The sequence below is a fragment of the Leclercia sp. GHBNCSD genome (assembly GCF_055805075.1).
Genome location: NZ_JBQVYO010000001.1, coordinates 2,407,801 through 2,461,808, shown reverse-complemented (window position 1 = coordinate 2,461,808; position 54,008 = coordinate 2,407,801). Strand labels below are relative to the sequence as shown.

General features: G+C 52.1%; 69 protein-coding genes, 3 tRNA genes and 4 rRNA genes (2 of these 76 only partly in view). 20 read left to right on the top strand and 56 right to left on the bottom strand.

All coding sequences use genetic code 11. From position 1 onward, the window contains the following. The 6 genes from prmA to ACT3IC_RS11930 form a co-directional block, all read left to right on the top strand. Positions 1-188 carry the final stretch of a 50S ribosomal protein L11 methyltransferase gene (prmA, locus tag ACT3IC_RS11955; RefSeq protein WP_180209668.1) on the top strand. The gene continues 694 nt to the left of window position 1, outside the view, so only the last 188 of its 882 coding nucleotides appear in the window; the start codon falls outside the window, past its left edge; its stop codon occupies positions 186-188. Positions 189-330: 142 nt separating this feature from the next. Further along, positions 331-1,071 carry a carbonic anhydrase gene (locus ACT3IC_RS11950; protein ID WP_473477571.1) on the top strand — a complete coding sequence of 247 codons (741 nt, stop codon included), beginning with the start codon at positions 331-333 and terminating at the stop codon, positions 1,069-1,071. Between the two features lie 329 nt (positions 1,072-1,400). Beyond that, positions 1,401-2,366 carry a tRNA dihydrouridine synthase DusB gene (gene dusB / locus ACT3IC_RS11945; protein ID WP_103177243.1) on the top strand — a complete coding sequence of 322 codons (966 nt, stop codon included), beginning with the start codon at positions 1,401-1,403 and terminating at the stop codon, positions 2,364-2,366. 23 nt (positions 2,367-2,389) lie between these two features. Then, positions 2,390-2,686, top strand: coding sequence for a DNA-binding transcriptional regulator Fis (fis, locus tag ACT3IC_RS11940; protein ID WP_000462905.1), 297 nt, complete (start codon positions 2,390-2,392; stop codon positions 2,684-2,686). 200 nt (positions 2,687-2,886) lie between these two features. Beyond that, positions 2,887-3,051: a DUF2556 family protein gene (locus ACT3IC_RS11935; RefSeq protein WP_039030652.1), complete on the top strand. Its 165-nt coding sequence runs from the start codon at positions 2,887-2,889 to the stop codon at positions 3,049-3,051. A gap of 127 nt (positions 3,052-3,178) precedes the next feature. Next, positions 3,179-5,260, top strand: coding sequence for a putative bifunctional diguanylate cyclase/phosphodiesterase (locus ACT3IC_RS11930; protein ID WP_473477568.1), 2,082 nt, complete (start codon positions 3,179-3,181; stop codon positions 5,258-5,260). 10 nt (positions 5,261-5,270) lie between these two features. Here the strand turns inward: ACT3IC_RS11930 and envR are convergent, their stop codons facing one another. Continuing rightward, complete coding sequence (gene envR, locus ACT3IC_RS11925; RefSeq protein ID WP_180210750.1) at positions 5,271-5,909, bottom strand: acrEF/envCD operon transcriptional regulator; 639 nt, start codon at positions 5,907-5,909, stop codon at positions 5,271-5,273. Between the two features lie 395 nt (positions 5,910-6,304). Here envR and ACT3IC_RS11920 point away from each other — a divergent pair, with 395 nt between their 5' ends. The 7 genes from ACT3IC_RS11920 to ACT3IC_RS11890 all read left to right on the top strand — a co-directional run bounded on the left by ACT3IC_RS11920 (position 6,305) and on the right by ACT3IC_RS11890 (position 15,630). Then, positions 6,305-7,444: an efflux RND transporter periplasmic adaptor subunit gene (locus ACT3IC_RS11920; protein ID WP_103177246.1), complete on the top strand. Its 1,140-nt coding sequence runs from the start codon at positions 6,305-6,307 to the stop codon at positions 7,442-7,444. Between the two features lie 10 nt (positions 7,445-7,454). Next, complete coding sequence (locus ACT3IC_RS11915) at positions 7,455-10,568, top strand: efflux RND transporter permease subunit (protein WP_473477563.1); 3,114 nt, start codon at positions 7,455-7,457, stop codon at positions 10,566-10,568. A gap of 319 nt (positions 10,569-10,887) precedes the next feature. Continuing rightward, positions 10,888-11,109, top strand: coding sequence for a lipoprotein (locus ACT3IC_RS11910; protein WP_103177248.1), 222 nt, complete (start codon positions 10,888-10,890; stop codon positions 11,107-11,109). Between the two features lie 366 nt (positions 11,110-11,475). Further along, entirely contained in the window at positions 11,476-12,501 is a 1,026-nt protein-coding gene (locus ACT3IC_RS11905) for an amino acid ABC transporter substrate-binding protein (RefSeq protein WP_473477560.1), read from the top strand. 68 nt (positions 12,502-12,569) lie between these two features. Continuing rightward, positions 12,570-13,751 carry an amino acid ABC transporter permease gene (locus ACT3IC_RS11900; protein WP_214422460.1) on the top strand — a complete coding sequence of 394 codons (1,182 nt, stop codon included), beginning with the start codon at positions 12,570-12,572 and terminating at the stop codon, positions 13,749-13,751. A 9-nt stretch (positions 13,752-13,760) separates the two neighbouring features. Continuing rightward, positions 13,761-14,864, top strand: a complete 1,104-nt coding sequence (locus tag ACT3IC_RS11895; RefSeq protein WP_103177251.1) for an amino acid ABC transporter permease — start codon at positions 13,761-13,763, stop codon at positions 14,862-14,864. A gap of 7 nt (positions 14,865-14,871) precedes the next feature. Next, a complete protein-coding gene (locus ACT3IC_RS11890) occupies positions 14,872-15,630 on the top strand; it encodes an amino acid ABC transporter ATP-binding protein (protein WP_103177252.1) in 759 nt (252 codons plus the stop codon). 102 nt (positions 15,631-15,732) lie between these two features. Here the strand turns inward: ACT3IC_RS11890 and rrf (ACT3IC_RS11885) are convergent. The 7 genes from rrf (ACT3IC_RS11885) to ACT3IC_RS11855 all read right to left on the bottom strand — a co-directional run bounded on the left by rrf (ACT3IC_RS11885) (position 15,733) and on the right by ACT3IC_RS11855 (position 21,259). Next, positions 15,733-15,848, bottom strand: a 5S ribosomal RNA gene (gene rrf, locus ACT3IC_RS11885). Between the two features lie 43 nt (positions 15,849-15,891). Beyond that, positions 15,892-15,967, bottom strand: a tRNA-Thr gene (locus ACT3IC_RS11880). 14 nt (positions 15,968-15,981) lie between these two features. Next, positions 15,982-16,097: ribosomal RNA gene (gene rrf, locus ACT3IC_RS11875) — 5S ribosomal RNA — on the bottom strand. A gap of 195 nt (positions 16,098-16,292) precedes the next feature. Beyond that, a 23S ribosomal RNA gene (locus ACT3IC_RS11870) occupies positions 16,293-19,196 on the bottom strand. Positions 19,197-19,391: 195 nt separating this feature from the next. Next, positions 19,392-19,467, bottom strand: a tRNA-Ala gene (locus ACT3IC_RS11865). A gap of 105 nt (positions 19,468-19,572) precedes the next feature. Then, positions 19,573-19,649, bottom strand: a tRNA-Ile gene (locus ACT3IC_RS11860). A gap of 70 nt (positions 19,650-19,719) precedes the next feature. Continuing rightward, positions 19,720-21,259: ribosomal RNA gene (locus ACT3IC_RS11855) — 16S ribosomal RNA — on the bottom strand. The 16S, 23S and 5S rRNA genes sit together here with 3 tRNA genes alongside, the layout of an rRNA operon. Positions 21,260-21,728: 469 nt before the next feature. Here ACT3IC_RS11855 and ACT3IC_RS11850 point away from each other — a divergent pair. After that, positions 21,729-22,283, top strand: coding sequence for a gamma carbonic anhydrase family protein (locus ACT3IC_RS11850; RefSeq protein WP_103177253.1), 555 nt, complete (start codon positions 21,729-21,731; stop codon positions 22,281-22,283). Here the strand turns inward: ACT3IC_RS11850 and ACT3IC_RS11845 are convergent. Genes ACT3IC_RS11845 through dprA form a run of 6 tightly spaced genes read right to left on the bottom strand, consistent with a single transcriptional unit; the run spans position 22,259 to position 26,042 of the window. Then, the gene (locus ACT3IC_RS11845) at positions 22,259-22,507 is read right to left on the bottom strand and encodes a DUF1488 family protein (RefSeq protein WP_103177254.1); all 249 of its coding nucleotides are present in this window, start codon (positions 22,505-22,507) and stop codon (positions 22,259-22,261) included. The genes ACT3IC_RS11850 and ACT3IC_RS11845 overlap by 25 nt on opposite strands. Further along, on the bottom strand, positions 22,504-23,322 hold the full coding sequence (gene aroE, locus ACT3IC_RS11840; RefSeq protein ID WP_156655293.1) for a shikimate dehydrogenase: 819 nt from the start codon (positions 23,320-23,322) through the stop codon (positions 22,504-22,506). The genes ACT3IC_RS11845 and aroE overlap by 4 nt, the downstream gene beginning before the upstream one ends. A gap of 4 nt (positions 23,323-23,326) precedes the next feature. Continuing rightward, entirely contained in the window at positions 23,327-23,899 is a 573-nt protein-coding gene (gene tsaC, locus ACT3IC_RS11835; RefSeq protein WP_103177256.1) for an L-threonylcarbamoyladenylate synthase type 1 TsaC, read from the bottom strand. Between the two features lie 4 nt (positions 23,900-23,903). Then, positions 23,904-24,446, bottom strand: coding sequence for a DNA topoisomerase family protein (locus tag ACT3IC_RS11830; RefSeq protein WP_159340495.1), 543 nt, complete (start codon positions 24,444-24,446; stop codon positions 23,904-23,906). Positions 24,447-24,472: 26 nt separating this feature from the next. After that, positions 24,473-24,946, bottom strand: a complete 474-nt coding sequence (gene smg, locus ACT3IC_RS11825; protein WP_039032055.1) for a DUF494 family protein Smg — start codon at positions 24,944-24,946, stop codon at positions 24,473-24,475. Next, positions 24,918-26,042, bottom strand: coding sequence for a DNA-protecting protein DprA (gene dprA / locus ACT3IC_RS11820; RefSeq protein ID WP_103177258.1), 1,125 nt, complete (start codon positions 26,040-26,042; stop codon positions 24,918-24,920). The genes smg and dprA overlap by 29 nt, the downstream gene beginning before the upstream one ends. Positions 26,043-26,169: 127 nt before the next feature. Between dprA and def the strand changes: the two genes are divergently transcribed. The 5 genes from def to mscL all read left to right on the top strand — a co-directional run bounded on the left by def (position 26,170) and on the right by mscL (position 30,955). Next, the gene (gene def, locus ACT3IC_RS11815) at positions 26,170-26,679 is read left to right on the top strand and encodes a peptide deformylase (RefSeq protein ID WP_039032057.1); all 510 of its coding nucleotides are present in this window, start codon (positions 26,170-26,172) and stop codon (positions 26,677-26,679) included. Positions 26,680-26,704: 25 nt separating this feature from the next. Further along, complete coding sequence (fmt, locus tag ACT3IC_RS11810; RefSeq protein ID WP_473477552.1) at positions 26,705-27,652, top strand: methionyl-tRNA formyltransferase; 948 nt, start codon at positions 26,705-26,707, stop codon at positions 27,650-27,652. A 52-nt stretch (positions 27,653-27,704) separates the two neighbouring features. Beyond that, positions 27,705-28,991 carry a 16S rRNA (cytosine(967)-C(5))-methyltransferase RsmB gene (rsmB, locus tag ACT3IC_RS11805; protein ID WP_103180997.1) on the top strand — a complete coding sequence of 429 codons (1,287 nt, stop codon included), beginning with the start codon at positions 27,705-27,707 and terminating at the stop codon, positions 28,989-28,991. Positions 28,992-29,013: 22 nt separating this feature from the next. Then, positions 29,014-30,390 carry a Trk system potassium transporter TrkA gene (gene trkA / locus ACT3IC_RS11800; RefSeq protein WP_103177260.1) on the top strand — a complete coding sequence of 459 codons (1,377 nt, stop codon included), beginning with the start codon at positions 29,014-29,016 and terminating at the stop codon, positions 30,388-30,390. Positions 30,391-30,538: 148 nt separating this feature from the next. Further along, a complete protein-coding gene (gene mscL, locus ACT3IC_RS11795) occupies positions 30,539-30,955 on the top strand; it encodes a large-conductance mechanosensitive channel protein MscL (RefSeq protein ID WP_103177261.1) in 417 nt (138 codons plus the stop codon). Here mscL and ACT3IC_RS11790 read toward each other — a convergent pair. The 31 genes from ACT3IC_RS11790 to rpsJ all read right to left on the bottom strand — a co-directional run bounded on the left by ACT3IC_RS11790 (position 30,923) and on the right by rpsJ (position 45,782). Then, positions 30,923-31,168: an alternative ribosome-rescue factor A gene (locus tag ACT3IC_RS11790; protein ID WP_114388362.1), complete on the bottom strand. Its 246-nt coding sequence runs from the start codon at positions 31,166-31,168 to the stop codon at positions 30,923-30,925. The two genes, mscL and ACT3IC_RS11790, sit on opposite strands and share 33 nt — an antisense overlap. 55 nt (positions 31,169-31,223) lie before the next feature. After that, positions 31,224-31,649 carry a Zn(2+)-responsive transcriptional regulator gene (zntR, locus tag ACT3IC_RS11785; protein ID WP_103825482.1) on the bottom strand — a complete coding sequence of 142 codons (426 nt, stop codon included), beginning with the start codon at positions 31,647-31,649 and terminating at the stop codon, positions 31,224-31,226. Between the two features lie 2 nt (positions 31,650-31,651). After that, the gene (locus ACT3IC_RS11780) at positions 31,652-32,020 is read right to left on the bottom strand and encodes a DnaJ family domain-containing protein (RefSeq protein WP_114316547.1); all 369 of its coding nucleotides are present in this window, start codon (positions 32,018-32,020) and stop codon (positions 31,652-31,654) included. 105 nt (positions 32,021-32,125) lie between these two features. Then, positions 32,126-32,509 carry a 50S ribosomal protein L17 gene (gene rplQ, locus ACT3IC_RS11775; protein ID WP_001216368.1) on the bottom strand — a complete coding sequence of 128 codons (384 nt, stop codon included), beginning with the start codon at positions 32,507-32,509 and terminating at the stop codon, positions 32,126-32,128. 40 nt (positions 32,510-32,549) lie between these two features. Next, positions 32,550-33,539: a DNA-directed RNA polymerase subunit alpha gene (locus ACT3IC_RS11770; RefSeq protein ID WP_002919219.1), complete on the bottom strand. Its 990-nt coding sequence runs from the start codon at positions 33,537-33,539 to the stop codon at positions 32,550-32,552. A 25-nt stretch (positions 33,540-33,564) separates the two neighbouring features. Then, a complete protein-coding gene (gene rpsD / locus ACT3IC_RS11765) occupies positions 33,565-34,185 on the bottom strand; it encodes a 30S ribosomal protein S4 (RefSeq protein ID WP_032614687.1) in 621 nt (206 codons plus the stop codon). 34 nt (positions 34,186-34,219) lie between these two features. After that, positions 34,220-34,609 carry a 30S ribosomal protein S11 gene (rpsK, locus tag ACT3IC_RS11760; RefSeq protein ID WP_003863312.1) on the bottom strand — a complete coding sequence of 130 codons (390 nt, stop codon included), beginning with the start codon at positions 34,607-34,609 and terminating at the stop codon, positions 34,220-34,222. 16 nt (positions 34,610-34,625) lie between these two features. Then, entirely contained in the window at positions 34,626-34,982 is a 357-nt protein-coding gene (rpsM, locus tag ACT3IC_RS11755) for a 30S ribosomal protein S13 (protein WP_003031135.1), read from the bottom strand. Positions 34,983-35,128: 146 nt separating this feature from the next. Next, a complete protein-coding gene (rpmJ, locus tag ACT3IC_RS11750) occupies positions 35,129-35,245 on the bottom strand; it encodes a 50S ribosomal protein L36 (protein ID WP_000868187.1) in 117 nt (38 codons plus the stop codon). Between the two features lie 31 nt (positions 35,246-35,276). Further along, positions 35,277-36,608 carry a preprotein translocase subunit SecY gene (gene secY / locus ACT3IC_RS11745; RefSeq protein ID WP_103177265.1) on the bottom strand — a complete coding sequence of 444 codons (1,332 nt, stop codon included), beginning with the start codon at positions 36,606-36,608 and terminating at the stop codon, positions 35,277-35,279. Positions 36,609-36,615: 7 nt separating this feature from the next. Next, positions 36,616-37,050, bottom strand: a complete 435-nt coding sequence (gene rplO, locus ACT3IC_RS11740) for a 50S ribosomal protein L15 (RefSeq protein ID WP_039032065.1) — start codon at positions 37,048-37,050, stop codon at positions 36,616-36,618. 3 nt (positions 37,051-37,053) lie between these two features. Further along, complete coding sequence (gene rpmD / locus ACT3IC_RS11735; protein WP_003863301.1) at positions 37,054-37,233, bottom strand: 50S ribosomal protein L30; 180 nt, start codon at positions 37,231-37,233, stop codon at positions 37,054-37,056. 6 nt (positions 37,234-37,239) lie between these two features. Further along, positions 37,240-37,740, bottom strand: coding sequence for a 30S ribosomal protein S5 (gene rpsE / locus ACT3IC_RS11730; protein ID WP_007369821.1), 501 nt, complete (start codon positions 37,738-37,740; stop codon positions 37,240-37,242). Positions 37,741-37,754: 14 nt separating this feature from the next. Then, a complete protein-coding gene (gene rplR / locus ACT3IC_RS11725; protein ID WP_039076817.1) occupies positions 37,755-38,108 on the bottom strand; it encodes a 50S ribosomal protein L18 in 354 nt (117 codons plus the stop codon). 9 nt (positions 38,109-38,117) lie between these two features. Further along, a complete protein-coding gene (gene rplF, locus ACT3IC_RS11720; RefSeq protein WP_103177266.1) occupies positions 38,118-38,651 on the bottom strand; it encodes a 50S ribosomal protein L6 in 534 nt (177 codons plus the stop codon). Positions 38,652-38,663: 12 nt separating this feature from the next. After that, positions 38,664-39,056, bottom strand: coding sequence for a 30S ribosomal protein S8 (rpsH, locus tag ACT3IC_RS11715; RefSeq protein ID WP_003031127.1), 393 nt, complete (start codon positions 39,054-39,056; stop codon positions 38,664-38,666). A 33-nt stretch (positions 39,057-39,089) separates the two neighbouring features. Next, positions 39,090-39,395, bottom strand: coding sequence for a 30S ribosomal protein S14 (gene rpsN / locus ACT3IC_RS11710; RefSeq protein ID WP_042396030.1), 306 nt, complete (start codon positions 39,393-39,395; stop codon positions 39,090-39,092). A 14-nt stretch (positions 39,396-39,409) separates the two neighbouring features. After that, on the bottom strand, positions 39,410-39,949 hold the full coding sequence (gene rplE / locus ACT3IC_RS11705; protein ID WP_007702494.1) for a 50S ribosomal protein L5: 540 nt from the start codon (positions 39,947-39,949) through the stop codon (positions 39,410-39,412). A 14-nt stretch (positions 39,950-39,963) separates the two neighbouring features. Next, positions 39,964-40,278 (bottom strand): 50S ribosomal protein L24, encoded by a 315-nt coding sequence (rplX, locus tag ACT3IC_RS11700; protein ID WP_000729185.1) that lies wholly within the window; start codon positions 40,276-40,278, stop codon positions 39,964-39,966. Between the two features lie 10 nt (positions 40,279-40,288). Then, positions 40,289-40,660, bottom strand: a complete 372-nt coding sequence (rplN, locus tag ACT3IC_RS11695; RefSeq protein WP_002919748.1) for a 50S ribosomal protein L14 — start codon at positions 40,658-40,660, stop codon at positions 40,289-40,291. 165 nt (positions 40,661-40,825) lie between these two features. Beyond that, complete coding sequence (gene rpsQ, locus ACT3IC_RS11690) at positions 40,826-41,080, bottom strand: 30S ribosomal protein S17 (protein ID WP_008457160.1); 255 nt, start codon at positions 41,078-41,080, stop codon at positions 40,826-40,828. Further along, positions 41,080-41,271, bottom strand: a complete 192-nt coding sequence (rpmC, locus tag ACT3IC_RS11685; RefSeq protein WP_032614707.1) for a 50S ribosomal protein L29 — start codon at positions 41,269-41,271, stop codon at positions 41,080-41,082. The genes rpsQ and rpmC overlap by 1 nt, the downstream gene beginning before the upstream one ends. Beyond that, on the bottom strand, positions 41,271-41,681 hold the full coding sequence (gene rplP, locus ACT3IC_RS11680; RefSeq protein WP_002919759.1) for a 50S ribosomal protein L16: 411 nt from the start codon (positions 41,679-41,681) through the stop codon (positions 41,271-41,273). The genes rpmC and rplP overlap by 1 nt, the downstream gene beginning before the upstream one ends. A gap of 12 nt (positions 41,682-41,693) precedes the next feature. Beyond that, a complete protein-coding gene (gene rpsC / locus ACT3IC_RS11675; protein WP_000529945.1) occupies positions 41,694-42,395 on the bottom strand; it encodes a 30S ribosomal protein S3 in 702 nt (233 codons plus the stop codon). A gap of 17 nt (positions 42,396-42,412) precedes the next feature. Then, on the bottom strand, positions 42,413-42,745 hold the full coding sequence (gene rplV / locus ACT3IC_RS11670) for a 50S ribosomal protein L22 (protein ID WP_002919773.1): 333 nt from the start codon (positions 42,743-42,745) through the stop codon (positions 42,413-42,415). Between the two features lie 14 nt (positions 42,746-42,759). Then, on the bottom strand, positions 42,760-43,038 hold the full coding sequence (gene rpsS / locus ACT3IC_RS11665; protein WP_001138115.1) for a 30S ribosomal protein S19: 279 nt from the start codon (positions 43,036-43,038) through the stop codon (positions 42,760-42,762). A gap of 16 nt (positions 43,039-43,054) precedes the next feature. Continuing rightward, a complete protein-coding gene (gene rplB, locus ACT3IC_RS11660) occupies positions 43,055-43,876 on the bottom strand; it encodes a 50S ribosomal protein L2 (RefSeq protein ID WP_000301859.1) in 822 nt (273 codons plus the stop codon). Positions 43,877-43,893: 17 nt separating this feature from the next. Then, on the bottom strand, positions 43,894-44,196 hold the full coding sequence (rplW, locus tag ACT3IC_RS11655) for a 50S ribosomal protein L23 (protein WP_000617546.1): 303 nt from the start codon (positions 44,194-44,196) through the stop codon (positions 43,894-43,896). Beyond that, the gene (rplD, locus tag ACT3IC_RS11650) at positions 44,193-44,798 is read right to left on the bottom strand and encodes a 50S ribosomal protein L4 (RefSeq protein ID WP_003031119.1); all 606 of its coding nucleotides are present in this window, start codon (positions 44,796-44,798) and stop codon (positions 44,193-44,195) included. Before rplD ends, rplW begins: the two co-directional genes overlap by 4 nt. Before the next feature lie 10 nt (positions 44,799-44,808). After that, positions 44,809-45,438, bottom strand: a complete 630-nt coding sequence (gene rplC / locus ACT3IC_RS11645; protein WP_006817279.1) for a 50S ribosomal protein L3 — start codon at positions 45,436-45,438, stop codon at positions 44,809-44,811. Positions 45,439-45,470: 32 nt separating this feature from the next. Then, positions 45,471-45,782: a 30S ribosomal protein S10 gene (gene rpsJ / locus ACT3IC_RS11640; protein ID WP_001181005.1), complete on the bottom strand. Its 312-nt coding sequence runs from the start codon at positions 45,780-45,782 to the stop codon at positions 45,471-45,473. Positions 45,783-46,171: 389 nt separating this feature from the next. Here rpsJ and ACT3IC_RS11635 point away from each other — a divergent pair, with 389 nt between their 5' ends. Beyond that, positions 46,172-46,645, top strand: a complete 474-nt coding sequence (locus tag ACT3IC_RS11635) for a prepilin peptidase (RefSeq protein ID WP_159340494.1) — start codon at positions 46,172-46,174, stop codon at positions 46,643-46,645. Here the strand turns inward: ACT3IC_RS11635 and bfr are convergent. The 11 genes from bfr to fkpA form a co-directional block, all read right to left on the bottom strand. Further along, the gene (bfr, locus tag ACT3IC_RS11630) at positions 46,629-47,105 is read right to left on the bottom strand and encodes a bacterioferritin (RefSeq protein ID WP_103177268.1); all 477 of its coding nucleotides are present in this window, start codon (positions 47,103-47,105) and stop codon (positions 46,629-46,631) included. The two genes, ACT3IC_RS11635 and bfr, sit on opposite strands and share 17 nt — an antisense overlap. A gap of 71 nt (positions 47,106-47,176) precedes the next feature. Continuing rightward, complete coding sequence (gene bfd, locus ACT3IC_RS11625) at positions 47,177-47,371, bottom strand: bacterioferritin-associated ferredoxin (protein WP_059180778.1); 195 nt, start codon at positions 47,369-47,371, stop codon at positions 47,177-47,179. A gap of 176 nt (positions 47,372-47,547) precedes the next feature. Beyond that, positions 47,548-48,732, bottom strand: a complete 1,185-nt coding sequence (gene tuf / locus ACT3IC_RS11620; RefSeq protein ID WP_114316183.1) for an elongation factor Tu — start codon at positions 48,730-48,732, stop codon at positions 47,548-47,550. 67 nt (positions 48,733-48,799) lie between these two features. Beyond that, positions 48,800-50,914: an elongation factor G gene (gene fusA / locus ACT3IC_RS11615; protein ID WP_103177269.1), complete on the bottom strand. Its 2,115-nt coding sequence runs from the start codon at positions 50,912-50,914 to the stop codon at positions 48,800-48,802. A gap of 96 nt (positions 50,915-51,010) precedes the next feature. Continuing rightward, positions 51,011-51,481, bottom strand: coding sequence for a 30S ribosomal protein S7 (rpsG, locus tag ACT3IC_RS11610; protein ID WP_004106370.1), 471 nt, complete (start codon positions 51,479-51,481; stop codon positions 51,011-51,013). Positions 51,482-51,577: 96 nt separating this feature from the next. Continuing rightward, positions 51,578-51,952, bottom strand: a complete 375-nt coding sequence (rpsL, locus tag ACT3IC_RS11605) for a 30S ribosomal protein S12 (RefSeq protein ID WP_003023654.1) — start codon at positions 51,950-51,952, stop codon at positions 51,578-51,580. A gap of 124 nt (positions 51,953-52,076) precedes the next feature. Next, entirely contained in the window at positions 52,077-52,364 is a 288-nt protein-coding gene (gene tusB, locus ACT3IC_RS11600; RefSeq protein ID WP_103177270.1) for a sulfurtransferase complex subunit TusB, read from the bottom strand. 7 nt (positions 52,365-52,371) lie between these two features. Next, entirely contained in the window at positions 52,372-52,731 is a 360-nt protein-coding gene (gene tusC, locus ACT3IC_RS11595) for a sulfurtransferase complex subunit TusC (RefSeq protein ID WP_103177271.1), read from the bottom strand. Continuing rightward, positions 52,731-53,117: a sulfurtransferase complex subunit TusD gene (tusD, locus tag ACT3IC_RS11590; RefSeq protein WP_103177272.1), complete on the bottom strand. Its 387-nt coding sequence runs from the start codon at positions 53,115-53,117 to the stop codon at positions 52,731-52,733. Before tusD ends, tusC begins: the two co-directional genes overlap by 1 nt. Further along, positions 53,117-53,839, bottom strand: coding sequence for a helix-turn-helix transcriptional regulator (locus ACT3IC_RS11585; RefSeq protein ID WP_103177273.1), 723 nt, complete (start codon positions 53,837-53,839; stop codon positions 53,117-53,119). Before ACT3IC_RS11585 ends, tusD begins: the two co-directional genes overlap by 1 nt. A 164-nt stretch (positions 53,840-54,003) precedes the next feature. Continuing rightward, a protein-coding gene (gene fkpA / locus ACT3IC_RS11580) for an FKBP-type peptidyl-prolyl cis-trans isomerase (protein ID WP_103177274.1) crosses the window boundary here: on the bottom strand, positions 54,004-54,008 show its 3' portion. 814 nt of this gene lie beyond the right edge of the window; the window shows 5 of its 819 coding nt (coding positions 815-819); its start codon lies beyond the right edge, outside the window; it ends in the stop codon at positions 54,004-54,006.

Sequence of the window (54,008 nt, the reverse complement as noted above, 5' to 3'; positions counted from 1 at the left end):
TGGCTGGCCCGTTACGGGAACTGGCGCCGCTAATCAGTGTGCTGCCCGTTGAGGGGGGTCTTCTGGGCCTTTCCGGTATCCTTGCCAGCCAGGCTGAAAGCGTATGCGAAGCCTACGCCGAGCTGTTCACTCTTGATCCGGTCGTGGAGAAAGAGGAGTGGTGTCGCATAACAGGCTGTAAGAAGTAATCACTCCAGCGTGGTCATCCCTGGCCACGCTATTTTTTTACCCGCAATAACACTCTTTCCCGAATTAATTCTCCTGTAAAATAGTAATAACTAATTGTTTTTATTTATTATTTTACTCATTACCATTTATAAGGAGAATATAATGAGAGCTTACGTTAGTAAGGCGGCGGTACTTGTCCTCAGCTTAATGTCAGTCTCAGCATGGGCGTCCCATTGGAGTTATGAAGGCGAAGGAGCCCCCGAGCATTGGGGAGAGATAGACAGTAACTTCAAAACCTGCCAGACCGGTATGTACCAGTCGCCGATCAACATCGAAAAAACCCTCAAAGCACATATTCTTCCCCTTGCAACCCACTATTCCGACGGTCCGGTAACGTTAACGAATAATGGGCACACTATTCAGGCTGGCGAGAAAGACGGTACAAAAGACACTATTACCCTGGATAATCAGGCCTGGACACTGCAACAATTCCACTTCCATGCCCCCGCTGAAAACATGATCCACGGTAAAAAGTTCGCGCTGGAGATGCATCTGGTTCATAAAAACGCAGCAGGTGAGATAGCGGTTGTGGCCGTCATGTTCAACACAGGCAAGGCGAACGCCGAACTGGACAAATTGTGGAGCGTCATGCCGCAGAAGGTGGAGCAAAGTACCTCCCTTACTACGCATCTGGACCTGAACAAACTCTTGCCACACGAGAAAACGTACTGGCGTTATAGCGGTTCCTTAACCACGCCACCCTGCTCAGAGGGGGTGATCTGGATTGTCATGCAACACCCGCTCACATTGTCTGTAGCCCAGCTGGAAAAATTTACACGAACTATGCACCACGATAATAATCGCCCGGTACAACCATTACATGGCCGTACTGTCGTGGAATAACGCTCGCTTTTCATCCTGATATCATGTTCTAAAATGCGACCTGGATCGCAAAGAAGCGGGATAATCTGCTGTTAAAAACAGCAGATTATCCCGAATAACCAATTCATTTATCAGAAACGATAAGAAGTTACGGGAAAATGTTACACCCAACGAAACAACACGCCCGCGCTAACCCAATGATTTAAATGATGAATAAATTCAATGGGAGTAATAGAGCGGCGATTCATTGATCTACCGCAGTGGATTGTTCAAAGTTTGGCCTTTCATCTCGTGCAAAAAATGCGTAAGATACGCCGCCTTGCAGTCACAGTATGGTCATTTCTTAACTCATGCGTATCGGAAACCACCAGCTCAGAAATCGCCTGATCGCAGCACCTATGGCAGGTATTACCGACCGACCATTCAGGACGCTGTGTTATGAGATGGGAGCAGGATTAACCGTTTCAGAGATGATGTCGTCTAACCCGCAGGTTTGGGAAAGCGATAAATCCCGTCTTCGGATGGTGCATATTGACGAACCAGGTATCCGCACCGTGCAAATCGCCGGGAGCGTGCCTGAAGAGATGGCAGATGCCGCGCGTATCAACGTGGAAAGTGGCGCCCAGATTATTGATATCAATATGGGATGCCCGGCCAAAAAGGTGAATCGCAAGCTTGCAGGTTCAGCCCTTCTGCAATACCCCGATCAGGTGAAGTCGATCCTGACCGCGGTTGTCAGCGCAGTGGACGTTCCTGTTACGTTAAAGATTCGCACGGGTTGGTCGCCGGATCACCGTAACTGTGTAGAGATTGCCCAACTGGCCGAAGACTGTGGCATTCAGGCCCTGACCATACATGGACGCACCCGCGCCTGTTTGTTCAACGGTGAAGCTGAATACGACAGCATTCGGGCAGTTAAGCAGAAAGTTTCCATTCCGGTTATCGCGAATGGCGACATTACTGACCCGCTTAAAGCCAGAGCTGTGCTCGACTATACAGGGGCTGATGCTCTGATGATAGGACGTGCGGCTCAGGGAAGACCCTGGATCTTTCGGGAAATCCAGCATTATCTGGACACTGGGGAGCTGCTTGCCCCGCTGCCGCTGGCAGAGGTTAAGCACTTGCTATGCGCGCATATTCGGGAACTGCATGACTTTTATGGTCAGGCTAAAGGGTACCGAATCGCGCGTAAACACGTATCCTGGTATCTCCAGGAACACGCTCCGGATGACCAGTTTCGGCGCACATTCAACGCCATAGAGGATGCCAGCGAACAGCTGGAGGCGTTGGAGGCATACTTCGAAAATCTTGCGTAATGAAATAAAGAGCTGACAGAACTATGTTCGAACAACGCGTAAATTCTGACGTACTGACCGTTTCCACCGTTAACTCTCAGGACCAGGTAACTCAAAAGCCCCTGCGTGATTCGGTTAAACAGGCACTGAAGAACTATTTTGCTCAACTGAATGGTCAGGACGTTAACGACCTGTATGAGCTGGTACTGGCTGAAGTTGAACAGCCCCTGTTGGACATGGTGATGCAATACACCCGCGGTAACCAGACCCGTGCTGCTCTGATGATGGGCATCAACCGTGGTACGCTGCGTAAGAAACTGAAAAAATACGGCATGAACTAATTTCGATTAGCTAAATGCTTGTTTAAAAAGGCGCGAACCGGCATGGGGAAGCGCCTTTTTTTATGCCTGTTGTTCCCCTGTTTTTTGTTCTCCACCCCCTCGTTATCTCCCGAAACGTAAACATCTCTCAGCCCACTTCTCAGCCGCTATTTTTCGTGTATATTTCCTGCACTCTTGTCAATTGTCCCCGGAAATTCCGAATGATCCGTAAGTATTGGTGGTTAGTCGTCTTCGCGATTAGCGTTTTCCTTTTCGATGCGCTGTTAATGCAGTGGATTGAGTTGATGTCTACGGAAACGGACCAATGCCGCAACATGAATTCGGTTAATCCGCTTAAGCTGGTTAATTGCTCGGATCTAGATTAAGCCCCTGCTTTTCCTCGAAAAATGTGCGGTTTTAAAAACCTTTGAGGCATCTTTATTGGATGATAATGTCTCAGCCCGTCTCACCCGGTATCACGTAATACCCCACTGCGTATGAGTTGATGAGATCATGCTGGTTAGCCAATACGACCAACTTCTTGTGGTTATCTCCTTTGTTGTCGCCATTCTTGCATCCTATACCGCGCTGAATATGGCAGGACGGGTTGCCGGCAGTACCGGCGTCGCGGCACATATCTGGCTGACGGGCGGGGGGATCGCCATGGGTATCGGGATATGGGCTATGCATTTTATCGGCATGCTGGCGATGGATATCTCCATGCGGATGAACTACGACCTGCCAAAAACCGCCCTTTCCATGCTGATCGCTATTGGCGCCTCACTGTTTGCCCTCTGGCTGGTGAGCCGCGACCACTTACGCAGACGTCGCTTGTTTACCGGCGCGGTGATTCTGGGAGCGGGCATCGTGACGATGCACTACACCGGCATGAAGGCCCTGCAGGTAGCGCCCGCTATCGTCTGGGATATGCGCTGGGTTGCACTGTCGGTGGTTATCGCTCTCCTCGCCTCGCTGGCCGCCCTGTGGCTGACGTTCCGTTTACGGCGGGATGCCGCCCAGGTCGCGCTGATGCGTGCGGGCGCTGCGTTGCTGATGGGCATCGCGATTGCCGGCATGCACTATACCGGCATGAAAGCGGCCCAGTTTCCGCTTCAGGTGCACATGCATCATCAGGGGGTGAACGGCAGCTGGCTGGCGGTGCTGGTGAGCGTTGTGGCGCTCTCTATCTTGGGTATAACGCTGCTGGTTTCTATGTTTGATGCCCGGCTGCAGGCCCGCACCTCCCTTCTCGCTTCATCGCTGGCGGAAGCCAACCGCGAACTGGCCCAGCTGGCGCTGCACGATACGCTGACCCGCTTGCCGAACCGCGTGCTGCTGGAAGATCGCCTCGAGCAGGCAATTAACAAAGCCGATCGCGAAGGCAAACTGTTTGCCCTGCTGTTTATGGATCTGGATGGCTTCAAAGCTGTTAACGATGCCTACGGCCATGATACGGGCGATAAGCTATTGGTTGCCGTGACGGAGCGTCTGGAACAGCCCCTGAAGGGCCAGTACACTCTCGCCCGTATTGGTGGCGACGAGTTTGTGCTGCTGGCCGAGATCGACTCCCCGAACGACGCCGCATCGCTCGCCAGCGCGCTGGTGCATGTCGTCGACCAACCCTTCAGCCTTGAGCTGTATGATGTGGTAGTGACCCTCAGCGTGGGTATCGCTATTTATCCCCATGATGGCAAAAACCAGCGCGAACTGATGTTCAACGCCGATGCGGCGATGTATCACACCAAGCACATGGGGCGTAACGGCTACCACTTCTTCCAGCCGTCGATGAATACCCTGGCGCAAAATCAGCTACAGCTAATGAACGATCTGTGGCTGGCGCTGGAGCGCAAGGAGCTGCATCTGGTTTATCAGCCTAAGTTCCAGGCGCCGGTGGGCCCCATTGTCGGCTTTGAAGCCCTGCTGCGCTGGCAACATCCTGTCCAGGGCTTGTTATCCCCCGACCAGTTTCTGCCGCTGGCGGAGAAAAGCGGGCTGATTATTCCTATCGGCAACTGGGTAATTGATGAAGCGTGCCGCCAGCTACGCGAATGGCATCTTAACGGCCATACTGAATGGTCGATGGCGGTGAACCTCTCTACGCTGCAGTTTGAACAGCCCCAGCTGGTGGAGACGGTGATGGGCAGCCTGGCACGACACCGTATTCCGCCGCATACCCTGATTCTGGAAGTGACCGAAACCACGGCCATGAATAACCCCGATGAGAGCGTCCGGGTGCTGACTGAGTTAACTCAGGCCGGAGTAAAAGCCTCGATCGATGATTTTGGCACCGGCTATTCCAGCCTGCTCTACCTGAAAAAGTTGCCCGCCTGTGAGCTAAAAATTGATCGGGCGTTTGTGAAAGATCTCAACAGCACGGGTGATGATGCGACCATCGTATCCGCCATTGTTGCGCTGGCAAAAACGCTCAACCTGAAGGTGGTTGCCGAAGGGGTCGAAACCGAGGAGCAGCAGACCTTTTTGACCAGTCTGGGATGTAATACGCTACAGGGCTATCTGCTGGGTAAACCCGTCACGGCGCAAGCTGTCAACGCGCTGAGCCACGATCCGCAGGCCATGCTGACCCAGCAAATCTGACGCGATGCCGCTATGAGGCGGTGTCGTATTCTCTGTGGGCTATCGGCAACGTTGAGAGGATATTATCGACCAGTTCCGGGGCCTGCCGGTAGAGATCCAGGTGTTCCGGGCTCATTAACCAGTTTTTAATCAGCCCGCAAAAAAAGCCATGGAAAACAATTAACGTCGTGTCGATATTGATCTGCGCGGAGATGCTGCCAAGCATAATGCCTCTCTGCAATATTTCACGGACGTTTTCATAATTGAACCCGATCCTTTCACGAATTTGATTTTCTGAGATCATATCCTCATCAAATTCACATTTGTGATACAGGATCTGCAATAATGTCCGCTGGCGTCTGTCCCGGGCAATATATTGCAAAGCAGTAACAAACTGCTCACGCAAAATTAATAATGGATCGCTCTCTTCCGCCTGCGACAGTTGACCGCGAATAATCTCGCGCAGCGGGCGTTGCTCCTGCCAGATAGCGTTAAATATCTCGGCTTTACTGGCGAAATGCCAGTAAACGGCCCCCCGTGTCAGGCAGGCGGCATCGGCGATATCCGTCAGCGTCGTGTTGGCGACACCCCGCATGGCAAACTGCTCTATTGCCGCCTCAATCAATAACTGGCGTGTCTTCTGCGCCTCAGCTTTGGTTTTGCGCGCCATAGAAAATCACTCATTTAACGGATTGGTTACTTTTATAAAACAATGACGACAATCGTCGGAGCAGGAATTATCCATCAGTCAGAAAAATAAATATGAACAAAAAAAGTTAACCTGCCTAACTTATAAACCGCGATGATACTTGCCATGCATTTAATTCACAAAAAACATGAATGCATCTAAAGCAAAACGGCCAGCAATACATAGCCGGACGTGCTATATCATTCTTTACGCTCACTTGCTGCTCTTTTTTTTATCCTCAGTTCATTCTCCGCACTTATAAATCAAAAACCCGCACGGTCATTCTTTATTATTGCGCCCGCCGTTTTCCGTTTTACCTCTCCTTAACGCATAACCCTTGTCGGTGAATGCGGATTGATGATCTTGAAGGAATAGTCATGACGCCTAATTTCAGGTTTTTACCCTTATCCGGTTTTATCATCGGTGCCGCATTGCTTGTGGGTTGTGATGATCATGCAGGCCAGGCGAAGCAGCCGCCGACTCCACAGGTCGTGGTGCATGTCGTGAAAAGTGCGCCGCTGGAGGTGACCACCGAACTGCCTGGCCGGACCGATGCTTACCGCGTCGCCGAGGTTCGCCCGCAGGTCAGCGGCATTGTGCTGAAGCGCAACTTTACTGAAGGCAGCGACGTAAAAGCTGGCGAGTCGCTGTATCAGATCGATCCCGCCTCCTATCAGGCCGCATTTGATAGTGCGTCGGGCGAGCTGGCCAAAGCCCAGGCAGCCGCCAGCATTGCTCACCTGACGGTAAAACGCTATTTACCTCTGGTCGGCACACAGTACGTCAGCAAACAGGAGTACGATCAGTCAGTGGCGAACGCCCGTCAGGCTGATGCCTCGGTGATTGCGGCCAAAGCCGCCGTCGAAACCGCGCGCATCAATCTTGCGTACACCAAAGTGACGTCACCTATCAGCGGGCGGATCGGTAAATCCAGCGTCACCGAAGGGGCCCTGGTTGCGAACGGACAGGCCACGGCGCTGGCAACGGTTCAGCAGCTTGATCCGATTTATGTCGATGTCACCCAGTCCAGCAATGATTTTATGCGTCTCAAGCAGTCCAGCCTGCAGACCGGCGAAGGCACCCGCAGCGTACAGCTGCTGATGGAGAATGGTCAGCCCTATCCATTAAAAGGATCGCTGCAATTCTCGGATGTCACCGTGGATGAGAGCACCGGCTCCATCACCCTGCGGGCTATCTTCCCCAACCCGCAACATATCCTGCTGCCCGGCATGTTTGTCCGCGCGCGTATTAACGAAGGCACCCAGCCGCACGCCATTCTGGTTCCGCAACAGGGCGTTACGCGAACCCCGCGCGGTGATGCCAGCGTGATGGTGGTCAACAGTAAAAACCAGGTTGAAGCCCGTAACGTTGTCGCCCCTCAGGCGATTGGCGATCAATGGCTGATTACAGACGGCTTACAGGAAGGCGACCGGGTGATTATCAGCGGGCTGCAGAAAGTACGTCCTGGCGTCGCGGTGGTGGCGACGCCGGATACCGCTGCGCAGAAAGTGGGATAAGGAACAGAGCATGGCTAACTTCTTTATTCAGCGCCCAATCTTCGCGTGGGTGCTGGCCATTATCCTGATGCTGGCGGGCGGGCTTGCGATCCTCAAGCTGCCGGTGGCGCAGTATCCCACCATTGCGCCACCTGCCGTGGCTATCTCGGCGACCTATCCCGGCGCGGATGCCCAGACGGTGCAGGATACGGTGACCCAGGTTATCGAGCAGAACATGAATGGTATCGATAACCTTATGTACATGTCCTCCACCAGCGATTCAGCGGGCAGCGTCACCCTTACCCTGACCTTCCAGTCGGGCACCGACCCGGATATTGCTCAGGTACAGGTGCAGAACAAGCTGCAGCTGGCCATGCCGTTACTGCCGCAGGAAGTGCAGCAGCAAGGGATAAGCGTGGAGAAGTCGAGCAGCAGCTTCCTTCTGGTGGCCGGTTTTGTCTCGGACAATAAGAACCTGAGCCAGGACGATATCTCGGACTATGTCGCCTCTAACGTCAAGGATGCTATCAGCCGCACCTCCGGGGTGGGCGATGTGCAACTGTTTGGCGCCCAGTATGCGATGCGTATCTGGCTGGATGCGAATAAGCTGAACGCCTATCAGTTGACGCCGCTGGACGTGATTAACCAGTTAAAAACGCAGAACAACCAGATTGCCGCCGGTCAGCTCGGCGGAACGCCGTCGGTGCCGGGCCAGCAGCTCAACGCCTCCATTATCGCCCAGACGCGCCTGAAAACCGCAGAGGAGTTCGGCAACATCACCCTGAAGGTCAATCAGGACGGGTCGATGGTGCATCTGAAAGATGTCGCCCGCATTGCGCCAGGCGGTGAAAACTACAACATGGTGACCAAAATCAATGGTCAGGCGGCGACCGGGCTCGGTATTAAGCTCGCTACCGGTGCCAACGCGCTGGATACCGCCGCGGCGATCAAAAGCAAACTGGCGCAGCTGCAAGCCTTCTTCCCGCAGGGGCTGAAGGTGGTCTACCCCTATGACACCACGCCGTTCGTTAAGATCTCCATTCATGAAGTGGTCAAGACGCTGTTCGAAGCCATCATTCTCGTCTTCCTCGTGATGTACCTGTTCCTGCAAAACCTGCGGGCCACGCTCATCCCGACCATTGCCGTACCGGTGGTTCTGCTGGGCACCTTCGCGGTGCTGGCGGCGTTTGGCTTCTCGATAAACACCCTGACCATGTTTGGTATGGTGCTGGCAATAGGCTTGCTGGTGGATGATGCCATCGTAGTGGTGGAGAACGTCGAGCGCGTGATGGTGGAGGAGAAGCTTCCGCCAAAAGAGGCGACACAAAAATCGATGTCGCAAATTCAGGGGGCGCTGGTCGGCATCGCCATGGTGCTCTCAGCGGTATTTATCCCGATGGCCTTTTTCGGCGGCTCCACCGGGGCGATTTATCGCCAGTTCTCTCTGACCATTGTTTCGGCGATGGCGCTCTCGGTGCTGGTGGCGCTGATCCTGACCCCTGCTCTGTGTGCCACCCTGCTAAAGGCCCCCAGCGAGCATCATGCGAACAAAGGCGGCTTCTTCGGCTGGTTTAATGCCCTGTTCGACAGAAGCGTGGCCCATTACAGCAACAGCGTCAGCCATATCCTGCGTAAGACGGGCCGCTACCTGGTGGTCTACATCCTTATAGTGGGCGGAATGGCGGTACTGTTCCTGCGTCTGCCTACGTCGTTCCTGCCGGAAGAGGATCAGGGCGTGTTTATGACGATGGTGCAGCTCCCGGCGGGCGCGACGCAAAGCCGCACCCAGAAGGTGCTGGATCAGGTTGAGCACTACTACCTCAACAATGAGAAGGCCAACGTAGAATCGGTATTTACTGTTAACGGCTTCAGCTTCAGCGGCCAGGGGCAAAACGCCGGGGTAGCGTTTATCAGCCTGAAGCCCTGGGAGGAGCGCCCGGGTACTGAAAACAGCGTTGGAGCCATCGTCAGCCGGGCAACACGGGCCTTTAGTCAGATCAAAGACGGGCTGGTCTTCCCGTTCAACCTGCCCGCCATTATCGAACTCGGCACCGCAACGGGCTTCGATTTTGAACTGATTGACCAGGCCAACCTGGGACATAACCAGCTGACGCAGGCGCGAAACCAGCTGCTGGGCATGATTAAAGAGCACGCCGATATGCTGGTGCGTGTGCGACCCAATGGGCTGGAAGATACCCCGCAGTTCAAGCTGGATATCGATCAGGAAAAAGCGCAGGCGCTGGGCGTGAGCGTATCGGATATCAACCAGACCATCTCCACCGCGCTGGGGGGAACCTATGTCAATGACTACATCGACCGTGGCCGGGTGAAGAAAGTCTATGTCCAGGCGGATGCCCACTTCAGGATGCTGCCGGAGGATATTAACCGTCTCTATGTCCGCAGCGCCAACGGTGAAATGGTGCCGCTCTCCGCGTTCAGCCAGTCGCACTGGATCTACGGCTCACCGCGCCTGGAGCGCTATAACGGCAGCCCTTCCATGGAGATCCTCGGGGAAGCCGCTCCCGGCAAGAGTACCGGTGAAGCCATGGTGCTAATGGAAAAACTGGCGGCGAAACTGCCAACCGGCATCGGTTACGACTGGACAGGCATGTCTTATCAGGAACGGCTCTCCGGCAACCAGGCGCCTGCCCTGTATGCCATCTCGCTGGTGGTGGTGTTCCTCTGCCTGGCGGCCCTGTATGAGAGCTGGTCGATTCCTTTCTCGGTGATGCTGGTGGTGCCATTAGGGGTGGTTGGCGCCCTGCTGGCCGCTTCCCTGCGTGGGCTGAATAATGATGTTTACTTCCAGGTGGGGCTGCTTACCACCATTGGCCTGTCGGCCAAGAACGCCATCCTGATTGTCGAATTTGCTAAGGATCTGATGGAGAAAGAGGGGAAAGGGATTATTGAAGCCACGCTGGAGGCATCACGCATGCGTCTTCGTCCTATCCTTATGACCTCACTGGCATTTATCCTTGGCGTGTTGCCGCTGGTCATCAGTCACGGAGCGGGCAGCGGCGCGCAAAACGCCGTGGGTACCGGCGTGATGGGCGGTATGCTTTCAGCTACCCTGCTGGCAATCTTCTTTGTGCCGGTCTTCTTTGTGGTAGTACGGCGACGCTTTACGCGTCATCGTGAACAGTAATGGGTAAAGGCGCTTCGGCGCCTTTTCTTATGATAATAAACAGAGAGTTAGCCTTACTATTTATTTACCTTATTGATTAGCGGTCCAATAAATTGTTTGCTCACGATTTCAGCACCTGACTGTTTACTCTGTCGCTCTCCTCAATCTCTCCATTATTGCCCGGCAAGAATGACCGTTTCTCCATATTTTTTACAATCCAAATAATTTGAGATTATTGACGTTTCATGGCGAATTTGAAGCGGTGGTAAAATAGCCTCCAGCTTTGCAGAAGTCGTTACTGGTTATATCGCAAAGTTAGATTTCATTTTGAGGTAACACCATGAAAAGATTCATTTCGGTTGCACTCCTTGCCACGTTGCTTGCGGGCTGTGCACATGACTCACCGTGCGTACCGGTATACGACGATCAGGGCAGACTGGTTCACACCAATACCTGTATGAAAGGCACCACGCAGGATAACTGGGAAACCGCGGGGGCAATCGCAGGTGGCGCAGCGGCTTTAGCTGGCCTGACACTGGGTATCATTGCCGTGTCCAGGTAATCCAGAAAGTGCGGATCCGTCCGCGCTTTTGCTTTTTCATTGCAGATGAACAAATAAGCCTGAATGGGCCCACATCTTATTTTGTTTCTATTTTCCCGCTATTAACCCTCCGTTTTATTTCTCCCTTTACCCATCCATATTTTGCTCTGATTTGTGGCGCAGATTGTAATTCCGCACCATTTCAGGGCGATCGATTTAATTATCACTGCCTGCATCCTGCTTCACGCGTTGTGTAATCCCTTATGACGTTGAAAGCAAAAGCTGGCATTACGTTTGCTTTATTAACGTCGGCCACAGCCACAGACAGGTTAAAGCGTTTATAAACGCCTCACTATAACGATAATTTTTCGCTACACAGGATGCATTATGAAAAAGATGATGATGGCCAGCCTCGCCGCTGCAGGTGTGCTCATTACAATGACCGGCCAGGCTCAGGCGGGTGCCACTCTGGATGCAGTTAAACAAAAAGGGTTTGTGCAATGCGGGATCAGTGACGGTCTGCCGGGTTTCTCTTACGCCGACGCCAACGGTAAGTTCTCCGGTATTGATGTCGACGTGTGCCGTGGCGTTGCCGCTGCGGTATTTGGCGACGACACCAAAGTGAAATATACCCCGCTGACGGCGAAAGAGCGCTTTACTGCCCTGCAATCCGGCGAAGTGGATATGCTTTCGCGTAATACCACCTGGACCTCATCCCGTGATGCCGGGATGGGAATGACCTTTACCGGTGTCACCTATTACGACGGCATTGGTTTCCTGACGCACAATAAAGCGGGTCTCAAAAGTGCGAAGGAGCTGGATGGTGCCACCGTCTGTATTCAGGCGGGTACGGATACTGAACTGAATGTCGCCGACTATTTCAAAGCCAACAACATGAAATATACGCCAGTGACCTTTGACCGCTCTGACGAATCCGCCAAAGCGCTGGAGTCCGGCCGCTGCGATACCCTGGCCTCGGATCAGTCTCAGCTCTATGCGCTGCGGATCAAGCTGAGCAATCCGGCGGAATGGATCGTCCTGCCAGAAGTGATCTCCAAAGAGCCGCTGGGGCCGGTCGTCCGTCGCGGGGATGATGAATGGAACGCTGTTGTTCGCTGGACGCTGTTCGCCATGCTCAACGCGGAAGAGATGGGGGTCAACTCAAAGAACGTCGATGAGAAGGCGGCTAATCCGGCCACGCCTGATATGGCCCATCTGCTGGGCAAGGAAGGAGATTACGGCAAGGATCTGAAGCTGGATAATAAATGGGCGTACAACATCATTAAAAAGGTGGGTAACTACGCGGAGATCTTCGAGCGTAACGTTGGATCTGAGAGCGCGCTGAAGATCAGCCGTGGGCAGAACAACCTCTGGAACAATGGCGGCATTCAGTACGCGCCGCCAGTACGCTAAGCATCTTGCTGTAACGGGCACTGCCAGTGCAGTGCCCAGTCCAGAGTCATGGTTACCCGAGGTTTTATATGTTCCATCGCCGCTTAGCACTGAAAGGAGCTTTCTCCTTTTCTAATCCTGCGGTTCGCGCCTGGCTGTTTCAGATCCTCGCTGTTCTCGCTGTCCTGGCCGTCGCGATCTACCTGTTCCACAACACTGTTACCAACCTCAGCACACGCGGCATTACGTCGGGCTTTGCCTTCCTTGACCGTAGTGCAGGGTTTGGCATTGTTCAGCACTTAATTGATTACGGTGAAGGCGATACCTATGGCCGCGTATTCCTTGTCGGCCTGATGAATACCCTGCTGGTTTCAGCCTTATGCATTCTGTTTGCTTCTCTGCTGGGCTTTTTCCTCGGACTCGCGCGTCTCTCGGATAACTGGCTGCTGCGTAAGCTCTCCACGTTTTATATCGAGACCTTCCGTAACATTCCCCCGCTGCTGCAGATCTTCTTCTGGTATTTCGCCGTCCTGCGCAATCTGCCTGGCCCCCGTCAGGCGGTGGATGCGTTCGATCTGGCCTTTTTAAGCAACCGCGGTCTCTATATCCCCGCGCCGCAGATTGCCGAAGGGATGCTGGCATTGCTGGCCGCTCTGGCGTGCGCCATCTTGGTTTCCATTGCGCTGTTTCGCTACAACCGCATGCATCAGATTAAAACCGGGCAGCTACGGCGCACCTGGCCCGTCACCCTGGCTTTAGCAGTGATCCTGCCGTGGCTGGCGCATACAATAGCTGGCCCGGCAATGCACTGGGATGTTCCGCAGCTAAAGGGGTTTAACTTCCGCGGCGGCATGGTATTGATCCCGGAGCTGGCCGCCCTGACGCTGGCGCTCTCCATCTATACCTCGGCCTTTATCGCAGAAATTATTCGCGCCGGTATTCAGGCCGTTCCCCATGGTCAGCATGAAGCTGCTCGCTCCCTTGGGCTCCCGAATCCCGTCACCCTGCGCCAGGTCATCATCCCCCAGGCCCTACGGGTGATCATCCCTCCGCTGACCAGCCAGTATCTCAACATCGTGAAAAACTCCTCTCTCGCGGCGGCGATCGGCTATCCCGATATGGTCTCGTTGTTTGCCGGCACCGTTCTTAACCAGACCGGCCAGGCAATAGAAACCATTGCCATTACGATGTCGGTCTACCTGATTATCAGCCTGACCATTTCACTGTTGATGAACATCTACAACCGTCGTATCGCGCTGGTTGAACGCTAAGGAACCATGATGACAAAAGCGGTCTTGTCTCACCCTGCGCGTCCGGCCACAACCGGCAACGGACGCATCATTAACTGGGCTCGTAAAAACCTGTTCTCCAGCTGGAGCAACAGTTTGCTCACCCTGTTCTGCTTCTGGCTGATGTGGGAACTTATCCCGCCGCTCATTAACTGGGCATTTTTGCAGGCTAACTGGATCGGTACCACCCGCGCCGATTGCACAAAAGAGGGAGCGTGCTGGGTCTTTATTCATCAGCGCTTCGGCCAGTTTATGTATGGGCTCTATCCCCACGATCAGCGCTGGCGCATCAACCTTGCGCTGGTTATTGGGCTGCTCTCTGTCGTTCCCATGTTCTGGAAGAAGTTACCCCAACGGGGACGATACATCGCCTGTTGGGCGGTGATCTATCCCCTGCTCGTCTGGGGGCTGTTGTATGGCGGCGTGCTGGGGCTGGATCGCGTTGAAACCCGCCAGTGGGGCGGTCTGACGCTGACGCTCATTATCGCCTCGGTAGGGATTGCCGGCGCATTGCCATTAGGGATTTTACTGGCGCTGGGTCGCCGCTCAACCATGCCGGTCGTGCGCGTCCTCTCGGTAATTTTTATTGAGTTCTGGCGCGGCGTTCCGCTTATCACCGTGCTCTTTATGTCTTCCGTTATGCTGCCGCTGTTTATGGCGGAAGGCACTACCATCGACAAGCTGATCCGCGCCCTGGTCGGCGTCATTCTGTTCCAGTCTGCTTATGTCGCTGAGGTCGTGCGCGGCGGATTGCAGGCGCTCCCCAAGGGCCAGTATGAAGCAGCCGAATCGCTGGCGCTGGGTTACTGGAAAACGCAGGGACTGGTGATCCTTCCCCAGGCGCTGAAGCTGGTGATCCCGGGTCTGGTGAACACCATCATTGCGCTGTTTAAGGACACCAGTCTGGTGATCATTATTGGATTATTCGATCTGTTCAGTAGCGTGCAGCAGGCTACCGTCGACCCGGCGTGGCTGGGCATGTCGACAGAAGGCTACGTTTTTGCAGCCCTTATCTACTGGATTTTCTGTTTTAGCATGTCGCGCTACAGCCAGCATCTGGAAAAGCGCTTTAACACCGGGCGTACACCGCACTGAGGAACCTATGAGCCAGATAACTATGACCCCCGCTGACGCGATGATTACCCTGGATAATGTGAATAAGTGGTACGGGCAATTTCACGTTTTGAAAGACATTAACCTGAAGGTAAAGCAAGGCGAGCGCATCGTCCTTTGCGGGCCTTCAGGCTCGGGTAAATCAACAACGATCCGCTGTATCAACCATCTGGAAGAGCATCAGCAAGGCCGGATTGTGGTGGATGGTATCGAGCTGAATGACGACATCCGCAACGTTGAGCGTGTCCGCCAGGAGGTAGGCATGGTCTTCCAGCATTTCAATCTGTTCCCTCATCTGACCGTTCTGCAAAACTGCACCCTGGCGCCTGTCTGGGTCCGTAAGATGCCGAAAAAAGAAGCTGAGGCACTTGCCATGCACTATCTGGAGCGGGTACGCATTGCTGAACACGCCCATAAGTTTCCCGGGCAGATCTCGGGCGGGCAGCAGCAGCGCGTGGCCATTGCCCGCTCTCTGTGCATGAAACCTAAAATTATGCTGTTTGATGAGCCGACTTCAGCACTCGATCCCGAGATGGTGAAAGAGGTTCTGGATACGATGATAGGCTTGGCGGAATCGGGAATGACCATGCTCTGCGTCACGCACGAGATGGGCTTCGCCAGAACCGTTGCGGACCGGGTGATCTTTATGGATCGCGGAGAAATTGTTGAGCAGGCGCCGCCGGAAGAGTTCTTCTCTCACCCGAAATCAGAACGTACGCGCGCGTTTTTGTCGCAGGTTATCCACTAATGTTGATTGGCCCGGCGGCGCTGTACGCGCCGGGCCCTGTTTTTTTATGGTGCAGAAATGCAAAAAGGCCATCCTTTCGGATGGCCTTTTCACTTAATTGATGTCTGGCAGTTCCCTACTCTCGCATGGGGAGACCCCACACTACCATCGGCGCTACGGCGTTTCACTTCTGAGTTCGGCATGGGGTCAGGTGGGACCACCGCGCTACAGCCGCCAGACAAATTCTTTTACTTCTTGCCGAACTTTAACCTAAGTATAAAGTGGTGCTGATACCCAGAGTCGAACTGGGGACCTCACCCTTACCAAGGGTGCGCTCTACCAACTGAGCCATATCAGCACGCTAAATTTGATGCCTGGCAGTTCCCTACTCTCGCATGGGGAGACCCCACACTACCATCGGCGCTACGGCGTTTCACTTCTGAGTTCGGCATGGGGTCAGGTGGGACCACCGCGCTACAGCCGCCAGGCAAATTCTTGGTGCTCTGTACGCAATACTTTATCGCATCAGCCGCGTTGGCCGCGCTCGTAAAGTCAGTCACATACTTCAGTATGCTCCTTCCTTTCCTTCGCTTGCCGCCTTGCTGCTGCGCAAACTATTGTGTACTTAACTCTGAATCAATGCTGAAAATCTCTCAAACCCACCGAAACAGCTTCGGCGTTGTAAGGTTAAGCCTCACGGTTCATTAGTACCGGTTAGCTCAACGCATCGCTGCGCTTACACACCCGGCCTATCAACGTCGTCGTCTTCAACGTTCCTTCAGGACCCTTAAAGGGTCAGGGAGAACTCATCTCGGGGCAAGTTTCGTGCTTAGATGCTTTCAGCACTTATCTCTTCCGCATTTAGCTACCGGGCAGTGCCATTGGCATGACAACCCGAACACCAGTGATGCGTCCACTCCGGTCCTCTCGTACTAGGAGCAGCCCCCCTCAATTCTCCAGCGCCCACGGCAGATAGGGACCGAACTGTCTCACGACGTTCTAAACCCAGCTCGCGTACCACTTTAAATGGCGAACAGCCATACCCTTGGGACCTACTTCAGCCCCAGGATGTGATGAGCCGACATCGAGGTGCCAAACACCGCCGTCGATATGAACTCTTGGGCGGTATCAGCCTGTTATCCCCGGAGTACCTTTTATCCGTTGAGCGATGGCCCTTCCATACAGAACCACCGGATCACTATGACCTGCTTTCGCACCTGCTCGAGCCGTCACTCTCGCAGTCAAGCCAGCTTATGCCATTGCACTAACCTCCTGATGTCCGACCAGGATTAGCTGACCTTCGTGCTCCTCCGTTACTCTTTAGGAGGAGACCGCCCCAGTCAAACTACCCACCAGACACTGTCCGCAACCCGGATTACGGGTCTACGTTAGAACACCAGCCATTAAAGGGTGGTATTTCAAGGACGGCTCCACGCAGACTGGCGTCCACGCTTCAAAGCCTCCCACCTATCCTACACATCAAGGACCAGTGTTCAGTGTCAAGCTATAGTAAAGGTTCACGGGGTCTTTCCGTCTTGCCGCGGGTACACTGCATCTTCACAGCGATTTCAATTTCACTGAGTCTCGGGTGGAGACAGCCTGGCCATCATTACGCCATTCGTGCAGGTCGGAACTTACCCGACAAGGAATTTCGCTACCTTAGGACCGTTATAGTTACGGCCGCCGTTTACCGGGGCTTCGATCAAGAGCTTCGCCTTACAGCTAACCCCATCAATTAACCTTCCGGCACCGGGCAGGCGTCACACCGTATACGTCCACTTTCGTGTTTGCACAGTGCTGTGTTTTTAATAAACAGTTGCAGCCAGCTGGTATCTTCGACTGATTTCAGCTCCACCCGCAGGGGCTTCACCTACATATCAGCGTGCCTTCTCCCGAAGTTACGGCACCATTTTGCCTAGTTCCTTCACCCGAGTTCTCTCAAGCGCCTTGGTATTCTCTACCTGACCACCTGTGTCGGTTTGGGGTACGATTTGGTGTTACCTGATGCTTAGAGGCTTTTCCTGGAAGCAGGGCATTTGTTGCTTCAGCACCGTAGTGCCTCGTCATCACACCTCAGCGTTAACAAGGTACCGGATTTACCTGGAACCTCCGCCTACATGCTTAAACCGGGACAACCGTCGCCCGGCCAACATAGCCTTCTCCGTCCCCCCTTCGCAGTAACACCGAGTACAGGAATATTAACCTGTTTCCCATCGACTACGCCTTTCGGCCTCGCCTTAGGGGTCGACTCACCCTGCCCCGATTAACGTTGGACAGGAACCCTTGGTCTTCCGGCGAGCGGGCTTTTCACCCGCTTTATCGTTACTTATGTCAGCATTCGCACTTCTGATACCTCCAGCATGCCTCACAGCACACCTTCGCAGGCTTACAGAACGCTCCCCTACCCAACAACACATAGTGTCGCTGCCGCAGCTTCGGTGCATGGTTTAGCCCCGTTACATCTTCCGCGCAGGCCGACTCGACCAGTGAGCTATTACGCTTTCTTTAAATGATGGCTGCTTCTAAGCCAACATCCTGGCTGTCTGTGCCTTCCCACATCGTTTCCCACTTAACCATGACTTTGGGACCTTAGCTGGCGGTATGGGTTGTTTCCCTCTTCACGACGGACGTTAGCACCCGCCGTGTGTCTCCCGTGATAACATTCTCCGGTATTCGCAGTTTGCATCGGGTTGGTAAGCCGGGATGGCCCCCTAGCCGAAACAGTGCTCTACCCCCGGAGATGAATTCACGAGGCGCTACCTAAATAGCTTTCGGGGAGAACCAGCTATCTCCCGGTTTGATTGGCCTTTCACCCCCAGCCACAGGTCATCCGCTAATTTTTCAACATTAGTCGGTTCGGTCCTCCAGTTAGTGTTACCCAACCTTCAACCTGCCCATGGCTAGATCACCGGGTTTCGGGTCTATACCCTGCAACTTAACGCCCAGTTAAGACTCGGTTTCCCTTCGGCTCCCCTATACGGTTAACCTTGCTACAGAATATAAGTCGCTGACCCATTATACAAAAGGTACGCAGTCACACCCGAAGGTGCTCCCACTGCTTGTACGTACACGGTTTCAGGTTCTTTTTCACTCCCCTCGCCGGGGTTCTTTTCGCCTTTCCCTCACGGTACTGGTTCACTATCGGTCAGTCAGGAGTATTTAGCCTTGGAGGATGGTCCCCCCATATTCAGACAGGATACCACGTGTCCCGCCCTACTCTTCGAGTTCACAGCATGTGTGCTTTCGTGTACGGGAGTATCACCCTGTACCCTGCGACTTTCCAGACGCTTCCACTAACACACAAGCTGATTCAGACTCCGGGCTGCTCCCCGTTCGCTCGCCGCTACTGGGGGAATCTCGGTTGATTTCTTTTCCTCGGGGTACTTAGATGTTTCAGTTCCCCCGGTTCGCCTCGTTAGCCTATGTATTCAGCTAACGATAGTGCAACGGATTGCACTGGGTTTCCCCATTCGGACATCGCCGGGTCAAGGGTTCATATCACCTCGCCGGCGCTTTTCGCAGATTAGCACGTCCTTCATCGCCTCTGACTGCCAGGGCATCCACCGTGTACGCTTAGTCGCTTAACCTCACAACCCGAAGCTGTTTCACTTCGTGTTGTGAAAATTTGAGAGACTCGAACACACCTTCATCTGTTCTTATTACGGAGAACAGACACAGTGTGTCGTTTCAATTTTCAGCTTGATCCAGATTTTTAAAGAGCAAAACTTCGCAGCGCACCTTCGCAGGTACACTCTGAAGTTTTCAGGTTTTCGCAGTAAAGATGGTGGAGCTATGCGGGATCGAACCGCAGACCTCCTGCGTGCAAGGCAGGCGCTCTCCCAGCTGAGCTATAGCCCCATCGTGGTCTTCTCTGTACCGCCAATTTTTTCTGAGGCAAGGCGTGGTGACACGAAGCATACTGAAGTATGTGAGTGTCGCCGCAACGCAGCATCAGTAAAAATTTGGTAGGCCTGAGTGGACTTGAACCACCGACCTCACCCTTATCAGGGGTGCGCTCTAACCACCTGAGCTACAAGCCTGCAGAGATTTTTTACTGCTAATTTTCATCAGACAATCTGTGTGAGCACTGCAAAGGCAGGTTCTTTAAGGTAAGGAGGTGATCCAACCGCAGGTTCCCCTACGGTTACCTTGTTACGACTTCACCCCAGTCATGAATCACAAAGTGGTAAGCGCCCTCCCGAAGGTTAAGCTACCTACTTCTTTTGCAACCCACTCCCATGGTGTGACGGGCGGTGTGTACAAGGCCCGGGAACGTATTCACCGTAGCATTCTGATCTACGATTACTAGCGATTCCGACTTCATGGAGTCGAGTTGCAGACTCCAATCCGGACTACGACGCACTTTATGAGGTCCGCTTGCTCTCGCGAGGTCGCTTCTCTTTGTATGCGCCATTGTAGCACGTGTGTAGCCCTACTCGTAAGGGCCATGATGACTTGACGTCATCCCCACCTTCCTCCAGTTTATCACTGGCAGTCTCCTTTGAGTTCCCGGCCGGACCGCTGGCAACAAAGGATAAGGGTTGCGCTCGTTGCGGGACTTAACCCAACATTTCACAACACGAGCTGACGACAGCCATGCAGCACCTGTCTCAGAGTTCCCGAAGGCACCAAGCCATCTCTGGCAAGTTCTCTGGATGTCAAGAGTAGGTAAGGTTCTTCGCGTTGCATCGAATTAAACCACATGCTCCACCGCTTGTGCGGGCCCCCGTCAATTCATTTGAGTTTTAACCTTGCGGCCGTACTCCCCAGGCGGTCGACTTAACGCGTTAGCTCCGGAAGCCACGCCTCAAGGGCACAACCTCCAAGTCGACATCGTTTACGGCGTGGACTACCAGGGTATCTAATCCTGTTTGCTCCCCACGCTTTCGCACCTGAGCGTCAGTCTTTGTCCAGGGGGCCGCCTTCGCCACCGGTATTCCTCCAGATCTCTACGCATTTCACCGCTACACCTGGAATTCTACCCCCCTCTACAAGACTCAAGCCTGCCAGTTTCAAATGCAGTTCCCAGGTTGAGCCCGGGGATTTCACATCTGACTTAACAGACCGCCTGCGTGCGCTTTACGCCCAGTAATTCCGATTAACGCTTGCACCCTCCGTATTACCGCGGCTGCTGGCACGGAGTTAGCCGGTGCTTCTTCTGCGAGTAACGTCAATCACTGCGGTTATTAACCACAATGCCTTCCTCCTCGCTGAAAGTACTTTACAACCCGAAGGCCTTCTTCATACACGCGGCATGGCTGCATCAGGCTTGCGCCCATTGTGCAATATTCCCCACTGCTGCCTCCCGTAGGAGTCTGGACCGTGTCTCAGTTCCAGTGTGGCTGGTCATCCTCTCAGACCAGCTAGGGATCGTCGCCTAGGTGAGCCATTACCCCACCTACTAGCTAATCCCATCTGGGCACATCCGATGGCAAGAGGCCCGAAGGTCCCCCTCTTTGGTCTTGCGACATTATGCGGTATTAGCTACCGTTTCCAGTAGTTATCCCCCTCCATCAGGCAGTTTCCCAGACATTACTCACCCGTCCGCCACTCGTCACCCGAGAGCAAGCTCTCTGTGCTACCGTTCGACTTGCATGTGTTAGGCCTGCCGCCAGCGTTCAATCTGAGCCATGATCAAACTCTTCAATTTAAGTTTGATGCTCGTGAATTAAACTTCGTAATGAATTACGTGTTCACTCAGAGACTTGGTATTCATTTATTGTCCGAAGACATTAAGAATCCATGTCACTTTGAGTGCCCACACAGATTGTCTGATAAATTGTTAAAGAGCAGTGCAACGCGGCTTTCGCTCACCGTTGCGAGGTGGCGTATATTACGCTTTCCTCTTTCAGAGTCAAGCGATTATTTTCGCTTTTCTCCTCAACCGGCCCGGCTGTCTGTGTGAAGTGATTCACATCCGCCGTGTCGATGGAGGCGCATTATAGGGATCCCAGTTTTTAGCACAAGCATTTTTTCGATCTTTTCTTCTGACTGTTCTTTTTTCGTTCTTTCCGCTGAAATCCCATCCGATATGCTCAAATAATGACGTAACTGGCCCTTGATCAAGCTACGTATTAGGATCAAAGTCATCAAAAGAATGCACATCACTCGAGGTTGATATGTCTGCAGTACTCCGTCCCTATAAAGATCTTTTCCCAAAACAAGGCGATCGCGTCATGATCGACAGCAGTAGCGTGGTCATTGGCGATGTCCGGCTGGGTGATGATGTCAGTATCTGGCCGCTGGTTGCTATTCGTGGAGATGTGAATTACGTCGCCATTGGCGCCCGTACTAATATTCAGGATGGCAGCGTGCTGCATGTGACCCATAAATCTTCTTATAACCCTGAAGGTAATCCCCTGATCGTTGGTGAAGAGGTCACTGTCGGTCATAAAGTGATGTTGCACGGCTGCACGATCGGCAATCGCGTTCTGGTCGGCATGGGATCGATTTTGCTGGATGGTGTGGTAGTAGAAGATGACGTAATGATTGGTGCTGGCAGCCTGGTTCCGCAAAATAAGCGGCTCGAGAGCGGCTTTCTCTATTTAGGAAGTCCGGTAAAACAGATCCGCCCCCTGACGGAAGCGGAAATAGAAGGGTTAAAGTACTCAGCCAATAACTACGTTAAATGGAAGAATGATTATCTGGATCAGGAAAGCCAGAACCACCCTTGATCGTCCTCGTCCCCCTTGCGGATCGCATCGCTGGCTTCTTCTTCCAGATCCCAGCGATGTTCACGAAACATCTCAATTGGCAGGCCATCGCCAAAACGACGCGCCAGCGTTCTTCCTTCAATGGCACACATCATTTGCATGCCATTTACCAGCGCGGGAAAACAGACTGCCTGTTTGTCTTCATCCCAGCTTTCTCGATCCGGGAACTGGATCGCCTGGTTCATGCCGATAGCTCCAGTTTGAGTTTTTCAATGACCGGCTCCACTTCCGGCAGCACGCCGTGCCAGAGCATCACCGCATGCGCGGCCTGCCCCACCAGCATCCCCAATCCATCAGCCACACGTTTTGCGCCTTGCCGTTCACACCAGCTCAGAAAAGGCGTTTTGCCTTTCTGATAGAACATGTCATAGCAATTAACCTGTCCATTGATCAATGACGCCGGAATGGCGGGAACGTCGCCACCAATGCCGCTTGAGGTCGCATTAACGATCAGATCAAACTCATGGCCGTGTAACGCGTCCAGGGCGACCGCATGAATACTGCCAGTGTGGGCAAACAGAGCGGCCAACTCTTCTGCCCGGGAGTAAGTACGATTCGTAATGGTTACTGCGCAATCCAGGGAGAGCAGAGGTAAAATCACACCTCGCGCCGCGCCGCCCGCGCCAATCAAAAGGATACGCGCGCCAGGTTTGATAAATGACAGACGTTCCAGATCGCTCAGCAGGCCAATGCCATCAGTGTTGTCTCCCAGAATTCGGCCATCTTCAAGCCGCTTGAGCGTATTCACAGCTCCCGCAAGAGAGGCGCGCTCTGTTAACTCATCGGCACGCCCGAATGCCTCTTCTTTAAAAGGTACTGTGACATTCGCCCCTTTTCCGCCACCAGCAAAAAAAGCCTCCAGCGTCGTCACAAAGGCATCAATGGGTGCAAGCACTCGGCCATAAGGGTGATCGATATGCAACTGCTGGGCGAACTGTTGGTGAATAAACGGCGATTTGCTATGCGCAACTGGATTACCAAAAACGGCGTACGCTTCCATCTGATTACCCCTGGCGAAAAAGTTCGCCGGTCAAAGCATCACGAATTTCTGACGGGTTCAGGCGACCACCGGTTTCACCGATGACCACCGGGAACTCACTACCAAACTGCGCTGACACCTCTTCTGCAGTGCGGCAAGGAGGCAATCCCGTCAGATTGGCGCTGGTAGAGACCAGCGGTTTACCAAAGCGATTACATAGCTCGATGACTAATGGATGGTCCGTCACGCGAACAGCAAGGGAGTCAAAACGCCCCGTCAGCCATCGAGGCGTTGTCGGCAGCGCCGGAAACACAAACGTTACCGGCCCAGGCCAGGAGGAGAAAATGGTTTCACGCTGCGCTGACGTCAACATGGAATCATCTATATAAGGTTTAAGCTGTTCAAAACTGGCGGCGATAAGAATCAGCCCTTTTTCTACCGGGCGCTGTTTAAGCGTTAAGAGACGTGTTACGGCTACTTCGCTGTCGGGATCGCATCCCACCCCAAAAACCGCTTCTGTTGGATAGGCGATGACTTCTTCATTTTTCAGCACATCCACTGCATGCGCAACGGAGCCTGACTGCAGGTTATTCTTCACTTTTTTATTCCGCCGAAACCGGCTTTCCACATTGTTTACTGGCGCAGAAGCGCTTCATACCTTGCGCCGTTTTTTTCTCGATAAGTAGCGGGTAATGGCACTCAGGGCAGCTGCCCGCCACCGGTTTGAAATTGGTAACAAACTGACATTCAGGATAGCGATCGCAGGAGTGGAATGTCTTACCATAGCGTGAACGGCGTTGCACGAGATGCCCGCTGCCGCATTGCGGGCAGGCTACGGCTGTTTCATCAGGTTTATCGATTTGTTCGGTGTGATGACATTCGGGATAGCGACTACAGCCGATAAACATGCCAAAACGCCCCTGGCGCAGCGCCAGATCGCCGCCGCATTGCGGGCAGGCTTGTCCCTCCAGAATCTTAACAATATGCCCGTCCGCCTGATTTTTCAGGGGACGGACATAATCACATTCTGGATAGTGTGAACAACCGAGAAACGGCCCGTGTTTACCGGACCGGATAACAAGTTCTGCCCCACACTGCGGGCAGGACTCATGTTTACGCACCGTAAATAGTGCTGATTTGGTCATAACAACTCTTGGTGCTGCAAAATGAATTAATGCAGCATACCTTCATTCACTTCAAAGAGTAATTCTTCCATTTGCTGATAGGCATTTTCACACCCTGGAATATTGAACAGAACCATCAGGATGACCCACTTCAGGTCCTCCAGCTCAAATTCTGCGGTATCCAGCGCCATGACGCGCTCTATCACCATTTCTCGTGTTTCGAGGTTCAGCACCTGAATCTGCTCAAGGAATAAGATAAATCCCCGGCAACTGGCATCCAGCCTTTCACACTCTTCAGCCGTATAGATGCGTACAGACAGTGGATCGGAAACTAACTGCATCGGTTCGGCAAGGCCTTCCTGATAATCAGCCAGTTTTTCCAGCCATATTAACGCGTTGTAGATATCTTCCCGTTCGAAACCTGCATCGGTGAGATCGCGTGTGAGTTTGTCCTGATCCACGCGTGCTTCAGCTTCGTTATGGATGTAAGTCTCAAACAAATACATGAGTACGTCGAACATGGCTTGCCCTCCTTAATCGGACATAGCCGCCGGGTACAGCTGCGATCCATCCTGCTAACTCCAGTTCGAGTAGCTGTGCTACGGTTACTGGCACAGGTTGGCCGGCACGTTCAGCGACAACGTCAACAGGTGTTACCTCATCTCCTACGTTAGCCAGGAGCTCAGGAAATGGCAATGCTACCTGGTCCTGATCTGAAGAATAAAGCCAATTTTTGGGATCCTCTGGCAGCCAGTTCAGTCCGTTTTGCAACGTTTCCAGAATATCTTCTGCCGTTGTCACGGGAGTCGCCCCTTGCTTTATTAACCAGTGAGGACCTTCACTCCCCGGGTTGCCAATGGCTCCCGGTAATGCAAAGACCTCACGCCCCTGCTCAAGGGCGCATTTGGCGGTAACGAGAGAACCGCTTCTTATCATCGCTTCGATTACGAACACCCCCAGGCTGAGGCCGCTAATGATGCGGTTACGTCGCGGGAAATTACCCTGCCAGGGAGGCGTCGCGAGTGAAAACTCAGAGATCACTGCACCGCCGCTTTCAACAAGACGCATGGCCAGCGACGAATGGCGGCGGGGATAGACATCCGCCAGACCGTTACCCAGCACCGCGACGCTTTTGCCTTTAACGTTGAGCGCAGCGCGATGCGCTATACCATCGATGCCGCAGGCCAGTCCGCTGGTAATCGTCAGTCCCGCCTGGGCTAGCTGCTCACAAAGCACTTTTCCCCAACGCTCTCCATACCAGGAGTGAGAACGGCTGCCGACCACGGCAAGTTGCAGACTCGACAGCACGGAGGGCTCCCCCTTAACAAACAAAGCCCCAGGGTAATCGGCAATAGCGCGAAGCTGCCCTGGATAGAGGGCATTATCCGCACATATCAGATAATGGTCCTGTCCGGCCAGCCAGGCCATACTGCGGTCGAGTTCCCGCGGTGAAAACGATAAAAACTTCTCCTTTTGCCTGTGGGTGAGCCCCCTTTCCACCAGCAGAGCACCATCAATATGGGATTCGCGCTGCAGCTGCTGCGCTATCGCCACCATCTTGTCGCCGTACAACTCTCCGGTGCTTATCAGGCGTAGCCAAATCTCTGTGGATGTCATCCTTTCCCCTGCCAGAAGCCGCTATAGCAATCTTTGCGATTGGTCACTGATGCTGTCAATCAGAGGGGGTTTTGTCTAGAATAGAGGTTATATTCTTATCAACTCCTGAATACGACTCTGGAAATATATGGCAGTTTTGCAAGTGTTACATATTCCGGACGAGCGCCTTCGCAAAGTCGCCGAGCCGGTTAAAGAAGTGAATGCAGAAACTCAACGTATCATTGATGATATGTTCGATACAATGTACGCCGAAGAAGGCATCGGTCTCGCGGCGACTCAGGTGGATATTCACCAGCGCATCATTGTGATCGACGTTTCTGAGAACCGCGACGGGCGCCTGGTATTAATCAATCCGGAGCTTCTGGAAAAAAGCGGTGAAACCGGTATCGAAGAAGGCTGCCTCTCTATCCCTGAGCAGCGAGCACTGGTACCGCGTGCAGAAAAAGTCAAAATCCGCGCGCTTGATCGCGACGGTAAGCCGTTCGAACTGGAAGCGGATGATCTGCTGGCCATCTGCATTCAGCATGAGATGGATCATCTGGTCGGTAAACTGTTTATCGATTATCTCTCTCCACTGAAGCAGCAGCGTATTCGTCAGAAAGTAGAGAAACTGGATCGCATGCGCGCTCGCGCTTAATGTGACCCCGGATACAAGGAATAACGTGTCTACATCACTACGTATCATCTTTGCAGGAACACCTGACTTTGCAGCGCGTCATCTCGACGCGCTGTTGTCGTCTGGCCATAAGGTTGTGGGCGTGTTTACTCAGCCCGATCGTCCGGCAGGCCGGGGTAAAAAATTGATGCCGAGCCCGGTAAAAGTCCTGGCTGAAGAGCACGGTTTACCGGTCTTTCAGCCTGCTTCGTTACGGCCGCAGGAAAATCAGCAGCTGGTTGCTCAGTTAAATGCAGATGTCATGGTGGTTGTGGCGTATGGCCTCATCCTGCCGAAAGCGGTGCTTGATATGCCGCGTCTGGGCTGCATTAATGTTCACGGTTCACTTCTCCCACGTTGGCGTGGCGCAGCGCCGATCCAGCGTTCATTGTGGGCTGGCGATGCCGATACTGGCGTGACGATTATGCAAATGGACGTAGGGCTGGATACTGGCGACATGCTGTATAAGCTCTCTTGTCCTATTACCGCCGAAGATACCAGTGCCACCCTGTATGACAAACTGGCAGAGCTTGGGCCAAAAGGGCTGATTGATACACTGCAACAGCTTGCAGAGAATCGGGCTCAACCAGAAGTTCAGGACGAAGCATTAGTGACCCATGCTGAAAAGCTCAGCAAAGAAGAGGCCCGCCTCGACTGGACTCTCCCTGCTGCTCAGCTTGAACGCTGTATTCGGGCTTTCAATCCATGGCCAATGAGTTGGCTTGAGATAGACGGACAGCCGGTGAAGGTATGGAAGGCCTCTGTGATTGATGGCCAAACTCACGCTGCCCCTGGAACAATCATTACAGCCAGTAAACAGGGTATTCAGGTCGCGACAGTTGAAGGGATCCTTAATCTGGAATCCTTACAACCAGCAGGTAAAAAAGCCATGAGCGCGCAGGACCTTCTTAACTCCCGCCGTGAATGGTTTACCCCTGGCAACAGTCTCGCCTGAGATCATTTCAAATTAAGGCCCGGTGTTTCCGGGCATTTTTATTTTTGCGGTTATGAAAAAACAAAATTTACGCAGCCTGGCAGCACAGGCGATTGAGCAAGTGGTCGAGCAGGGTCAGTCCCTGAGCAATGTCCTGCCACCGTTACAGCAAAAGGTTTCCGATAAAGATAAGTCGCTGCTTCAGGAGTTGTGCTTTGGTGTTCTGCGCACGTTACCCCAGATGGAGTGGCTGATCGGAAAACTTATGGCGCGCCCGATGGCGGGCAAGCAACGCGTCATTCACTACCTGATCATGGTCGGCTTCTATCAGCTGCTGCATACCCGTATTCCACCTCATGCCGCACTGGCAGAGACCGTAGAAGGCGCAGTTGCGGTAAAACGCCCGCAGCTGAAAGGATTGATCAACGGCGTGTTGCGACAGTTCCAGCGCCAGCAAGATGAATTGCTGGCTGAGTTCGCCCGCACGGAAAAACGTTTCCTGCATCCTGACTGGTTATTAAAGCGATTGCAAAAAGCCTATCCTGAGCAGTGGGAAGCGCTAATTAATGCCAATAACCAGCGTCCACCTATGTGGCTACGCGTTAACCGCAATCACCACACCCGGGACGCCTGGCTGGCGCTACTGGAAGAGGCCGGAATGACCGGGTTCCCTCATCCTGAATACAGCGATGCAGTGCGTCTGGCGGCCCCTGCACCGGTACATGCTCTGCCTGGCTTTGAACAGGGCTGGGTTACCGTTCAGGACGCTTCAGCCCAGGGTTGCATGACCTGGCTTGAGCCGCAGAATGGCGAGCGGATCCTCGATCTTTGCGCCGCGCCAGGCGGTAAAACGACACATATTCTGGAGGTCGCTCCGCAGGCTAACGTGATGGCTGTCGACGTTGACGAACAGCGTCTTTCTCGTGTCTACGATAATCTCAAACGTCTGGGTATGAAGGCGGAAGTTAAGCAGGGTGACGGGCGTACCCCTGGGCAGTGGTGCGGGGATGAGCAGTTCGATCGCATTTTACTGGATGCCCCTTGCTCAGCGACCGGCGTTATCCGCCGCCATCCGGATATCAAATGGTTGCGCCGCGATCGGGATATCAACGAACTGGCACAGTTGCAGTCAGAGATCCTCGACGCTATCTGGCCGCATCTGAAAACAGGCGGGACGCTGGTTTATGCCACCTGTTCTGTTCTGCCGGAAGAGAATAGCCAGCAGATCGCCGCGTTCCTGAAGCGCACACCTGATGCCCGCCTGCATCTGACCGGCACACCAGAACTGCCCGGCAAGCAAAACCTGCCAGGGGCAGAAGAAGGCGACGGTTTCTTTTACGCTAAGCTAATCAAAGAGTGATGTTGATAACGGGTCACAAGATATGAAGATAATCATTCTGGGCGCGGGGCAGGTAGGCGGTACGCTGGCAGAAAACCTGGTCGGTGAGAATAACGACATCACTATCGTTGATACCAATGGCGATCGTCTGCGCGGCCTGCAGGATAAATTCGATCTGCGCGTGGTTCAGGGGCATGGCTCTCACCCACGAGTGTTGCGTGAAGCCGGAGCGGATGACGCAGATATGCTGGTTGCTGTCACCAGTTCTGATGAAACGAATATGGTGGCCTGTCAGGTGGCCTATTCGTTATTTAATACCCCAAACCGAATCGCGCGTATACGTTCGCCGGATTACGTTCGTGATGCCGATAAGTTGTTTCAGTCCGATGCGGTGCCAATCGACCACTTAATCGCGCCGGAACAGCTGGTTATCGACAGTATTTACCGCCTGATTGAATACCCGGGCGCACTGCAGGTAGTCAACTTCGCAGAGGGCAAGGTCAGTCTTGCGGTAGTAAAAGCCTACTATGGCGGCCCGCTGATCGGTAACGCACTCTCTACGATGCGCGAACATATGCCGCACATCGATACGCGCGTCGCCGCGATTTTCCGTCATGACCGCCCTATTCGTCCCCAAGGCTCTACCATTGTCGAAGCTGGTGACGAGGTCTTCTTTATCGCCGCGTCACAGCACATCCGTGCGGTAATGAGCGAGCTTCAGCGACTGGAAAAACCCTATAAGCGCATCATGCTGGTCGGGGGCGGTAATATCGGCGCTGGCCTGGCCCGGCAGCTGGAAAAAGACTACAGCGTAAAATTGATCGAACGGGATCAACAGCGCGCCGCTGAACTGGCAGAAAAACTGCAAAATACGATCGTTTTCTATGGCGATGCGTCGGATCAGGAGCTGCTTGCCGAAGAGCATATCGATCAGGTTGATCTTTTCATTGCTGTTACCAACGACGACGAAGCCAACATCATGTCAGCGATGCTGGCAAAACGGATGGGTGCGAAGAAGGTCATGGTGCTTATCCAGCGCAAAGCCTATGTCGATCTGGTGCAGGGAAGCGTTATCGATATTGCGATTTCGCCGCAACAGGCCACTATCTCTGCCCTGCTGAGTCACGTGCGAAAAGCGGATATCGTTGGCGTTTCTTCCCTCCGTCGTGGAGTGGCAGAAGCTATAGAAGCCGTGGCGCATGGCGACGAAAGCACGTCCCGTGTGGTTGGGCGTACCATCGATGAGATTAAACTCCCGCCGGGCACTATCATTGGTGCAGTGGTGCGGGGTAACGATGTCATGATCGCTAATGACAATCTACGCATTGAGCAGGGCGATCACGTTATTATGTTCCTGACAGACAAAAAGTTTATTACCGACGTCGAGCGCTTATTCCAGCCAAGTCCTTTCTTCCTCTGACGCTTGCAAAGGTGCTGTTTTCAGCACCTTTTCTTTTTAACCCAATAATATGTAAGGGTTATATTTCTGTGACGTATGTCTCTCTTCAATGGCAATCCGCTAATGATTTGTTAGACTTGTATTTGTCAGCTGGCACAAGGAGAACAAAATGAGTTTTATTAAAGAATTTCGCGAATTTGCGATGCGCGGAAACGTAGTGGATTTGGCTGTGGGTGTGATTATTGGTGCGGCGTTTGGCAAGATCGTTTCATCACTGGTTGCGGATATCATCATGCCACCACTGGGCCTTTTAATTGGCGGAATAGATTTCAAGCAATTCGCCATAACGCTGCGGGAAGCTCAAGGTGATGTCCCTGCGGTGGTAATGCACTATGGCGTGTTTATTCAAAACGTATTTGATTTCATGATTGTTGCTTTCGCCATCTTTATGGCCATTAAGCTCATCAACAAATTAAACCGTAAGAAAAAAGAAGAACCGGCTGCGCCGCCAGCCCCATCGAAAGAAGAAGTGCTGCTTACTGAAATTCGTGACTTACTGAAAGCGCAGAACAACCGCACTTTGTAAGCCACTCAAAGCAAGAAGGCCAGTGGTAAGAAAGCGATTCGCTTGCTTGCCACTGGCCTCCCAGTTACCCCGTTTTGCATGTTTAGTTTTGCGCAGATAACTTCCTTTCCCTTTCTTGTTCTTCTCGATTCGCTGTCTGAATAAAGGATCATGCAGTAACGCCTCAATGGCATTGTCGTTGATCTGACCTTTCTTGTGTTGATAATGGCTCATACTTTCTCCAGTGTTCAAAATATCGACGCGAGTTTAGAAGGTGCTGACAATAAAATCAACATCCGCGAGACTCGCCATTCGCCCCTTGTTCAAGGGTTTCCAGAATAGAACAGTAAACGCTGCTATGTGCAGTACCGCAACAGGCATCGTTCAACCGCTGTAAAGAGAGCCGCATGGTTTGAAGCTCTTCGATGCGCGCCTCGACTTCACTCAATCTCGCCTGCACAATACTTTTTGATTCCTGGCAGGTGTGATGCTCGGGATCGATACGGATCGACAGTAGCTCGCGGATCGATTCCAGGGTAAACCCCAGCTGTCGCGCATGACGAATAAACTTAAGGCGCTGAAGATCCCGGTCGGTATAAAGCCGGAAGCCCCCTTCAGTGCGTATCTCATGTTCCATCATCTGCTGCTTTTCGTAATAACGAATAGTATCAGGGGTAACCTCAGCCAGCTTAGCAAGCTCACCAATACGATACATCGCTACTCCTCCTTCATTTTTTGCATTAGACGTTCAGCATAATCCCCGCGCAGAAACTCCGTACTCGCTCCCGCCTGGCGCAGCTTTAGTTCCAGAAGGGCGAGACGGCGGGCGTAATCCGCATGCGCTGCAGTTCCCTCTTTGACTGTGGTGAGCAAGTGAGACAGTTCGATCGCCTCTTTACGCTGTTCAAGTTCAGGAGGGAGGCAACCCGCGTTTTTCAACATGCGGTAGGCCGCTCGCAGCTCTGGGGGAACATGTGAATCATCATCCAGTTTCAGCGGCTGGCCACTGCCGGGCAGGTCATCGAATTCACCCTGGCGCTGGGCATCCAGGATATGTCGTTCTGCCCATTGGTCCAATAACCACATAGCAAAACTCCAGAGAGTAGGAAAAGAATAAGAGTAGTGTAGAAAATGGGGATTCAGCGGATATAAAAAAACCCGCCGGAGCGGGTTTTTTTACGTTACTGCAGATTACTCTGCAGCAGCTTCTGCTTTCTCTGAACGATCAACCAGCTCGATGTAAGCCATCGGAGCGTTGTCGCCTGCACGGAAGCCACACTTCAGAATACGAGTGTAACCACCGGCACGGCTCGCGAAACGCGGGCCCAGTTCGTTAAACAGTTTTGCCACGATCTCGTTATCACGAGTGCGGGCGAATGCCAGACGACGATTAGCAACGCTGTCAGTCTTGGCAAGAGTAATCAGCGGCTCAACTACGCGACGCAGCTCTTTCGCTTTAGGCAGGGTCGTCTTGATGATTTCATGACGAACCAGTGAACCTGCCATGTTGCGGAACATAGCCTGGCGATGGCTGCTGTTGCGGTTCAGTTGACGACCACTCTTACGATGGCGCATGACCTTATCCTTCTCAGTAAAACCTTAACCTGTGATCCGGTTACTCGTCAGCAATGCTTGCTGGTGGCCAGTTTTCCAGGCGCATGCCCAGAGACAGACCACGTGAAGCCAGCACGTCTTTAATCTCAGTAAGAGATTTTTTACCCAGGTTCGGCGTTTTCAGCAACTCAACCTCGGTACGCTGTACCAGATCACCGATATAGTGGATAGCTTCTGCCTTGAGGCAGTTAGCAGAGCGGACAGTCAATTCCAGATCGTCAACAGGGCGCAGCAGGATCGGATCGAATTCTGGTTTCTCTTCTTTCACTTCCGGCTGACGTACATCACGTAAGTCAACGAAAGCTTCCAGTTGTTCTGCCAGGATGGTTGCCGCACGACGAATCGCCTCTTCAGGATCGATTGTGCCGTTGGTTTCCATTTCGATGACCAGCTTGTCCAGGTCGGTACGCTGTTCTACACGCGCTGCTTCAACATTGTAGGCAATACGCTCTACAGGGCTGTAGCATGCGTCGACCAGCAGACGGCCGATTGGGCGCTCATCTTCTTCCGAATGAATTCGGGCAGAAGCCGGCACATAACCACGACCGCGCTGAACTTTGATACGCATGCTGATAGCTGCGTTCTCATCGGTCAGGTGGCAGATCACGTGCTGCGGCTTGACGATTTCAACATCACCGTCGTGGGTGATGTCGGCTGCAGTCACAGGGCCAATGCCAGATTTATTCAGAGTAAGAATAACTTCATCTTTACCCTGAACTCTCACCGCCAGCCCTTTCAGGTTGAGCAGGATTTCAAGGATATCTTCCTGAACGCCTTCTTTGGTGCTGTACTCATGAAGTACACCATCAATCTCAACCTCGGTCACCGCGCAACCCGGCATCGATGAGAGCAGAATACGGCGCAGTGCGTTACCCAGAGTATGGCCAAAGCCACGCTCTAAAGGCTCAAGGGTCACCTTGGCGTGCGTCGAACTCACTTGCTCGATATCTACCAGGCGCGGTTTTAGAAACTCTGTCACAGAACCCTGCATTGTGTCCTCTCTTTGGTACTAAGCTTTACTTGGAGTAAAGCTCGACGATCAGGTGTTCGTTAATGTCCGCAGACAGATCAGAACGTTCTGGCTGACGCTTGAACGTACCTTCCATCTTGCCAGCATCAACTTCCAGCCAGGTTGGCTTTTCACGCTGCTCAGCCAGCTCCAGAGCGGCTTTCACGCGAGATTGCTTTTTCGCTTTCTCACGAATGCTAACAACGTCATTCGCTTTAACCTGATAAGAAGCGATGTTAACAACACGACCGTTTACCATGATTGCTTTATGGCTAACCATCTGACGTGCTTCAGCACGAGTGGCGCCAAAGCCCATACGGTATACAACGTTGTCCAGACGACCTTCCAGCAGAGCCAACAGGTTTTCACCGGTGTTGCCTTTCAGACGTGCTGCTTCTTTATAGTAGTTACGGAACTGACGCTCCAGCACACCGTACATACGGCGAACTTTTTGCTTTTCACGCAACTGCACACCATAGTCAGACAGACGCGGTTTACGCGCACCGTGCTGGCCAGGAGCTTGTTCAATTTTACACTTGGTATCGATCGCGCGAACGCCAGACTTAAGGAATAAGTCGGTGCCCTCACGACGGCTCAGCTTGAGCTTAGGACCCAAATATCTTGCCATTTTCTATCTCCAACAAACCTGGAAAACGAACGCGTTATACGCGACGTTTTTTCGGCGGACGACAACCGTTATGAGGGATCGGAGTCACATCAGTAATATTAGTGATGCGGAAACCAGCGGCGTTCAGAGCACGAACGGTAGATTCGCGACCCGGACCCGGACCTTTTACCATAACTTCCAGATTCTTGATGCCGTATTCTTTTACGGCTTCAGCGCAACGCTCTGCTGCAACCTGAGCTGCGAACGGAGTGGATTTGCGAGAACCACGGAAACCGGAACCACCGGCTGTTGCCCAACCCAGCGCGTTACCCTGACGATCAGTAATAGTAACGATGGTGTTGTTGAAAGAAGCATGGATATGAGCCACGCCGTCAGAGACTTGTTTTCTTACACGCTTACGTGCACGAACTGGTGCCTTTGCCATTATTCAATCACCCCGATTATTTCTTGATCGGTTTGCGCGGACCCTTACGGGTACGTGCGTTGGTCTTAGTACGCTGACCGCGCACTGGCAGACCACGACGATGACGCAAACCGCGATAGCAACCAAGATCCATCAGGCGCTTGATGCTCATGCTAACTTCACGGCGCAGATCACCTTCAACGACAAATTTGGCAACTTCGTCACGCAGCGTGTCGATTTGTTCTTCAGACAGCTCACTGATCTTAACATCTTCAGCGATACCCGCTGCAGCCAGAATGGCTTTAGAACGGGTCTTGCCGACGCCATAGATCGAAGTTAATGCGATCACAGCATGTTTCTGATCAGGAATGTTAATGCCTGCTATACGGGCCACTATGCACTCCTACTATTTAATATGTACGCACCATGCTGAAAAGCCCGTTTTCAGGATACTCAAATGGAAACGTACAGACATACAAAAGATTGGCTGGCTAATCTAGCCAGCTCAACCCAACTTTGCAAGAAAAATATGCGAAATAATCAGCCTTGGCGCTGTTTATGCTTCGGCTCGGCACTGCAAATCACACGGATGACACCATCACGCTTAACGATTTTGCAGTTACGGCATAATTTCTTGACGGAAGCACGAACTTTCATTTTTACTCTCCGTAACTTCTCGGGCGACCTATTAGCGGCCGTAGCCTTTCAGGTTCGCCTTCTTCAATGCAGACTCGTACTGACTTGACATCATTAGAGTTTGCACTTGAGCCATAAAGTCCATAATCACGACAACAACGATAAGCAGTGAGGTTCCACCGAAGTAGAACGGTACTTTCATTGCATCACGCATGAACTCCGGGATCAGGCAGATAAAGGTAATATAAAGCGCACCAACCAGAGTCAGGCGGGTCATTACTTTATCGATATACTTCGCCGTTTGCTCTCCCGGACGAATTCCTGGTACAAATGCACCGGACTTCTTCAGGTTATCTGCTGTTTCACGCGGGTTGAAGACCAACGCCGTGTAGAAGAAACAGAAGAAGATGATCGCAGACGCATAGAGTAACACATAAAGCGGTTGCCCAGGCTGCAAATACAGCGAAATTGTTGTCAGCCAGTTCCAACCAGTACCGCCCCCGAACCATGACGCGATGGTCGCCGGGAACAGAATAATACTGGAAGCGAAGATTGCCGGGATTACCCCTGCCATATTCACTTTCAGCGGTAAATGTGTGCTCTGTGCAGCATAGACACGACGGCCTTGTTGACGTTTCGCGTAGTTTACCACAATGCGGCGTTGACCACGTTCAACGAAGATAACAAAGAACGTCACTGCAAATACTAATACTGCAACCAACAGCAACAGGAGGAAGTGCAGGTCGCCTTGACGCGCTTGCTCGATAGTATGGGCAATGGCTGGCGGGAGTCCCGCAACAATACCGGCGAAAATAATGATCGAAATACCGTTACCGATACCCCGTTCAGTAATTTGTTCGCCGAGCCACATGAGGAACATTGTTCCTGAAACCAGACTTACAACAGCGGTGAAATAGAATGCAAAGCCTGGGTTAATAACCAGACCCTGCATACCAGGCATATTCGGTAGACCGGTAGCAATACCGATCGACTGGAATATTGCCAGCACCAGAGTACCGTAGCGGGTGTACTGGCTGATCTTACGACGACCAGACTCCCCTTCTTTCTTCAGTTCTGCCAGGGCCGGATGAACGACCGTCAGCAGCTGGATAATAATCGATGCCGAAATGTACGGCATGATACCCAGAGCAAAGATAGAAGCACGGCTGAGAGCACCACCAGAGAACATGTTAAACATTTCAATGATGGTGCCACGCTGTTGCTCAAGCAGTTTGGCAAGTACAGCGGCATCAATACCAGGGATCGGAATAAAAGAGCCAATACGGAAAACAATCAGCGCACCGATCACAAACAAAAGTCTGCGTTTCAGTTCGCCAAGCCCACCTTTGGCACTTTGAAAATCTAATCCCGGTTGTTTAGCCATCTGCTACTTATTCCTCAATTTTACCGCCAGCAGCTTCGATAGCAGCACGAGCACCTTTAGTAACACGCAGGCCACGAACAGTTACCGGGGTAGAAACTTCACCAGACAGGATCACTTTCGCGAACTCGATCTGAATACCGATAATGTTTGCTGCTTTCAGCGTGTTCAGGTCTACAACGCCGCCTTCAACTTTCGCCAGGTCAGACAGACGAACTTCGGCTGTGATCGCTGATTTGCGAGAGGTGAAGCCGAACTTCGGCAGACGACGGTACAGTGGCATCTGGCCACCCTCGAAACCGCGACGTACGCCACCGCCAGAACGAGAGTTCTGACCTTTGTGACCACGACCACCGGTTTTGCCGAGGCCAGAACCGATACCACGACCCAGGCGTTTACCCGCCTTTTTAGAGCCTTCGGCCGGAGACAGAGTATTTAAACGCATCTCTTACTCCTCAACTTTAACCATGAAGTAAACCGCGTTGACCATACCACGTACAGCAGGAGTATCCTCGCGCTCAACGGTATGACCAATACGACGCAGACCCAGGCCAAGCAGCGTTGCCTTGTGTTTCGGCAGACGTCCGATTGCACTGCGGGTTTGTGTAATTTTAATAGTCTTTGCCATGGTCAATTACCCCAGAATTTCTTCAACGGATTTACCACGCTTGGCAGCGACCATTTCTGGAGATTTCATATTTTCCAGGCCATCAATAGTTGCACGAACCACGTTGATCGGGTTGGTGGAACCGTATGCTTTAGCCAGAACGTTATGAACCCCAGCGACTTCCAGAACGGCGCGCATTGCACCACCGGCGATGATACCGGTACCTTCGGAAGCCGGCTGCATGAAGACACGAGAACCCGTGTGAGTACCCTTAACTGGGTGCTGCAGGGTGCCGTGGTTCAGCGCGACGTTAATCATATTGCGACGGGCTTTTTCCATCGCTTTCTGGATCGCTGCTGGAACTTCACGCGCTTTACCGTAACCAAAACCAACGCGACCGTTACCATCGCCAACTACAGTCAGAGCTGTGAAGGAGAAAATACGACCACCTTTAACGGTTTTAGATACGCGGTTAACCGCGATCAGCTTTTCCTGCAGTTCGCCAGCTTGTTTTTCGATGTGAGCCATCTTACACCTCTACCTTAGAACTGAAGGCCAGCTTCACGGGCAGCATCTGCCAGTGCCTGGACACGACCATGATATTGGAACCCGGAACGGTCAAAGGAAACATCTTTGATGCCTTTTTCCAGAGCGCGTTCAGCAACAGCTTTACCTACAGCTGCAGCGGCGTCTTTGTTACCGGTGTACTTCAATTGTTCAGAGATAGCTTTTTCTACAGTAGAAGCAGCTACCAGAACTTCAGAACCGTTCGGTGCAATTACCTGTGCGTAAATATGACGCGGGGTACGATGTACCACCAGGCGAGTTGCACCCAGCTCTTTGAGCTTGCGGCGTGCGCGGGTCGCACGACGGATACGAGCAGATTTCTTATCCATAGTGTTACCTTACTTCTTCTTAGCCTCTTTGGTACGCACGACTTCGTCGGCGTAACGAACACCCTTGCCTTTGTAAGGCTCAGGACGACGGTAGGCGCGCAGATCTGCTGCAACCTGACCGATCAGCTGTTTATCAGCGCCTTTCAGCACGATTTCAGTCTGAGACGGACATTCTGCAGTAATACCTGCTGGCAGCGCGTGTTCAACAGGGTGAGAGAAGCCCAGAGCCAGGCTTACTGCGTTCCCTTTGATCGCTGCACGATAACCTACACCAACCAGCTGCAGCTTCTTAGTGAAGCCTTCGGTAACACCGATAACCATTGAGTTCAGCAGGGCACGCGCGGTACCAGCCTGAGCCCAGCCATCAACGTAACCAGTACGTGGGCCGAAAGTCAGAGCGTTATCTGCATGAGTAACTTCAACAGCATCGTTGAGAGTACGAGTCAGCTCGCCGTTTTTACCTTTGATCGTAATAACCTGACCGTTGATTTTTACATCAACGCCGGCAGGAACAACGACCGGTGCTTTAGCAACACGAGACATTTTTTCCTCCGATTAGGCTACGTAGCAGATAATTTCGCCACCAAGACCAGCCTGGCGCGCTGCACGATCAGTCATAACACCTTTAGAGGTAGAAACAACTGCGATACCCATGCCGGCCATAACTTTTGGCAGCTCATCTTTACGTTTGTAGATGCGCAGACCTGGGCGGCTGACACGCTGAATGCTTTCTACAACAGCCTTGCCCTGGAAATACTTAAGAGTAAGTTCCAGTTCAGGCTTGGTGTCGCCTTCAACTTTAAAATCTTCGATAAAACCTTCTTCCTTCAGCACGTTGGCGATTGCCACTTTCAGCTTGGAGGAAGGCATGGTGACCGCAGCTTTGTTCGCGGCCTGACCGTTACGGATACGGGTCAGCATATCCGCGATCGGATCTTGCATGCTCATCTGTCTTTACTCCCGTGATTCAATTGGTGACAATTACCAGCTAGCCTTTTTCAGACCCGGGATTTCACCGCGCATTGCGGCTTCACGGACCTTGATACGGCTCAACCCGAACTTCCGCAGGAAAGCGTGCGGACGACCAGTTTGACGGCAGCGGTTACGCTGACGAGACGGGCTGGAATCACGCGGCAGAGTCTGCAGCTTGAGAACTGCATTCCAACGATCTTCGTCGGAAGCGTTCACATCAGAAATGATCGCTTTCAGTTCAGCGCGTTTAGCGAAGAATTTATCAGCTAAAGCTACGCGCTTTACTTCGCGTGCTTTCATTGATTGCTTAGCCATTCAGTAACCCTACCTTACTTGCGGAACGGGAAGTCAAAGGCAGCCAGCAGAGCACGGCCTTCTTCGTCAGATTTCGCAGTAGTGGTAATGGTAATATCCAAACCACGCACGCGGTCGACTTTATCGTAGTCGATTTCTGGGAAGATGATCTGCTCACGGACACCCATGCTGTAGTTACCACGACCGTCGAAAGACTTAGCGGACAAGCCACGGAAGTCACGGATACGAGGTACAGCAATAGTGATCAGGCGCTCAAAGAACTCCCACATGCGTTCGCCACGCAGAGTTACTTTACAGCCGATCGGATAGCCCTGACGGATTTTGAAGCCTGCAACAGATTTGCGTGCTTTGGTGATCAACGGTTTTTGACCGGAGATAGCTGCCAGGTCAGCTGCTGCGTTATCCAGCAGTTTCTTGTCAGCGATCGCTTCACCAACACCCATGTTCAGGGTGATCTTCTCGACCCGAGGGACTTGCATGACAGAATTGTAGTTAAACTCAGTCATGAGCTTATTAACTACTTCGTCTTTGTAGTAATCATGCAGTTTCGCCATCGTACTACTCCAAATTACTTGATAGTTTCGCTGTTAGACTTGAAGAAACGGACTTTTTTGCCGTCTTCGAATCTAAAGCCTACACGGTCAGCCTTGCCGGTTGCCGCATTGAAGATTGCAACGTTAGAAACCTGAATAGCAGCTTCTTTTTCAACGATGCCACCTGGCTGGTTCAGGGCCGGAACCGGCTTCTGATGTTTCTTAACCAGGTTGATACCTTCAACAATGACCTTGCCGGAAGACAGGACATTTTTTACTTTACCGCGTTTACCTTTATCTTTACCGGTTAACACGATAACTTCGTCATCACGACGGATTTTCGCTGCCATGATTCGCTCCTTAGAGTACTTCTGGTGCCAGAGAGATAATTTTCATGAACTTCTCAGTACGAAGTTCACGAGTTACCGGCCCAAAGATACGCGTGCCGATAGGCTGCTCGCTGTTATTGTTTAAAATAACGCATGCATTACCATCGAAGCGAATGACAGAACCGTCAGGGCGACGAACACCCTTCTTGGTGCGCACCACTACCGCTTTCAGCACATCACCTTTCTTGACCTTACCACGTGGAATTGCTTCTTTGATGGTGATCTTGATGATGTCGCCTACGCCTGCGTAGCGACGGTGCGAGCCACCCAGAACCTTGATACACATTACGCGACGTGCACCGGAGTTGTCGGCGACGTTCAGCATAGTCTGTTCTTGGATCATTTTAGTGCTCCGCTAATGTCAACTACTACCTGAGACTCTAAAATCAGAGCCGTTAAAAAGCCCCATATCGAGGGCGCGGCATTATAACACCGCTTCTGCAATATGGGTAGAAAAAATAAACGGCTCATCGCTGAGCCGTTTATTCGTATCGAGAAGGCTACTCTATTACAGAACCGCTTTCTCTACAACGCGAACCAGCGTCCAGGACTTAGTCTTGGACAGTGGACGGCATTCGCGGATTTCTACCACGTCACCGATACCACATTCGTTGTTCTCGTCATGTACGTGCAGTTTGGTCGTACGCTTGATGAATTTACCGTAGATCGGGTGTTTCACAACGCGCTCGATAGCAACAACGATGGATTTCTCCATTTTGTCGCTAACAACACGACCTTGCAGAGTACGGATTTTATCGGTCATTACGCACCCGCCTTCTGAGTCAGTAAAGTCTTAACGCGTGCAACATCACGACGCACTTGCTTCAGCAGGTGAGTCTGTTGCAGCTGGCCACTTGCAGCCTGCATGCGCAGGTTGAACTGCTCACGCAGCAGGTTCAGCAGCTCAGCGTTCAGCTCTTCAACGCTTTTTTCACGCAGCTCATTTGCTTTCATTACATCACCGTCTTAGTTACAAAGGTGGTTTTAATCGGCAGTTTCGCTGCTGCCAGGCCGAATGCTTCACGGGCCAGCTCTTCCGGTACGCCGTCCATTTCATACAGGACTTTACCCGGCTGAATCAAGGCAACCCAGTACTCCACGTTACCTTTACCTTTACCCATACGAACTTCCAGCGGCTTCTCGGTAATTGGTTTGTCCGGGAATACACGGATCCAAATTTTACCTTGACGCTTAACTGCACGGGTCATAGCACGACGTGCTGCTTCGATCTGACGTGCAGTCAGACGACCACGGCCAACAGCTTTCAGACCGAAAGTGCCGAAGCTAACATCCGTACCCTGCGCCAGACCACGGTTGCGGCCTTTGTGCACTTTACGGAATTTTGTACGCTTTGGTTGTAACATCAGCGACGCTCCTTATTTACGGCCTTTACGCTGCTGCTTTTTAGGTTGAGCAGCCGGTTTTTCCGGTTGTTCAACAGCAGCCATACCACCCAGGATCTCACCTTTGAAGATCCATACCTTAACGCCGATTACACCGTAAGTGGTGTGCGCTTCAGAGGTGTTGTAGTCGATGTCAGCACGCAGAGTGTGCAGCGGTACGCGACCTTCACGGTACCATTCGGTACGTGCGATTTCCGCGCCGCCCAGACGGCCGCTAACTTCAACTTTGATACCTTTAGCGCCCAGACGCATTGCGTTCTGTACAGCACGCTTCATAGCACGACGGAACATAACACGACGTTCCAGCTGAGAAGTGATGCTGTCAGCAACCAGTTTTGCGTCCAGTTCAGGCTTACGAACTTCAGCGATATTGATCTGTGCAGGAACGCCAGCGATATCCGCTACGACCTTGCGCAGTTTTTCTACGTCTTCGCCTTTCTTACCGATAACGATGCCAGGACGAGCAGTGTGAATGGTCACACGGATGCTCTTAGCCGGACGCTCGATTACGATACGAGATACGGACGCTTTAGCCAGTTCCTTAGTCAGGTACTGACGTACTTTAAAATCGCTGTCCAGGTTGTCAGCGAATTCTTTGGTGTTCGCAAACCAGGTTGAGTTCCATGGTTTTACAATACCCAGGCGAATACCATTAGGATGTACTTTCTGACCCATTGCTAGTCTCCAGAGTCTCAGCGATCGGACACAACCACAGTAATGTGGCTGGTGCGCTTCAGGATGCGATCTGCACGACCTTTCGCACGCGGCATAATGCGCTTCATGCTCGGGCCTTCGTCTACGAAAATTTTCGCAACTTTCAGATCGTCAATGTCAGCGCCATCGTTGTGTTCAGCGTTAGCAATGGCAGATTCCAGAACTTTCTTGACCAGTACAGCCGCTTTCTTATTGGTGTAGGTCAGAATATCCAGGGCCTGCGACACTTTCTTACCGCGAATCAGGTCAGCAACAAGGCGAACCTTCTGAGCAGAAGAACGAGCATGGCGATGTTGAGCTAAAGTTTCCATCTCTTCCTCCTACCTTATTTCTTCTTCGCTTTTTTATCAGCAGCGTGGCCGCGATAAGTACGAGTCGGTGCGAATTCACCCAGTTTGTGACCGACCATTTCATCGGAAACGAATACTGGAACGTGCTGACGACCATTATGGACAGCGATGGTCAAACCGATCATGTTAGGAAAGATCGTTGAACGACGGGACCAAGTGCGCAGGGGCTTCTTGTCTCCGCTTTCCACCGCTTTCTCTACCTTCTTCAGCAAGTGCAGGTCAATAAAAGGACCTTTCTTGAGAGAACGTGGCATGGCTTATCCTCTAATATTATTTGCTACGGCGACGTACGATAAATTTATCAGTACGCTTGTTGCTGCGGGTCTTCTTACCTTTGGTCTGAACGCCCCACGGAGTTACCGGGTGCTTACCAAAGTTACGACCTTCACCACCACCATGTGGGTGGTCGACTGGGTTCATCGCAGTACCGCGAACGGTAGGACGAACACCACGCCAGCGTGCAGCACCTGCTTTACCCAGAACGCGCAGCATATGCTCAGCATTGCCAACTTCGCCCAGGGTAGCGCGGCAGTCTGCTTCGACTTTACGCATTTCACCAGAACGCAGACGCAGGGTGACATAAGCACCATCACGCGCAACGATCTGAACGTAAGTACCAGCGGAACGTGCCAGCTGACCGCCTTTACCTGGTTTCATTTCTACGTTATGAACGGTAGAACCAACCGGGATATTGCGCATCGGCAGGGTGTTACCTGCTTTGATTGCAGCATCAACGCCAGACTGAATCTGGTCGCCAGCTTTCAGGCCTTTAGGGGCCAGGATGTAACGGCGTTCGCCATCTTTGTACAGAACCAGCGCGATGTTCGCGGAACGGTTCGGATCGTACTCAAGACGCTCAACAACTGCTGGGATACCGTCTTTGTTGCGTTTAAAGTCAACAATACGATAAGCCTGCTTGTGGCCACCACCGATGTGACGAGTGGTGATACGGCCATTGTTGTTACGACCACCGGATTTGCTGTTCTTTTCCAGCAACGGAGCAAAAGGCTTGCCCTTGTGCAGCTCAGGGTTAACCACTTTAACAACGTGGCGACGACCCGGAGATGTCGGTTTACATTTAACAACTGCCATTGTATTACTCCTCCGACTTACTCAGCGCCGCCAACGAAGTCCAGATTCTGGCCTTCTTTCAGGGTGACGTAAGCTTTTTTCCAGTCGCTACGACGACCGATACGCTGTCCGTGACGTTTAACTTTCCCTTTAACTACCAGGGTGTTAACGACTTCGACTTCGACTTCAAACAGTTTCTGCACAGCAGCTTTGATTTCTGCTTTGGTCGCGTCTTTAGCAACTTTGAGAACGATGGTGTTAGTTTTTTCCATCGCAGTAGACGCTTTTTCAGAAACGTGCGGTGCGCGCAGCACCTTCAGCAGACGTTCTTCACGAATCATGCCAGCATCTCCTCAACTTGCTTAACAGCATCAGCAGTCATTACGACTTTGTCGAAGGCGATCAGGCTAACCGGGTCGATACCAGTCGCATCGCGTACGTCAACCTTGTGCAGGTTACGTGCGGCCAGGAACAGGTTCTCGTCCAGCTCACCGGTGATGATCAGCACATCTTCCAGAGCCATGTCTTTCAGTTTCTGTGCCAGCAGCTTAGTTTTAGGCGCTTCTACAGAGAAAGATTCGACAACGATCAGACGATCCTGACGTACCAGCTCGGACAGGATGCTTTTCAGCGCGCCGCGGTACATCTTTTTATTAACTTTTTGACTGTGGTCCTGCGGGCGAGCAGCGAAGGTCACGCCACCGGAACGCCAGATCGGGCTCTTGATAGAACCTGAACGCGCACGGCCAGTACCTTTCTGGCGCCACGGCTTTTTGCCGGAACCAGTTACTTCAGCACGAGTCTTCTGAGCACGAGTACCCTGACGAGCACCAGCTGCATAAGCAACAACAACCTGGTGAACCAGCGCTTCGTTGAAATCACGACCGAAGGTAGTTTCGGAAACAGTCAGCGCGCTCTGCGCGTCTTTCAATACTAATTCCATTGCTATCCCCTTACGCCTTCACAGCTGGTTTAACGATCAGGTCGCTACCGGTTGCACCCGGGACCGCACCTTTAACCAGCAGCAGGTTGCGCTCAGCGTCAACACGTACTACGTCCAGGCTCTGAACGGTTACACGTTCGTTACCCAGCTGACCTGCCATTTTCTTGCCTTTGAACACTTTGCCCGGAGTCTGGTTCTGACCGATAGAACCCGGAACGCGGTGAGACAAGGAGTTACCGTGAGTAGCGTCCTGGGTACGGAAGTTCCAGCGCTTAACGGTACCAGCAAAACCTTTACCTTTAGAGGTACCGGTTACGTCAACTTTTTTAACTTCAGCAAACAGTTCGACGCTAATGTCCTGACCTACGGTGAACTCTTCGCCTTCAGCCAGGCGGAATTCCCACAGACCACGGCCAGCTTCTACGCCAGCTTTAGCGAAGTGACCCGCTTCTGGTTTGGTTACACGGTTAGCTTTTTTAGCACCAGTGGTAACCTGAATAGCGCGGTAGCCATCGTTAGCCAGATCTTTAACCTGAGTAACGCGGTTTGCTTCAACTTCGATTACGGTTACTGGGATAGAAACGCCATCTTCAGTGAAGATGCGGGTCATACCCACTTTTTTACCGACTAAACCAATCATTGTATCAACCTCTCAATCGCTCGATGACCTGATTAACCCAGGCTGATCTGCACGTCTACACCGGCAGCCAGATCCAGACGCATCAGAGCATCAACGGTTTTCTCAGTTGGCTCAACGATGTCAACCAGACGCTTGTGAGTGCGGATCTCGTACTGATCACGCGCGTCTTTGTTAACGTGCGGGGAGATCAGAACGGTAAAGCGCTCTTTGCGGGTCGGCAGCGGGATCGGACCACGGACTTGCGCACCAGTGCGCTTAGCAGTCTCGACGATTTCCGCGGTTGATTGATCGATCAGACGATGATCAAACGCTTTAAGGCGGATACGGATTCTTTGGTTCTGCATGAGACCAGAGCTCCAATTATTTTATAAACGAAAATGATCACTACTCAGACCCATTACGATTGATGGGAGAGTGTAACCGTTCTTACGTAGCTCCCCGATTGGGAGCATTGTTAGGCAACTGAAAAAGATTGCTGCCCGGGGTTCAGATTGAACCAGCTGTCAATTACGACAAGCCCGCGCATTATACGTAAATCTGGGCAGGACGCAAGCCCAGTTTAGAAAATAGACGGCAGAGCTCAATTTTGCGTGTCCCCTCGTAAATGCGGTGCAATCGTACATTGTCGTGAAAACGGCCAGGAAGACCTCTCGCATCGTTTTAGTTTGCCGTTTGTTTCACCCTTGGGGTTACATGGAATATGGGCGCAAACATTCCATTGAGGTTTACGCCAATGCTTACTCTCCTCCCCTTCTTGTTTGCCTACCTTGGATTAACAGCACTGTTAGTTCGCGAGGATCTCCGGTCACATCTGCTTCCGGACCGATATCTCTGCCCGCTACTATGGGTTGGTCTGCTTTATCACCTCTGTCTTCAACCCGAGCGGCTGCCTACTGCCGTCGCAGGGGCGATAGCGGGATACACAGGATTCGCGATTATTTATTGGAGTTACAGACTGCTGCGTAAGCGTGAAGGGCTGGGTTACGGTGACGTAAAGTATCTGGGTGCGCTGGGCGCATGGCATGGATGGTGCGTACTTCCTGTGCTGGCATTATCAGCAGCTTTGCTGGCTACGCTTTATCTTCTCATCCTGGCGATGTGTAAACCCGGGGAACAGATATTAAAAAACCCACTGCCATTTGGACCTTTCATGGCGGCAGCGGGTTTAATGATGAGTGGGCAAAGCCTGATCAGCTTTCCACTTTAATTTGCGACTGGAGGTAATTTTGCAGCCCAATTTTACTGATAAGATCCAGTTCTGTTTCCAGCCAGTCGATGTGCCCTTCTTCATCGGCCAGAATCTCAATCATCATATCGCGGCTGACGTAGTCATGAACGCTGTCTGCATAAGCGATAGCTTCACGCAGATCTTTCGCCCCTTCGAGCTCCAGCGTCAGATCCGAACGCAATATCTCTTCGACATCTTCGCCGATACCCAGCTTGCCGAGATCCTGCAGGTTGGGAATACCCTCGAGGAACAGAATACGCTCGATGTACTTATCAGCGTGCTTCATCTCATCGATGGACTCATGGTATTCAATATCGTTGAGGCGAGTCAGACCCCAGTTTTTGAACATTCTCGCATGGAGAAAGTATTGGTTGATTGCGACAAGCTCATTTCCCAATAATTTATTGAGATAACTTATGATTTTGATATCACCTTTCATTATAGTCCCTCCGCTTCCACTCATTGAAGCGTAGATGGGGCTACAGGGATGTCAAAAGAAAAGTATGAGCCTCAGGCAATCTCTTTGTATTCCGGGATCTGCATCAATTCGTCCTGCATAATCTCGCGGGCAGCGCGAACGCACTTACCGCATTGATTTCCAACCGGAACAAACTTACGCAACTGCTGAAAAGATTGAGGATGAAACTGGCGAACGGCCTGACGAATTTTTTTATCACTCACACCGTTACATAAACAAACGTACATAACCACTCCCGTTCAAAATATGGGCAAAGTGTAAGTGAGAATAATTATGATTACAATAGCACAAGCACGAAGATGCGGGACGGGAGCGAACAAAAAATACGAAAATTTGTGACAGCCATAAACGCTGAAAACAAAAAAGGACGCCGAAGCGTCCTTTTTAATTCAGGGATAATTAATTAGCCCAGAACTTTAGCAACAACACCCGCGCCAACGGTACGGCCGCCTTCGCGGATTGCGAAACGCAGACCATCGTCCATTGCGATTGGGTGGATCAGGGTAACAACCATTTTGATGTTGTCGCCTGGCATTACCATCTCAACGCCTTCTGGCAGTTCGATGGTACCGGTCACGTCAGTAGTACGGAAGTAGAACTGTGGACGGTAGCCTTTGAAGAACGGAGTATGACGGCCGCCTTCGTCTTTGGACAGGATGTACACTTCAGATTCGAACTTGGTGTGTGGCTTGATTGAGCCTGGCTTCGCCAGAACCTGACCACGTTCGATTTCTTCACGCTTGATACCACGCAGCAGAACACCAACGTTCTCACCAGCACGGCCTTCGTCCAGCAGTTTGCGGAACATTTCAACGCCAGTACAGGTAGATTTCGCAGTCTCTTTGATACCAACGATTTCAACTTCTTCACCCACTTTGATGATACCGCGCTCTACACGACCGGTAACAACGGTACCACGACCGGAGATGGAGAATACGTCTTCGATTGGCAGCAGGAATGGCTTGTCGATAGCACGCTCTGGTTCTGGGATGTAAGAATCCAGGTAGCCAGCCAGTTCGATGATTTTCTCTTCCCACTCAGCTTCGCCTTCCAGCGCTTTCAGCGCGGAACCACGAACGATTGGGGTATCGTCGCCTGGGAAATCGTACTGAGACAGCAGTTCACGAACTTCCATCTCTACCAGTTCCAGCAGCTCTTCGTCATCAACCATGTCGCATTTGTTCAGGAACACGATGATGAAAGGAACGCCTACCTGACGACCCAGCAGGATGTGCTCACGGGTCTGAGGCATTGGGCCGTCAGTCGCAGCAACAACCAGGATCGCGCCGTCCATCTGCGCAGCACCGGTGATCATGTTTTTAACATAGTCGGCGTGGCCTGGGCAGTCTACGTGTGCGTAGTGGCGAGTCGGGGTGTCATATTCAACGTGAGAAGTGTTGATGGTGATACCACGAGCTTTTTCTTCTGGTGCGTTATCGATCTGGTCGAATGCACGAGCAGAACCACCGTAGGTTTTAGCCAGAACGGTAGTGATTGCAGCGGTCAGGGTAGTTTTACCGTGGTCAACGTGGCCGATAGTACCAACGTTGACGTGCGGTTTTGTACGTTCAAATTTTTCTTTAGACACGGCTATATTCCTTACTATAGTGCCCCCTCACCGAGGGGGCACGGGACTTAGATTTTAACCCTACGGCTTATTTACCACGGGCTTCAATTACGGCCTGAGCAACGTTGTTCGGCGCATCATCATACTTCAGGAACTCCATGGAGTAAGAAGCACGACCTTTGGTCAGAGAACGCAGCTGAGTTGCATATCCGAACATTTCAGACAGCGGAACTTCAGCGTGGATCACAACGCCAGTAACGTTAGTTTCCTGACCACGCAGCATACCACGACGACGGCTCAAGTCACCGATGACGTCACCGGTGTTCTCTTCAGGCGTTTCTACTTCAACCTTCATGATTGGCTCAAGCAGAACTGGTTTCGCTTTCTTAAAGCCTTCTTTAAAGGCGATAGAAGCAGCCAGTTTAAACGCCAGTTCAGAGGAGTCAACGTCATGGTAAGAACCGAAGTGCAGACGAATACCCATGTCTACTACCGGGTAACCAGCCAGCGGACCAGACTTCAGCTGCTCCTGGATGCCTTTATCAACGGCAGGGATGTATTCGCCAGGAATTACACCACCTTTGATGTCGTTGATGAACTCGTAACCTTTAGGGTTAGAGCCCGGCTCCAGTGGGTACATGTCGATCACAACGTGACCGTACTGACCACGACCACCAGACTGCTTAGCGTGTTTACCTTCAACATCGGTAACTTTCTGGCGAATTGCTTCGCGGTAAGCAACCTGAGGTTTACCCACGTTAGCTTCAACGTTGAATTCACGCTTCATACGGTCAACGATGATGTCCAGGTGCAGTTCACCCATACCAGCGATGATGGTCTGGTTAGATTCTTCATCAGTCCATACGCGGAATGATGGGTCTTCTTTAGCCAGACGGCCCAAAGCCAGACCCATTTTTTCCTGGTCAGCTTTGGTTTTTGGTTCAACGGCGATAGAGATTACTGGCTCTGGGAACTCCATGCGCTCCAGAATGATCGGGTGATCTGGGTTACACAGGGTATCACCAGTAGTCACGTCTTTCAGACCGATAGCAGCAGCGATGTCACCCGCGCGAACTTCTTTGATCTCTTCACGTTTGTTCGCGTGCATCTGTACGATACGACCGAAACGCTCACGTGCAGCTTTCACGGAGTTCAGGATGGTGTCACCGGAGTTAACCACACCAGAGTACACGCGGAAGAACGTCAGGTTACCAACGAACGGGTCGGTAGCGATTTTGAACGCCAGAGCAGCAAACGGCTCGTCATCACTTGCGTGACGCTCAGCCGGCGTGTCTTTACCGTCGTCCAGGATACCGTTGATCGCAGGAACGTCTACCGGGGATGGCAGGTAATCAATTACCGCATCCAGCATCGCCTGAACACCTTTGTTCTTGAACGCAGAACCACAGGTTACCAGGATGATTTCGTTGTTCAGAACACGCTGACGCAGAGCTTTTTTGATCTCTTCTTCAGACAGTTCTTCACCACCCAGGTATTTCTCCATCAGATCTTCTGAAGCTTCTGCAGCGGACTCGATCAGGTTCTGGTGCCATTCGTCAGCCAGGTCCTGCATGTCAGCCGGGATATCTTCATAAGTGAAGGTTACGCCTGCGTCTTCTTCATTCCAGTTGATGGCTTTCATTTTCACCAGGTCAACAACACCGGTGAAACCTTCTTCAGCACCAATCGCCAGCTGCAGCGGAACAGGGTTCGCGCCCAGACGGGTTTTGATCTGACCAACAACTTTCAGGAAGTTCGCACCCATACGGTCCATTTTGTTAACGAACGCAATGCGTGGAACTTTATATTTGTTTGCCTGACGCCATACGGTTTCAGACTGTGGCTGAACACCACCAACTGCGCAGTAAACCATTACCGCACCATCAAGAACACGCATGGAACGTTCTACTTCGATGGTGAAGTCAACGTGGCCCGGGGTGTCGATGATGTTTACGCGGTGTGGTTCATACTGCTTAGCCATACCAGACCAAAATGCAGTAGTCGCTGCGGAGGTGATGGTAATACCACGCTCCTGCTCCTGCTCCATCCAGTCCATGGTTGCGGCGCCGTCATGAACTTCACCGATTTTATGGTTTACACCGGTGTAGAACAGAATACGTTCGGTGGTAGTGGTTTTACCGGCGTCGATGTGCGCACTGATACCGATGTTACGGTAGCGTGCGATGGGTGTTGTACGAGCCATTTGATTCCTCGTTTATCTTTTTAGGCGTTCAGTTAAGTAACCCAAAGCGGGCTGCTTCGCTGAAGCGCCCGCCTGGTGACTAATACTCCGAAGGGATTACCAACGGTAGTGTGCGAACGCCTTGTTGGCTTCTGCCATACGGTGAACGTCTTCACGTTTCTTAACTGCAGTACCTTTGTTGTCTGCAGCGTCAGAAAGTTCGTTCGCCAGACGCAGAGCCATGGATTTATCACCGCGTTTACGAGCAGCTTCAACGATCCAACGCATTGCCAGAGCATTACGACGGACCGGACGGACTTCAACTGGTACCTGATAAGTAGAACCACCAACGCGGCGAGACTTAACTTCTACAGTCGGACGCACGTTGTCGAGAGCTACTTCGAAAGCTTCCAGTTCATTTTTACCAGAACGCTGAGCCAGGGTCTCCAGCGCGCTGTATACGATTGCTTCTGCAGTAGATTTTTTACCATCTACCATCAGGATATTTACAAATTTTGCCAGCAGTTCTGATCCGAATTTCGGATCTGGAAGAATTTTACGCTGACCAATGACGCGACGACGTGGCATGGGAATACTCCGTTGTTAATTCAGGATTGTCCAAAACTCTAAGAGTTTAGTGTGACATTAAGATAAATCAGTTTGGCCTTACTTAACGGAGAACCATTAAGCCTTAGGACGTTTCACGCCGTATTTGGAGCGAGATTGCTTACGGTCTTTAACGCCGGAGCAGTCAAGCGCACCACGAACGGTGTGGTAACGAACACCCGGAAGGTCTTTTACACGACCGCCACGGATCAGGATCACGGAGTGTTCCTGCAGGTTGTGACCTTCACCACCGATGTAGGAAGTCACTTCAAAACCGTTAGTCAAACGCACACGGCATACTTTACGCAGTGCGGAGTTTGGTTTTTTAGGAGTGGTAGTATATACACGAGTACATACGCCACGTTTCTGCGGGCAGGCTTCCAGCGCAGGCACGTTGCTTTTTGCAACTTTGCGTGCACGTGGTTTGCGTACCAGCTGGTTAACTGTTGCCATTAAATAGCTCCTGGTTTTAGCTTTTGCTTCGTAAACACGTAATAAAACACCCTCATACAATATGAGGACGCGAAATTTTAGGGCTACGTCGAAAAGGTGTCAAGAATTATACAGCGATCTCAGATCACCAGTTCATTTGGCCGGTGTGCTGGATGGCCAGATTGACGAAATCAGTATAGCTAACCACGTCAATTTTGGTTGAAATTTGACCAATTAGGCCGCGGGCCTCGATATCATCTTTAAGCGCTGAGACAGAGATGGGGGCATTACAGAGAATATCAACAAAGCGGCTACCTTCTACTGCCGCCAGAACGCCATCCTGGATCAGCAGCACAGTATCACCCTCACGCAGCATGCTTAACAGGCTTTCGATGTCGCAGTGCCAGGGGGAACGGCTCAGGGTATGGAGCATGCGCGCCTCAGAATGTCAGGATTGTGTCGTAGTGGGAAAGCTGTTCCCGCAGTAATGCCGGTGCAAGTACAGTCGCGTCCAGAATGAAGGGGGTATTCTCTTTCAGGCCGCGGGCCTGCAGTGAAGCTGCACAGACATAGAACGTCTCGATGTCATACAACGGCAGGACTTTAAATGTCGAGATGTAATCCCGCGCCAGCACCGCCTGCGGCTGCTGACCGGCAAGCAGCTGAAATACGCCGTCTCCGATAAAGAACACACCGATCTCTTCCGTCAGTGCAGAAGTGGCCAGTAACGCATCCAGCCCTTCCCTTCCAGCGGCACTGCCATGTGGGGCAGAATGAAATACAAACGCAACGCGGTTCATCAGAATTGCACCATACGATCGCAGGTTAAGGCAGCCTGTGCCAGCGCCCCAAGACCGCTAAGGGAGAAGCCCTCGTTAAGATTCGCGGCAGGCAAACCGAGACGTTGCGCTTCATTCGCATCGCTTACGCCCCGACGCAGAGCCGCCGCCACGCAGATATGCAGGGCAACGCCATGCTCCTGGTTCAGCGACTGCCAGGCCCGGACCAGATCGAACTCGTCTGATGCGGGAGAGGTCAGCTGGTTTGCGTTATACACCCCTTCCCGATAAAAAAAGACGCTGACCAGCTCATGTCCGGCCGCCAGCAGTGCGCGGGCAAACTGCAACGCGCTGCTGGCCTGCTGTGTACCGTATGCCGGGCCTGTCACCATTAATGCAAAACGCATTACTTCTCTTGCCCCAGGAAATCGCCGCTTTTGAACTGACGGATGTAGAGATAGACCGTGTGCTTGGAGATGTTGAGGCGATCGGCCACCTGGTTAATGGCGTCTTTAATATCAAAAATGCCTTTTTCGTAGAGGTTAAGCACGATCTGACGATTCTTGGCATTGTTGGAGACGTTACGATCGGCATTAACTTCTTCAATGGTGAATTCCAGCGTCTGGGTCACGAGATCTTCAACGGAAGAGGCAAAGTTTACTGTGGATCCAACATCCGGCGTTTCTGGCGGAATGAAGGTGTTCATGATCTGGGAGAACGGCACATCAAGGTTCATGTTGATGCACAGCAAACCAATCACGCGATGATCGCGGTTGCGGATCGCGATGGTCACGGACTTCATGAGAACACCGCTCTTCGCGCGGGTGAAATAACATTTGGAGACGCTGCTGTCCGCGCCGGTCATGTCGTGCAGCATACGCAGTGCAAGGTCAGTGATTGGCGAGCCGATTTTACGGCCAGTATGCTCACCATTGGCGATGCGGATGGCAGAACATTTCAGATCTTGCAGGGAGTGCAAAACGATTTCGCAGTGGGACCCAATGAGCATCGCTAACCCGTCCACTACCGCTTCGTAGGATTTCAGAATATCGAAATCGGTCTGATCGAAAGGACGTTGATCCAGCAAATCAAGTTCGCTGGTTTCGTTGGTTAAAAGCGACCTGGTCATGAAAAAAACACTCCTTTTCAGGAGCCTGTCGGTAGGTTTTCAGGGCAGGCTCATTATTTACACGGGCAATTAAGTTAATACAGCGTAGATAGCGCTTCCAGTGTTAATTATATCTATACCCCAATAAAAAAACCGCCGCTTCTGAGGCGGCGGTTTTAACCGGTTTACT

Bases quoted from the DNA above. Each gene is read 5' to 3' on its own strand.
- rpsK (WP_003863312.1), bottom strand. From the start codon at position 34,609: ATGGCAAAGGCACCAGTTCGTGCACGTAAGCGTGTAAGAAAACAAGTC.
- def (WP_039032057.1), top strand. From the start codon at position 26,170: ATGGCAGTTTTGCAAGTGTTACATATTCCGGACGAGCGCCTTCGCAAA.
- ACT3IC_RS11890 (WP_103177252.1), top strand. From the start codon at position 14,872: ATGAGCCAGATAACTATGACCCCCGCTGACGCGATGATTACCCTGGAT.
- ACT3IC_RS11780 (WP_114316547.1), bottom strand. From the start codon at position 32,020: ATGTGGTTATTGGACCAATGGGCAGAACGACATATCCTGGATGCCCAG.
- ACT3IC_RS11915 (WP_473477563.1), top strand. From the start codon at position 7,455: ATGGCTAACTTCTTTATTCAGCGCCCAATCTTCGCGTGGGTGCTGGCC.
- tusB (WP_103177270.1), bottom strand. From the start codon at position 52,364: ATGCTCCATACCCTGAGCCGTTCCCCCTGGCACTGCGACATCGAAAGC.
- dprA (WP_103177258.1), bottom strand. From the start codon at position 26,042: ATGACATCCACAGAGATTTGGCTACGCCTGATAAGCACCGGAGAGTTG.
- rplR (WP_039076817.1), bottom strand. From the start codon at position 38,108: ATGGATAAGAAATCTGCTCGTATCCGTCGTGCGACCCGCGCACGCCGC.
- ACT3IC_RS11830 (WP_159340495.1), bottom strand. From the start codon at position 24,446: ATGACCAAATCAGCACTATTTACGGTGCGTAAACATGAGTCCTGCCCG.
- rpsG (WP_004106370.1), bottom strand. From the start codon at position 51,481: ATGCCACGTCGTCGCGTCATTGGTCAGCGTAAAATTCTTCCAGATCCG.
- secY (WP_103177265.1), bottom strand. From the start codon at position 36,608: ATGGCTAAACAACCGGGATTAGATTTTCAAAGTGCCAAAGGTGGGCTT.
- rpsH (WP_003031127.1), bottom strand. From the start codon at position 39,056: ATGAGCATGCAAGATCCGATCGCGGATATGCTGACCCGTATCCGTAAC.
- rplX (WP_000729185.1), bottom strand. From the start codon at position 40,278: ATGGCAGCGAAAATCCGTCGTGATGACGAAGTTATCGTGTTAACCGGT.
- fis (WP_000462905.1), top strand. From the start codon at position 2,390: ATGTTCGAACAACGCGTAAATTCTGACGTACTGACCGTTTCCACCGTT.
- ACT3IC_RS11770 (WP_002919219.1), bottom strand. From the start codon at position 33,539: ATGCAGGGTTCTGTGACAGAGTTTCTAAAACCGCGCCTGGTAGATATC.
- smg (WP_039032055.1), bottom strand. From the start codon at position 24,946: ATGTTCGACGTACTCATGTATTTGTTTGAGACTTACATCCATAACGAA.
- ACT3IC_RS11895 (WP_103177251.1), top strand. From the start codon at position 13,761: ATGACAAAAGCGGTCTTGTCTCACCCTGCGCGTCCGGCCACAACCGGC.
- bfr (WP_103177268.1), bottom strand. From the start codon at position 47,105: ATGAAAGGTGATATCAAAATCATAAGTTATCTCAATAAATTATTGGGA.
- bfd (WP_059180778.1), bottom strand. From the start codon at position 47,371: ATGTACGTTTGTTTATGTAACGGTGTGAGTGATAAAAAAATTCGTCAG.
- rplB (WP_000301859.1), bottom strand. From the start codon at position 43,876: ATGGCAGTTGTTAAATGTAAACCGACATCTCCGGGTCGTCGCCACGTT.
- rplE (WP_007702494.1), bottom strand. From the start codon at position 39,949: ATGGCGAAACTGCATGATTACTACAAAGACGAAGTAGTTAATAAGCTC.
- rpsE (WP_007369821.1), bottom strand. From the start codon at position 37,740: ATGGCTCACATCGAAAAACAAGCTGGCGAACTGCAGGAAAAGCTGATC.
- ACT3IC_RS11845 (WP_103177254.1), bottom strand. From the start codon at position 22,507: ATGAACCAGGCGATCCAGTTCCCGGATCGAGAAAGCTGGGATGAAGAC.
- rplN (WP_002919748.1), bottom strand. From the start codon at position 40,660: ATGATCCAAGAACAGACTATGCTGAACGTCGCCGACAACTCCGGTGCA.
- rpsS (WP_001138115.1), bottom strand. From the start codon at position 43,038: ATGCCACGTTCTCTCAAGAAAGGTCCTTTTATTGACCTGCACTTGCTG.
- aroE (WP_156655293.1), bottom strand. From the start codon at position 23,322: ATGGAAGCGTACGCCGTTTTTGGTAATCCAGTTGCGCATAGCAAATCG.
- rpsL (WP_003023654.1), bottom strand. From the start codon at position 51,952: ATGGCAACAGTTAACCAGCTGGTACGCAAACCACGTGCACGCAAAGTT.
- rplW (WP_000617546.1), bottom strand. From the start codon at position 44,196: ATGATTCGTGAAGAACGTCTGCTGAAGGTGCTGCGCGCACCGCACGTT.
- ACT3IC_RS11790 (WP_114388362.1), bottom strand. From the start codon at position 31,168: ATGAGCCATTATCAACACAAGAAAGGTCAGATCAACGACAATGCCATT.
- ACT3IC_RS11905 (WP_473477560.1), top strand. From the start codon at position 11,476: ATGAAAAAGATGATGATGGCCAGCCTCGCCGCTGCAGGTGTGCTCATT.
- ACT3IC_RS11900 (WP_214422460.1), top strand. From the start codon at position 12,570: ATGTTCCATCGCCGCTTAGCACTGAAAGGAGCTTTCTCCTTTTCTAAT.
- rsmB (WP_103180997.1), top strand. From the start codon at position 27,705: ATGAAAAAACAAAATTTACGCAGCCTGGCAGCACAGGCGATTGAGCAA.
- ACT3IC_RS11920 (WP_103177246.1), top strand. From the start codon at position 6,305: ATGACGCCTAATTTCAGGTTTTTACCCTTATCCGGTTTTATCATCGGT.
- rpsN (WP_042396030.1), bottom strand. From the start codon at position 39,395: ATGGCTAAGCAATCAATGAAAGCACGCGAAGTAAAGCGCGTAGCTTTA.
- rpmJ (WP_000868187.1), bottom strand. From the start codon at position 35,245: ATGAAAGTTCGTGCTTCCGTCAAGAAATTATGCCGTAACTGCAAAATC.
- rpsJ (WP_001181005.1), bottom strand. From the start codon at position 45,782: ATGCAGAACCAAAGAATCCGTATCCGCCTTAAAGCGTTTGATCATCGT.
- mscL (WP_103177261.1), top strand. From the start codon at position 30,539: ATGAGTTTTATTAAAGAATTTCGCGAATTTGCGATGCGCGGAAACGTA.
- rplV (WP_002919773.1), bottom strand. From the start codon at position 42,745: ATGGAAACTTTAGCTCAACATCGCCATGCTCGTTCTTCTGCTCAGAAG.
- rpsQ (WP_008457160.1), bottom strand. From the start codon at position 41,080: ATGACCGATAAAATCCGTACTCTGCAAGGTCGTGTTGTTAGCGACAAA.
- envR (WP_180210750.1), bottom strand. From the start codon at position 5,909: ATGGCGCGCAAAACCAAAGCTGAGGCGCAGAAGACACGCCAGTTATTG.
- tusC (WP_103177271.1), bottom strand. From the start codon at position 52,731: ATGAACCGCGTTGCGTTTGTATTTCATTCTGCCCCACATGGCAGTGCC.
- rplF (WP_103177266.1), bottom strand. From the start codon at position 38,651: ATGTCTCGTGTTGCTAAAGCACCGGTCGTTGTTCCTGCCGGCGTTGAT.
- fusA (WP_103177269.1), bottom strand. From the start codon at position 50,914: ATGGCTCGTACAACACCCATCGCACGCTACCGTAACATCGGTATCAGT.
- rplP (WP_002919759.1), bottom strand. From the start codon at position 41,681: ATGTTACAACCAAAGCGTACAAAATTCCGTAAAGTGCACAAAGGCCGC.
- rplD (WP_003031119.1), bottom strand. From the start codon at position 44,798: ATGGAATTAGTATTGAAAGACGCGCAGAGCGCGCTGACTGTTTCCGAA.
- dusB (WP_103177243.1), top strand. From the start codon at position 1,401: ATGCGTATCGGAAACCACCAGCTCAGAAATCGCCTGATCGCAGCACCT.
- tusD (WP_103177272.1), bottom strand. From the start codon at position 53,117: ATGCGTTTTGCATTAATGGTGACAGGCCCGGCATACGGTACACAGCAG.
- rpsD (WP_032614687.1), bottom strand. From the start codon at position 34,185: ATGGCAAGATATTTGGGTCCTAAGCTCAAGCTGAGCCGTCGTGAGGGC.
- ACT3IC_RS11930 (WP_473477568.1), top strand. From the start codon at position 3,179: ATGCTGGTTAGCCAATACGACCAACTTCTTGTGGTTATCTCCTTTGTT.
- ACT3IC_RS11585 (WP_103177273.1), bottom strand. From the start codon at position 53,839: ATGACCAGGTCGCTTTTAACCAACGAAACCAGCGAACTTGATTTGCTG.
- ACT3IC_RS11935 (WP_039030652.1), top strand. From the start codon at position 2,887: ATGATCCGTAAGTATTGGTGGTTAGTCGTCTTCGCGATTAGCGTTTTC.
- rpmD (WP_003863301.1), bottom strand. From the start codon at position 37,233: ATGGCAAAGACTATTAAAATTACACAAACCCGCAGTGCAATCGGACGT.
- ACT3IC_RS11850 (WP_103177253.1), top strand. From the start codon at position 21,729: ATGTCTGCAGTACTCCGTCCCTATAAAGATCTTTTCCCAAAACAAGGC.
- zntR (WP_103825482.1), bottom strand. From the start codon at position 31,649: ATGTATCGTATTGGTGAGCTTGCTAAGCTGGCTGAGGTTACCCCTGAT.
- ACT3IC_RS11910 (WP_103177248.1), top strand. From the start codon at position 10,888: ATGAAAAGATTCATTTCGGTTGCACTCCTTGCCACGTTGCTTGCGGGC.
- rplO (WP_039032065.1), bottom strand. From the start codon at position 37,050: ATGCGTTTAAATACTCTGTCTCCGGCCGAAGGCTCTAAAAAGGCGGGT.
- rplQ (WP_001216368.1), bottom strand. From the start codon at position 32,509: ATGCGCCATCGTAAGAGTGGTCGTCAACTGAACCGCAACAGCAGCCAT.
- rplC (WP_006817279.1), bottom strand. From the start codon at position 45,438: ATGATTGGTTTAGTCGGTAAAAAAGTGGGTATGACCCGCATCTTCACT.
- ACT3IC_RS11635 (WP_159340494.1), top strand. From the start codon at position 46,172: ATGCTTACTCTCCTCCCCTTCTTGTTTGCCTACCTTGGATTAACAGCA.
- trkA (WP_103177260.1), top strand. From the start codon at position 29,014: ATGAAGATAATCATTCTGGGCGCGGGGCAGGTAGGCGGTACGCTGGCA.
- rpsC (WP_000529945.1), bottom strand. From the start codon at position 42,395: ATGGGTCAGAAAGTACATCCTAATGGTATTCGCCTGGGTATTGTAAAA.
- ACT3IC_RS11950 (WP_473477571.1), top strand. From the start codon at position 331: ATGAGAGCTTACGTTAGTAAGGCGGCGGTACTTGTCCTCAGCTTAATG.
- rpmC (WP_032614707.1), bottom strand. From the start codon at position 41,271: ATGAAAGCAAATGAGCTGCGTGAAAAAAGCGTTGAAGAGCTGAACGCT.